This is a genomic window from Saccharopolyspora sp. NPDC045941 (assembly GCF_056431445.1).
In genome coordinates this window covers 1-53,134 of record NZ_JBWKKU010000067.1, presented here as the reverse complement: position 1 = coordinate 53,134, position 53,134 = coordinate 1, and the positions used below count along the sequence as shown (strand labels likewise).

The following is a 53,134-nucleotide window of genomic DNA, read 5'->3' as shown; positions in this document are numbered from 1 at the left end:
AACGCTCGGCTGGGACACCCCAGCCGAGCGCTTGGCTAAACTCCTGACCGAAGCCAGTTGATCACTTGTGTTGCAACGACCCCTGGAATCCGCCCGTAGCGCGAGAGCTCGGGGCCTTCCGCGAGCGCCACCAGCAGCCGGAGCGCGCCGAGGTCGTCGAACCGCAGCAGTTGGTTCGCCCTGCTCGCAGCCGCCGCCGACGCGGCGCTGCGGCCCTGCCGCAGCGCGGTCGGCAGCGCTGCGGGCGGAACGATGCGGCTCGCGCCTCCCCAGACCCCTCGCTTGGCGAGTGTCTCGAGCAGTTCGTTGTCGCCATCTCCCGGTGGGACCCCGGCGACGGCCAAATCGAAGTCCCCTATGTCCCCGACCACCGCGGGCCAGCCAGCATCCTGCAGCAGAAGCGCCAGCTGGTGGCTGGTGAACGGCTCGCCGTTGGCTTCGCGCCCGGTGACCACGACGATCAGATCTCGATGCCGCAGATCCTGCCCCAGTGTCAGGGCCCGGCCGACGAACTTCTCGCCGGAGATATCTCCCAGCTGGAGCCGGTTGATCAACGTTCCCTGGCGCTGCGCTGCGCGGGCACCGCTTTCCCGTTCGCCCAACAAGGTGATCGCGATGGCAGCCGCGGCTCTGTCGAGCGTGCGGAGATCGGTCGGAGCCGGCCGCGCATCGCCATGCAGCAGATGTAGCCAGCCCCACGATTCTCCGCGCAGGACAACCGGACAACGGGCGCAGTCCGAAATATCGCGGAACGAGTCCACTCGCACCGTTGTCCGAAGGGGCGGTGGTTCGTGCACCGCCCTGGAATGCACACCCCACGCAGCCACGACCTTGTCCGCCTCCGGTGTCATGCCGGCGTAGGCGAGCATCCGGTGACACACATCCTCCAGGACAACCGGATATCCAGTGCGCTGCGCGAGCTCGTTCACGAGCCCGACGTAGTCCTCGTCCGCCAGCAGCAGATCCATGAAGGCTTGGCCAGTGGCTTCTTCCGCGATCAGTTGGCCGACGCGGAGGTCGACGAGCACCTCGTGGATCTGCGCGGACGCCTCGGCGAAGGGAATCTCGTCGAGGAGGCCGACGAGTGGCAATCCGACGGCCCGGGCTTCTTCGACCGCAGCCTCTGGCATCGAGTCGAACACACGCCCCGCCAGCTCGACCACGAGCACCGCGGCCCTGGCATCCGCGAGCCGCCGGATGAAGGCCCGCTGGAGGTCCGGCGTGTCCCCCATGCCGAGACCCGCTGTCAGCAGCATCTCGTCACCGGAGAGGAAGCGGTGGATATCCGCGATCTCCCCGGTGTGCACCCAACGGACTGGGCGGTCCAGGTCTTCACCGGCGAAGACCTGGACCTCGGTCCGCTGGAAGACCTCCAATTCCAAGGCGGCGCTAACAGTCAGAAAATCTGCCATCTCGGCTTCCGCGCAATCCCCCCATGACTGGTGTCCGACAGCAAAGCTCCTGGTTGACCGCGACGAGCAAGTGCACCGCCCGCAGGCAGCGGAACGGCGTGTGCGTCGGGTCAAGACCACTCAACTGTCGTCCCCTCCAAGTCGAGGTCGATTTGGTGATACGATTAACTAATGCTGAGGGCGCCGAGCTCTCCTGTCAACACCCGCGCGTTTCGACACCTTGGTTCCGTCTAGGAAGATCTTCAGATGGTCACGATGAAGGACGTCGCCCGGGCTGCCGGGGTGTCCCAGGCTGCCGTCTCCTACGCCTACAACCGGCCGGGCAAGCTCTCTGAAGGTCAGATCCAGCACATCATGGAAACGGCTGCCCGGATGGGGTATGCGGGCCCGAACATAGTGGGCGCCAGCCTGCGCTCGAGAAAGACCGGCGCCATCGGTGTCATGGTCATGGACACGCTCGAGTACGCCTTCACCGACCCGTCCACGAAGTGCCTGCTCCAAGGCGTCGTGCGCAGCGACCGGCTCAATGACCAGGCCCTCACCCTTCTACCGCTCCCCCACGACGTGGAAGCCGCCGCCGGTCGCGGCAGGCAAGCCCTGCGCGGACTCGTCGACGGCGTCATCGTGCACAGCCTCCCCGACGACCACCCGGGTCTGCTCGCCCTCCGCTCGAGAAACATCCCCATCGTCGTCGTGGATGCACCGCGGATTCCAGGTGTCCCACTGGTGGGCATCCACGACCGAGAGGCTGCCCGCGCACAGCTCGAACACGTGCTGGAGCTCGGGCACGAGCGAATCGGGATCATCGTCGAACGCCTGCTGCCAGATGGTTTTCACGGCACCGTTAGCGCGGATCGGCGTGCCAGAAGTACCGAGCGGGTGGTCCGCGAACGCCTTGAGGGCTACCGCGAAGTATTCGAGGCTGCAGGAAAGGACTTCGGGAGAACTCCCGTTGTGGAGGCCGGCGCGTTCGACCTCGCATCCGGCGCCCAGTCCGCCCGGGCGCTGCTCGATGAGCACGATCTGACGGCCATCGTCGCGACGTCGGACACGATGGCGATCGCAGCGCTGGACGTCGCTCGCCAACGCGGCTTGGACGTACCCAACGACCTTTCAATCGTCGGCTTCGACGATGCCCCAGATGCCGAACCCCGCGGTCTCACCACCATCCGCCAGCCCATGATCGAGAAGGGCCGCCTAGCAGCAGAAATGCTATTCACGATGTTGTCCGACACTCACGAGCCAGGTGATGTGACCGTACCTACCGAGCTCATCGTCCGGCGAACTACAGCTCCGCCCAATCACCGCCGCGCCTGGTGAGAACGCAGTCGCTTGAGAGCGTCACGCCAAAGCCCGTCGACCTCCTACGACCCGTCTCGCCGTCGGCATGCAACCCCGAAGCACCACTCAAGGCTCACTCTCCCGAAGGACAGACGAGAAAAATCTTGGCCGCCGACGACCGACAGAGGCCGCTTCCTAGGACTTCAGAGATGTCCGCAGCCAAACCGATCAACCCCCGGAACATGCGATGCCCGTCTGTCCTGGGTCTGATCGCTTGGAAATGGACCTGTCCCTCACGGCCAGGCCGACCACCGATCGACATCGAACTCCGCGAGCTGATCGTTCGCCTTGCCCGAGAAAATCCCAGCTGGGGACACCGGCGCATCCAGGGCGAACTGCTCTGCCTGGGGCATCGCGCCGGCGCGGGAACGATCCGCCGCATCCTCCCGAACTCCCGCATCGGGCCCGCTCCCCATCGCATGGACACTTCGTGGCGGATCTTCCTACCTGGGAAGAGTTGTTCGGGTGTGGCGTCGGCGTGTGCAGGATCGTTGGCGATCAATGACTCGGTAGTGGCTCGCCACATGTCGGTCCAGATCAGGCCGGGCATCACTGTGTTGGCGCGCAGTCCGCTCGGCGCTCCGACGCGGGCGACGACGTGGGTCAACTCGATGACTGCGGCTTTGGAGGAGCCGTAGTGGGCGATTGCCTCCATGCCCAGCCGGGCGCCGATCGAGGCGATGTTGACGATCGCGCCGGGCCCGGCCGGCACGGCGGTGGACGAGTTCCTGGCACGTGAGGAAGGTTCCCCGGGTGTTGACCGCGAACGTGCGATCCCACTGCTCTTCGGTCAGCTCGGCGAACGGGGTGAACTTCCCGACTCCGGCGACGTTGGCGAGCGCGGTCACCTCGCCGAGCTGTTCCTCGGCGACGGCGAACGCCGCCTGCACGGATGCCCGCTCGCTCACATCGCACACGGTGTGGGCAACCCCCGCTCCGTTCGCAGCCAGTTTCGAGGCGATCTCCTCCAGATTCCCGGCATCGACGTCGGTGAGCAGTACCGCGTGTTCCTCGACGAGGCGGGACGCTACCGCAGCTCCCAATCCCCGGCCGCACCGGTAATTAGCGCGACGCTCACGGCAGTTCCTTCTCGATCTCTGGAGCGAGCAGCTGTGCGGCGCGCTCGGCGGTGATGATGTCGGCCGGGTCTAGTTCTTCAGGATCGCGCGCGATATCGGCAGGCGTTCCTTGCAGGATCGCTCCGGGGGGTCGCGCCGCGCAACTTGGGGTGCGACGGTCCGATGACCCTTCTGGGCGGGTCGCCGCCGGCCCCGCTGCAGGACGACCGCATCCTGCACTACGGGCAGCACGTCGCGATCGTGGTCGCCGAGACTGCCGAGCAAGCCCCGCAGCGCGGCGCCGATGTCTCCCCGAGCGCAGCGATTCGAGGAATGCCTGCTGCCTGTCCCGTGACGGCCACACCCCGGTAAAGGTCCACCTGGCAGCGGCGGTACGCCGCCACACCAACCGGCTAAGGCCCTCGAAAACCACCGTCACTCCATTGATCAGGAGTTCAGACATCTGTCTCCCTATGTGATCTCCATAGCGGTCAGCATGGGCTTACTGAAAAGAGAACTCAGAATTGAACTCGATCGCCGCGGCACCACATGAGAAACCAAGACCAAAGGCGAGAACCATTGCCTTGGTGCCACCTTTGATCAAACCCGCCTCAATAGCGATGGCGAGGTTGATCAACAAGCTTGCCGGCCCCATGTTACCCAACTCCTCCACCGGAGTCGGGACCACGTTCATCGGAATTCCCAACTTTCGCATCAAGATTTCTAGAAGCTTGACGTTCGGCTGATGCGAGATAACGACATCGTAGTCGTCCGGCCGCCAGCCGGCTTTTTGTAGAACTTCCTGGTAAACGACTGGGACGGCTTTCAAACCGATCCTCGTGAGGCCTTGCCCGTTCATGTCATAGAACCCAGCATCGATATGAACACCCTTCTCGTCCCGGTACAGCTCGCGGACGGGAATCACGCCGAGGTCGGCCCCGCCTGCGTCTGTGCGCCACGCCGTGCCCAGCAGCGAGAATCGTCGAGGGTCATCCACGGCCGCCGGTTCCAGAATGACGGTGCACGCCCCTGCCCCGAATAGGCCGACGGTCCCTGCGTCGGCGGGGTCGAGCGTCCTCTCGTAGTCAAAGCTGGCCGAGATGATGACACGCTCGGCTCTACCCGCCCCAAACAGCAACGACGCCAGCTCCAGCGCCGTCATTGGCTCCGAGCAGACGCCGTCGATGCCCAGCACCCTGACGTCGGTCAGCCCGGTTTTCGCCGCAAGCGCGATAGCCGCGGGCGGAGCGAGGTTCACGAATCCGTTCTCGATGTGGATCAGCACGGTCTCCTGGCCGAGTCCAGCCGCTTCCAGGCCGGCGCTCCCCAGGGCCTTGCCGAGCGCGTCCGCGGCGAGGGTGGATGAGTTTTCGCCCTCGCCGCACATACGACGCATTCGGATGCCCGTACGCGCCACCAACCAGTCCCGGTCAAGTCCTAGTCGCTCAGCGGTACCATAGTTGGATTCCTCGTTGCCGCCAAGCTGGTAACCGATCCCTCGAATTGCAATTTCCATACCACAATCCCATCCGTCAGATACCGGCATAAAAAATCCACCCCACCTTAGGCGGAGTGACATACAGAAAATATTTCCTTACTATTGGGTTGCCCACCATGCAAAACAAGGAGTCTCACCAGAATAACAAGGCGACAAAAGTTGCACGACAAGAAGTCCGCGTTGCCGCACCCCCCAGGATTGAGCGGTTGAGCAATTTCAATGTAGCAGCAGCCCATGGGACTGTCTATTACTGTGCCCTTTTATCCATGACTTTGTTCCCGACCCGACAATCCACCAAGCGGCTACCGGTTCCTGGTTTAGCCGGCACCATGCTTTTCCTGTGGCACCGACCCTGGTTGAACCGGATGCTCCGGGGCGACACCGCACCGCTGAAAACGCGCAATCGTAACGGTCGTGGCCTGACTTCCCGCAACACTCTGGTGATCAGCGATCCTGACCATGTCAAGCAGATGTTCGCCGGTTCCCCGGCCACATGGCACGCAGGTGAGTGCTAGAGATCATCACGCCGCTAGTGAGCGACAAGTCCATGCTTATGCAGGACCATGAGGATCACGCCCGGTCCCGCAAGCTGGCGATGCCCGCGTTCACCAGCGCCGCCCTCCGCAGCTACGATTCGATGATCGACCAGCTGGCGGTAGATTGCGCCATGGTGGAGCGACGACACGATGTTCGATTCCTGGAACGGGGCGACATCTTCTCGGAAACGTTTTCGCCAGCCGGCGCTGGACTGGCGCCCGAGCAGCCGCAGCTGCCCGCCGAGTTGCAGGAGTTGTTCGCGAACCGCCGGTTCGCGGTGGCGCGCCCGGAGCTCTAGATACCGAGGGAATCGAGTTCGTCCTCGTCGGTGCGGCCGAAGACCCCCGCGACGAACCGGGATCGACCTCGACGAGGAAGCCGAGACGGCCCGGCAGCGCTACAACGGACCGCCTCCCCAGCCGTCCTCGATCAGCGCCTTGATCGCGGGATGTTCACGCACGTAGCGCTCCGGGTGCGGCGCCAGCCGGTGCCAACCGAACCAATTTCCCAGCACACCCCGCCACAGCACCAACCAGCCCAACGTCCAGAGCACCGGGAACACCGCCAGCCACTGGTCCTTCCAGGGCTCTCCGCTGAGATTGCTGATGGTCAGCGGCAGCAGCATCAACCCGGTGACCGCTGCCGAGCCGATCAGCACGTACCGCACTGCCCGTTCCAGGCTGTGCCCGATCCGGCAGCGCCGGCACCGGGGCACGATTTCGCAGGTCTGCCGCCACGTCTCGTAAAATCCGATGATGATGAACGTCTGCTTCCGATCCCGGCTCAGGCCGACGGCCATCCGGTCAACGGGACTCGTCTGCGCATCGCAGAACCAGCACTCGGTGACCTCCACCGGGGCAGCGTAGCGAGCGCGACGACGTGCCGGTACCGGTGAACTGATTCAGCCCGCGTACAGCATCGCCAAAGAGGAGGTGCACGACGACCTCACTGCGCTGATCGTCGGCGCCTGCGGCGGTGATCGTCTGCACCGCCGGATAGCCGCGCAGGCCGACCTCGGTTGGCCATCCCGCAGAGATGATCGTGCAGACCTCGCGGATCGGGTAGGTGTGGATGGCCTCGAACTGTTCGGCAAGCTCGTCGGCGGCCGCGTCCGCTAGGAGATCGCCGATCGCCTCCTCGTTGCGCACCGCCAGCTCGATCCAGCCGAGATAGGTCTTTGTCGTTGGGCCATCGGTGCGGCACTCCAGGCGAGCGCATTGCCGACCGGTCGTAAGGGGCAAGCGGCTCGATGCGCAAACGCAGGACGCTAAGATGCCCGCTCCACGGCGTACAACGTGCTCGGTCAGGTAGCGATGGCACGCCTCGGTCGACGCGGTTTCCGCTTTTGGAACGAAGCAGAGCGCGAAGGTTGGTACTGGGGGAGGGCCCTGCATGGCAGGATCGTTGTTCCGGTCGACGAGCGTGCGGCCGCTGTTGGGAAGCGACAGCTGGGCGCCGATTCGGCCGATGAAGTTGTGTGCGTCGTTGGGAATGGCCTCCCTCGCGATCGGATTGCTGCCAAATGTGACGAGGTCGGCCTCGGACAGGAAGAGCCTGTGCGGCATGCCCCGAGGCTGAGCCACGTCCGGCGCATCGAACGAGATGCCTGGACTGCTGGCCAATGATCGGGCCGGTTGGCTGCCAGGCGCAGCTGTCGATACTGCCACAGGCCGGGAACGCGGGCGAACATGATCCCGTGTACGTAGCGCCAGTAAGCCTCGCACACTTCCTGCGGGATATCGGCGCGCCACCAGCAGAAAGCCGTCAAGGCGAGTTCGGCAGCGTTTTCGAGGCCGACCGTGTCCACCAGATCGAGCGATTGTCCGTTCTCCATCGCAGCCTCTGGAAGGCTCAGTTCCAAGCTGCGGGCATTGTTCGACAAGCTCGCCGGACACGGTCCCTCGTTTGTATTTGATCAACATGTTCCCGGTCCCGCCGCGAATTCCGCGTTCATGACCGGTTGGCAACGCCTTCGAACCGGTCCGGGCCTGGCAGCATGCCGGCCTCTCAGTCGGCCAGGACTTCCAGGAGTCCTTCGCGAACAAGCCGATCGACGAGGACAAGCCGACTGGCGCGGTCGAGATGGGGTGCGAGGTCCCGGACGGCGAAGCTGTCTCGGGCGGCGATCTCCCGCACTGCTGGCTCCACCCATCCAGGGATGCGAAGCTCCCGGTCGCCGAGGAGGAGCCGGACCGGATCGCCTCCGCGAATCTCGCACACTGCACCGCGCCGCAGCCGCACCCGCTGGTCGTCCTTCATCGCCGGAAGCCGCATCCGATCGACGAGCGCACCGCGCAACGAAGGAGCCCGGCTGGTGAAGAAGGTGTCGATGAGATCGTCGACGACGTATTGCAGGTCGACCTTTCCCAGCCGTGCGCCCAGCTGCTCGAGATGGACCCGCCCCTGGTCGACCAGCGATGCGGGTTCGCGGTGGTAACCAACCGGAAGCGAGGCGTCCAGCGCCGGGTCGTCGAGCACCTGCTCCAGGACTTGCCGCATGACCTGCCGCCATCGGGTCGGGTGCACCCCGATGGTGAGATGTCCGGAAAGAGTTCGTTGGGTGCGGGCGGCGTGACGAGTGCCTGTCGGTAGGTACAGGGAAGCGCCCGGTGTCAGCTCGACGTCGAGGATCTCGTCTTCCGCACCGCGTCCGCTTCGGTCGCCCGGTCGGGACCAGGTCTTCCAGTTCTTGCAGCCGAACGCCTGGAGCACGAAGACATCGTGTGCGTCCACGTGCGGAGCAAAACCTTGAGAACCGGGTGGAGTCACGTACGCATTCGCCTGGCACGGGTGGCCGAGCGCGAGCTCCAACTCCCGGCAGAAATGGGTGAGCGGGGGCCAGTAGCGGTGCAGCCCTTGCAGCACGAGCGTCGCCCCTCGACCGACTTCGTCGAAGATCCGTGCTGGGTCGGCGAGACCGGCCATCGGGATGGCGCCGATGCGCGGGGAACACGTGTACTCGCCGACGGGTAGGGGTCGGCCCGCTCGGACCAGTCGGAACGCCGGCGTCCGCAAGCCGCCCTCCGAAAGCAGGCGGTCCACGTCACCGAGGCTGAGCAGGTCCTCGTACCCCTCCCGGCACGGCGCATTCACCAGGGCATGACGGCCCCACACATGCGCAGCGAATTGGTCGATGTCCCCGACGCATCGTGAAAGCGAAGCCCATTCCGCCATGCCGAACACCTGACCTCAGGAGTCTTGCGAATCACCGCTGTCGGCATCCTGAACGTCAGCGTCATCGCCCTGATCGGCACTGTCGGCATCCTGAACGTCAGCGTCATCGCCCTGATCGGCGCTGTCGGCATCCTGCGCATCCGGGGCCTGGCTGCGGTGCTTGCTCGCGGCTGCGGTGACGGTTTCCATGTCCTCGTCGCGCAAGGGCTGGTCTGGATCGCGCATGGGAAGCTCCCCCTCGCTCGTCGCGAACTCCTAGCATCCCACCGGCTTCGCATCTGCGCCTGAGATGTTCGCCAGCGCGGTGCCGGGCGTCGCTACGTGTTCTTCCTACCGATCGCCTACTCCTCCTGGAGCCGACGGCCGCCGGGTCACGTGCCGCCTGGTCCGGCCCTTATCGGCGGGGTGTGCGCCGCGTTCTGGCACCGCTCTCTGCCGCCCTGCTGGCCGGCGACGACTCGCGCGATGCGCTACGTCGTTTCCTGCGCGCTTCGCTCGAGGAGGTGACCACCAATCCACTGTGGATCTGACTGATGACGCCTCCCGAGGAAACGCATGCGGTGGCCCGGAAAAAACGGGCCTCCACCACAACAACAGCCACCGAGCTGATGTTGGACGCGTCCTTGGCCTGCCCCCTTGACCCCATGGCTCTCCCGGGGTTAGGGCCACTCGCCGCTGGCGGTAGGTGTTGCGTGCTTTCCGCCAGCGATCACCAACCCGGCCAACGCGCACTCACGCCTATCGCCGTCCTTGGTAGGCCGCGCAGCGCGTACCCGCTGAACGGCGATAAACATGGCCTCATCCACCAACGGCGCATGCGCCAACTGCTCGGATACTTCCCACTCCTCCACCGAGTTCCACCGAACAGCCCCGGAGCTGCCGATCACAGGCGTCCCGGTAGCAGACGCCGAAAAACCAACGCTTAGCCCTGTATTCGCACGTCAGTGCCCCGTTCCGTGATCTTGAAGCAGGTTTTGCGGGTGTGGACCTGCTGATCGGTGGTAATCGGGCCCGGCCAGGATGTCCGCCGTCAGTGATCAAGCGGATGTGCGGAGTTCTGGGTGTCGACGAGGTTTTTCTCCGACGAGGAGATCAAGCGGCTGCGGTCGTGGCCGGAGGAGCTGGGACGTCGAGCTGGTCCGCTACTTCACGCTCGGCTCCGACGATCGGGAATGGCTGGCCACCGCGGCGCGCGGCGCGGGCAACCGGATGGGCTTGGCGCTCCAGCTCTGCGCGCTGCTGTGGCTGGGGTTCGTGCCCGACGACGTCGCTGGGGCGCCGGTTGCGGCGGTGTCGCGGGTGGCGATGCAGCTCGGGGTGCCGATCTCGGGGCTGGTCGGCTACGGCGGCCGGGAGCAGACCCGCACCGAGCATTTACGACTGGTCGCAGCGCGGTTGGGTTGGCACACGGCGGCCGCGGTGGAGTGGAAGGAGCTGGAGGAGTTCCTGCTGGCCCGCGCGGTCGAGCATGACGCGCCGAGCGCGCTGTTTCGCCTGGCGTGCGAATACCTGAGTGCGGCGAAGGTGATGCGTCCCGGGGTGATCACACTGATGGAGCGCATCGCCACGGTGCGCCAGCGAGCGGCGGCCGAGGTTTACACCCGCGTCGAGCACCTGCTCACCGAACACCGCCGGACCGAGATGGACGGGCTGCTGGTGGTCGAGCCCGGGATGACGACCTCGCGGCTGGCGTGGCTGCACCGCGGCGCGACCAGCGCCTCACCGTTGTCGATCCGTGCCGAGCTGGACAAGCTGCGCTACCTGCGCGATCTCGACGCGCACGCCCTGGACCTGTCGATGCTTCCCGGTGCCCGGCGCCGACGGTTGGCCGGGATCGGGCGCCGCGCCACCAACCAGACGCTCGCACGACGCGACGTCGACAAGCGCTACCCGGTGCTTCTGGCCACGCTCGCCGAGTGCGCCGTGGAGGTCCTCGACGAGGTGGTGCAGATGTTTGACCAGGCGATCTCGGGCACCGAGAACCGTGCGCGCCGCAAGCTCGACGAGCAGCTGGCGCAGCGGGCGCGGGCCTCGGAGGACCGGCTGAACCTGCTGGAGGAGATCCTGACGGTGACCACCGACCCGGACGTGCCCGATGTCGAGGTCGGCGTGAGGCTGCGCGCCGGCATCGGGCTGGACCGGATGCGAGCGGCCCGCCGTGATCCGAAGGACCGGTTGCAGCGCGACCACGGGCACCTGGCGCTGATCGACGCCAGCTTCACCTACCTGCGCGAGTTCGTCCCGCACGTCATCTCCGCCCTGCAATTCGAAGCGTCAGTGGAGGCCAAACCCCTGGCCGCTGCCGTCGATGTGCTGCGCGAGCTGTATGCCCGGGGCGGGCGCAAGGTGCCCCAGGGCGCGCCGACGGAGTTCGTGCCAACCCGCTGGCGCGGCTACCTCGACCAGGCCGCCAAGGCCGGCAATGCCACGGCGTATCGGCACTACTGGGAGCTGTGCACCCTGCACGGTCTGCGGGACGCGCTGCGCTCGGGCGATGTGTGGGTGCCGGGCTCGCGCCGCTACTCAAAATCCGACGACGCTGCTGCTGCCCGCCGCGAAGTGGAATGCCTGGCGCGGCGAGTACTGCGCTCTGGTCGGCGTGCCGGCTCCGCTGACGCTCCGGTTAGAGCTGGTGGAGCTGCTACCCCGGCCGCAGTTGACCGAGCTGCTCATCGAAGTCGACCGCTGGGCCTCGTGGTCGGATCAGCTCACCCACGCCGGCGGCAAGACCCACCGCGATCCGCAGCTGCGTCGCAATCTCTACGCGGCGATCCTGGCTCAGGCGTGCAACTTCGGCCTGACCGCGATGGCCGAGGCCTCGGGATCTCCTACGACACCCTCGCGTGGACCACCGAGTGGTACCTGCGCGAAGACACCCTGCGCGAGGCCAATGCTGCGATCGTCAACCACCACCGGCTCCCGCTGGCGTCGGTGTGGGGCGGCGGCACCATGTCGTCCTCGGATGGGCAGCGGTTCCCAATGCGCGGCAAGTCTCTGACCGCACGGGCGATGAGCCGCTACTTCGTCGACGAGGGCGTGGCCACCTACACCCACGTCTCCGACCAGCACTCCACCTACGGCACCAAGGTCATCCCGGTCACCGACCGCAGCCGTCTACGTCCTCGAACGAGATCCTTGGCAACGCCACCGACCTGCCGATCACCGAGCACGCCACCGACACCGCCGGGCCAAACCCTCACGGTCTTCTCGCTTTTCGCACTGACCCGATTCACCCTGTCGCCGCGGATCCGCGACCTCGGCGGCATCACCCTGCACCGACTCGGCTCCCGGCGCGAAGTGTGCAGCGTGTTTCCGAACGCGGGCAAGCTGCTGACCGGAACCGTCGACATCGGACTGATCCGCAGCCAGTGGGACGAGATGCTGCGCCTGGCCGCGAGCCTGAAATACGGCCATTCCACCGCATCGCTGGTGGTAAGCGAGCTTCATGCCTCCTCGCGGCACTCCGCGCTTGCCCAGGCTTTGGTGGAGTACGGCGAGCTTCAGCGCACCCTGTATGTCCTACGCTACCTCGCCGACGAGGCATACCGGCGGCGCATCACCCGCCAGCTCAACAAGGGCGAGAGCCTGCACTCGCTGCGCCGCGACCTGTTCTTCGCCCACGAAGGCACCGTGCGCCGCCGTCACCACAAGCAGCAGACCGAACAGGCGCTGTGCCTGTCGCTGGTGACCAACGCGATCATCACCTGGAACACCGCCTACCTCGAGCTAGCCCTCGCCCACCTCTCCCAGCGTCGGGGTCGCATCGACCGCAGTCTGCTCGCGCACGTCTCACCTGTGCTGATGGAACACGTCAATCCCTACGGCACGTATGAATTCCCGGTGGAAGCCGAGTACGCACGCACCGGCTACCGGCCGTTGCGCGAGCCAGAAGCGATCGGTGATTAGCCGGGGACTTTCTGGTCGTTGTAGCGATCCGTGCCTGTGGAGCGCGCAGCTGCGTCAGGATGCGGTCGGTGTCGCTGAGTACGGTGTTGGCGACGTTGCGGTCGCGTTCGATCTCGGCGACGGGTCCGACCGCGCAGGTCGGCGCGGGCCTTCCGTCGAGGGTGGGCGCCTTCGTATTCGGGCAAGGTGATCGCCGCTCCGGAGTCGGTGCCCAGGCGTTTCGACAGAGGGATCGTCACGGTGGCGTCGGACCACTGAGGTTGCGGGCTTCCTGGAGTTGGTCTTCCAGGGTGACGATGCGGCAGGCGGCGTCGAGCCCGGTGCCCTGGTCGACCAGTTCCCGGACGCGGGCGGCCAGGCGCAACTGGGAGCGGGAGTAGCGGCGGTGCCCACCGGAGGAGCGCTCCGGCTCGATCAGTCGTGCCTCGTCCAGGCTGCGCAGGAACGCCGGGGTAGTGCCGAGCATCTCGGCGGCGCGGCCCATGGTGTAGGCGGGGTAGTGCTCGTCATCGAACTTCTCGTCCGCGGTCTGCGGGTCGTGGGTCTCTGGGGTCATCGCGCCTCCGCATCATGAGGGGCCCCGGTGCGTTGGCACCGGGGCCCCAGGGTTGTGGGTTTCACTTCCATCAGCCGACCGTGAGATCGGCCTCCTGTGTCCGCGTGCTCCGCACTAGAGGCGGAGACTGCGGGGATCGCGTTCGCGTAACCGAAGACCACCTTCCAATCCGATGGGACTGCGGTACCCGCCCGGCGCAACTCAGCCGGAGGCAGGCGATCCGATGGTGTGCAACCCTTCCCTTCTCCTCTGTTTCCTGACTTACCTATCCGCACGCGACTGTCGACTCCGGGCCTTCTTGCCTGCTCCGGTCGTGCCTTGCCGACTGTCCTTGGTCGCCTGCCGGAGCCCCTTGCGCTGATCGGCCCCGGCAGGCCTGACCGTCTTGCACTTGCTCACGGGTAGTTCGTCATCTCCCGTGCCACCTGACGTTCTCTCTCTTGCAACGAGCAGAAGATTACACACACCCAGCGAGGAATGTCTACTCCAGCGATCATAGATTTCATCGATCGAGTGAGGAAACTCCGCTCACCTGCGGCTTTCCGCCATGCCCATCCCCTCCGACTCCGTGCGGGATCGGCCCATCGCGCCGGCCCGCGGCCCTGTGCCGGGCTGCGAGCCGCCGACATCGCCCAGCGTGATATCGACGACATGCAGGCCTCCGCGGCGGGACCAGACGCTCGTGCGCCGCCCGGCTACTGGTGGTGCCGCAACGTAGTCGCCATCCACGCGTGCCCGAGGTGGACTTTCTGTGGTCGCTGATACAGAAAATCCTCCCCTGCCCTGGTGTGGTCTCTCATGGTCCCGTGCAGGAGGCGGGCTGATCGACCCGCAGCGCTCTGCGGGTGGGGATCGCCGTTGTTCCCGCCGTCAGCTTCGGCGGGCCGTGCGTGCCCGGCAGCGGGTCAACGAGGACACCCCGGCCGCTGCTGTGTGTCGGATCATCAGGCTTCAAGATCCACTCGCCGAACACGCCAGGCCGGGCGCTGACGCACACAGCCGGGTGATCGTCGCGGCCTCCGGGTTGACGGCGTCCGGGGGGCGTGTAGGGTCGTTAGTGGTCGTTGTTTCTGGGTTCGTGTTTACACATGCTCGCAGGATGTTGATGCGGGCGAGCTTCTTTCTTTGGTCGCAGCTGGAGTTAGCCGCCGTCTGAGATCCCCCGGCCCGGGCCTCCGCACGGTGTGGTCGCCCGTCATACCCCAGCTCCCAGGAGGAGACACGCATGACTAACGGAACCGTGAAGTGGTTCAACTCGGAAAAGGGCTTCGGCTTCATCGCTCCGAACGAGGGCGGGCCGGACGTGTTCGTGCACTACTCGGCGATTGATGCCGGCGGGTTCCGCAGCCTGGAGGAGGACCAGCAGGTGACCTACGAGGTCAGCCAGGGCCCCAAGGGCCCGCAGGCCGACCTCGTGCGCGTGGTCTGACCCCCCTCTCCGTTTCTCCGGTGGCTCCCCACCCGCTCGGGTGGGGAGCCACCGGTGCTTTCGGCGAGCGCATCCACCCCGCCTCGCCGCCTCCACACACACCGCCCGCACCGATCCTGGATCGGCCACGGGACAAGGAAGGAATGCCATCACCACATCAACATCACTGCACCGACCGCGCCGCCAGCACCGCGGAAGCCCGGCCTCCGACCGGTTCTCCGACCGGGTACCGGCTGCCGGTGGGTGCACCCGCGCTCCGAGCACGGTGAGTCCGGTCCAGTTCGCCGAACCCGAACACACCCAGGCCATCCCCGAGCAGCACCACCCGATCGCTGACCACAGCGATGCCGGAATGCGCCGGTTGCGCACCCCGTTCGACCCCAACCCGGCCTAGAAACCGCGGCAGCACGCTGCCGCCCTCGGCCGAGACCTCCTGCACCGCGCGTCGGTGGTGGTCAACACCACCCAGCTGACCTGGCCCGGCTTATTTATGCTCGGGCCGTGACTCGCGTGCTCACTTCCCGCCGACCCGCCGCGCTTGTCAAGCCGAAACTGCGGGGCTGGATCCACCTGGGGTCCCTGGTTCTGTTCCTCGCCGCGGGTGCGGCGTTGATCGTGGTGGCTGCGGGTTTGCTCCCGGCCGCAGCCACGGCCGGAATCGCGATCTATGTGGCCACGGTGCTGGGCCTGTTCGGAGTCAGTGCCCTCTACCACCTCAAAAACTGGGTCTCGGCTGGTGCGCGCACATGGATGCGCCGCCTCGACCACTCGATGATCTTTCTGTTGATCGCGGGTACCTACACGCCGTTCGCGATGCTGGCCCTGCCGCCGGCCGTCGGCACCGTCGTGCTCACCGTGGTCTGGGTAGGTTCCCTCGCCGGCGTACTACTCAAGCTCGCCTGGCCGCATGCGCCGCGCTGGGTCGGTGTCCCCGTCTACATCGCGCTCGGCTGGGTCGCGGTGTTCGTGTTGGGCGACCTGCTGCACAGCGCCGGGGTGAGTGCCCTGGTGCTTCTACTGGTCGGCGGGCTGCTCTACACCGCCGGTGCGGTGTTCTACGCGAGCCGCTGGCCCGACCCCTGGCCGACGACATTCGGCTACCACGAGTTCTTCCACTCTGCGGTGTCGGTGGCGGCGATCTGCCACCACATCGCCATCTGGCTGCTCCTGGTCCCATAAGCACCGCGCCGCATCGCGGACGCAGCGTGCGCTCCGACCGGCAGCGCGGCAGGTGTTGAGAATCGAACGTTTCTCGACATGATCAACCACAGAGCGGTTCGCGGGTCAGGATCACCCTGGGAATGTCGGAAAAACGTGTTGCAAAGTCGGGTGTCCAACAACTCAGGATGGACCCTTTGTCGTACAGGCGGCGCACTCGTGATCACGAAAGGTGCTGCCGATGACCGACGCCCCGGCCGAACTCGTCCTGGACGGCGACCCGCTCGACTCCATCGGCGGCGGCGCCCGCGTCGGCTACGCCCGGGTCTCCATCGCGGACCAGAACCTGCGCCGCCAGGTCGATGCCCTCACCGGCGCCGGGTGCATCCGGGTGTTCGAGGAGAAGCTTTCCGGGCGCAACGCCGAACGCCCCGAGTTGTGGGCCTGCCTGGACTACGTCCGTGAAGGCGACACCCTGGTCGTCCTGGAGCTCTCCCGCCTCGGCCGCAGCCTCGCGGATCTGCTGTCCCTGGTCAGCGGGCTGCGCAAGCGCGGCATCGGGTTCACCTCGCTGCACGAGAACCTCGACACCACCACCCCCGGCGGGCGTCTGGTTTTCCATGTCTTCACCGCCTTGGCCGAGTTCATCCGCGAGCTCATCGTCGACGGCACCCGCGAAGGCCTGGCCGCCGCGAAGGCCAACGGCGTCCGGCTCGGCCGGCCACCCGCCATGACCCCTGAGCAGGTCCGCCACGCCCGCGCGCTGCTCGCCGAGCCCGACAACACTGTCGCCTCCATCGCCCGCCTGCTCGGCGTCTCCCGCTCCACGATCTACAAGTATGTCCCCGAACTCAGCGCCAACCGGGCTCTCGAACCCGCTGAATCCCGCCCCCCACCAGCGCTCCCGAGCTAAACGTTGCTTTTTCGGCGCGTGCTACCGGAACCCCTCACACGACGCCACGGACGAAAGCGAGCGCTGGTGCAACTCGTCGCCTACGCGCATCCGACGCTGTAGGCGCCCCAGTTCAGCGTTGAACCTCGCACGAGCTCAACGCGCAAGCGCCACGGAGGTGACGTGCTCGGTCAGCTCCCTGCGGGACGAGTGCTGGGTGCGTTCGCTTTCCGAACAGCCGGAAACCTCGGACACGACCCGCACGGTGTGATCTTCGAGGAAGCGTTGCCCCACCGCGACGCCAAGCTGCGGGACGCGATGCCCATCGGCACGAGCACGCGGATGCGTGCGGATCATGCCGACCGGGCACGGCACCGCAGATGATTGCGCAGCCAACGCAACTCGGCCGTCAAGTCGGTTGCGGTGGATACCGGTCCGGTCGACATGTTGACCGACCGTGCTGTTCTGCACATCACCGGCTAGGCCGTGGCTGATCAGGCGCGTCGCCTGGCTGCGCGCCGATGCGATTGACCGCCTTGACGACGAGGGGCAGGTCCGGCGAGCCTGGCGCGAGGCTGGCGGCCCGGCTAGGGACGCGCTCGAAGCCGACGATCAGCCACTCGTCGAGGCCCCCTGTTACCTAATGACTTCCTAACGGCCCGCTGAGGTTGGGTGAAGCCTTCCTGTTACCTGACCCGTTCGAGGTCTCGAAAAAGAGCGGCAGCCCGTCTCAGTGAGCCGTTCCCAGCTCGGCATCGCGCGGACGCCTGGCTCCTTTCAGGACTCTGAGTCCTCACGCCCGACCGGTCGATGCGGCGAACAGCCGTATTCGTGGCTCACACCAGACGAACAAATGGGGTCGATTGCACGAATATGTACATTTGTCCCAATTTGTGACCGTTGTCATACGGAACCGATCCACCGCCCCCGCCCTGCGCTTCCTTTTCCAGACCACCGCGCGCGCCGCAACCGTTCACCGCTTCGTCGTGGAGAAGTCACCTCCGCATGGCTTGATGCCCTGCGGCCGTACCCCGACCGAAGCATGCGGCCTGCGGCTAACAGGAGGTAGTACATGTCCGATATCCACGGCACATCCGGTCGGCCGTCGCCGACCCGACGCCAGGTCCTGCTCGGCGGGGCAGCCGCCCTGGGCGCGTCCGCCGTCCTCGGGTCGACCGCGTGGGCCGGCCCGGTGCGGACCCAGAACCCGGTTCGCGACCCGTTCACGCTCGGTGTGGCATCGGGTGACCCGTTGCCGGACGGGGTGGTGCTGTGGACCCGACTGGCCCCGAACCCGCTGGCCGAGGACGGTCTCGGCGGGATGCCCGACCAGCCGGTCCCCGTGGAGTGGCAGGTCGCCACCGACGAGCGCTTCAGTGAGGTCGTCGTCGCGGGCGCCGAAGTCGCGCGTCCCGAGGAAGGGCACTCGGTGCACGTCGAGGTGAGCGGACTCCAGCCCGGCGCCGAGTACTTCTACCGATTCCGCGCCGGTCAAAACATCAGCCCCGTGGGCCGTACCAAGACGGCACCGGCCGCCGGCGCGCGACTGGACCGCTTCGCCTTCGCGTTCGCCAGCTGCCAGAACTATCCCGCGGGCTTCTACAACGCCTACGCGCACATGGCCGAAGAGGACCTCGACCTCGTCGCGTTCCTCGGTGACTACATCTACGAGGGCAGCGGACAGAGCACGATCGGCCGCGGGCACGCGCCGGCCCGGGAGATCTGGACCCTGGCCGACTACCGCGTCCGACTCGCCCAGTACAAGACCGACCCGAATCTGCAGGCCGCGCATGCGGCTTTCCCGTGGGCCGTGGTGTTCGACGACCACGAGGTCGAGAACAACTGGGCCGGGGACATCTCGCAGCCCGACAACGAACCCGATGCGGATCCTGCGGTGTTCCGCCAGCGGCGGGCGCAAGCGTTCCATGCCTACTACGAGCACATGCCGCTCCGCCGGGCGCAGCGCCCGTCCGGGCCGGACATCCGGATCTACCGCCGGTTGACCTTCGGCGACCTGGTCGACATGCACCTCCTCGACACCCGCCAGTACCGCGACGACCAAGAAATCACGCCCGAGCAGCGCCTCGACCCGTCCCGCACCATCCTCGGCGCCGAGCAGAAGCAATGGCTGCTGAGCGCGCTCTCCGGTCCGACGGCGCGATGGAACATCCTTGCGCAGCAGGTGTTCTTCTCCCAGCGGGACTTCGCCGAAGGCGAAGCAACCCGCCTCAGCGACGACGCCTGGGACAGCTACCCGGTCGAGCGCAACACCATCCGCGACCACCTGGCGCAGGCCAGCAACCCAATCGTGATCACCGGCGACGTGCACACCAGCTACGTCGCCGACATCAAGGCCGACTTCAACGACCCCGCCTCGGCCACGATCGGCAGCGAGTTCGTCGGCACCTCGATCAGCTCGGGCGGCGACGGCGTCGACAACAACGCCGGCGACGCGGTGCAGCTGCAGGAGAATCCGCACATCAAGTTCATCAACCGCAAGCGGGGCTACGTCCGCAACATCATCACCCCTGACAAGTGGACCACCGACTACCGCGTGGTCGACTACGTCACCCGGACCGGCTCCCCCATCAGCAACCGAGCCAGCTTCGCCATCGAAAACGGCCGCCGCGGCGTACAACCCGCCTGACAGCAACACGAGCGAACCGGTGCACTGCCCCCGAAAGCCCCTCGGGACCGTGCACCGGCCGCTGGTGGACACTACAGACCTCAGGAAGGGGAAGAGAGTGCCCGCTCCTGGGTTCGGGCGACGTCATGCGGTCAGCGTATGGCCCGCGGGCTGGTCTCCACGTCTGTGCCCGCGAGGCCGGCTATGGCAACGCCATAGCGCTAACGACCCTGCGCACCGCAGACCGGCCGACTCAAACTCGACGCCAAGCCGAGCATAGGGCCCATGCAAAACCCATGCTTTATGACCGCACACCCCTGCGTGCCCACCATCCGCGTTGACAGCGCCTCGGATGAAAAGGCGGGATGGGTGTGACACAGGATGCGTGGAATCGACTGGGCGGGGTCGTGCTGTCCGTGACGCGGATCGTCGTGTCGTTCATGTTCATGCTGCATGGCATATCTGGCCTGTTCGGCGTGCTGGGCTCGCCTTACGCCGCACCGTTGTTCGTGTGGCCGTCTTGGTGGGCGGGGTTGATCCAGTTCGTCGGCGGTGGGCTGGTCCTGCTCGGGCTTTTCACCAGGCTGGCCGCGCTGGTGTGCTCGGGCACGACGGCGTACGCGTATTTCAGCGTGCATCAGCCGAAGGGACTGTTGCCGATCCAGAACGGCGGGGTTCCAGCCGCACTGTACTCGTGGTTCTTCTTGCTGATCGCGGTGCTGGGCGCTGGACCGTTCGCGCTCGATGCGCTGCTCCGCCAAGTCCGGCAAGCTCCTCCGCGCACGCAGGCACGCGCGTAGTGAGCGCGGGGGACCCGAACCCGCTATGGGTCACCATCGGATTCAGGAAAGGGGAACGCGCGTCCGGGCGCAGCGTGCCCAGCAGCGTCGAGGTCACCGTCTCAGAGCCCGTCGACTGGACGCCGCAGGGTCATCATGTGTGCTCGCCTTCGATCACGACGCCCTTGGGTTTCAGCTGTTCGCACAGCCAGTCGGCGACCTGCTTGGTCAGCCGCTCCTGGACCTGCGGTCGTAGGCGAAGTGCGCGACGACCGAGGCCAGCTTGGACAACCCCAGGATCCGATCGCCGGGCAGGTAACCGACGTCAGCGGTGCCGACGAAGGTAGGCGGGCAGCCATCAGGCGGAGGGATTCGACCACGCCTGGTCGAATCCCTCACATGTCGGGACTATGAGACGCACCGCGTTCAGTAATCGGCCGCCTTTCGACAGGATCGGCCTGTCGTGCCGTCCTGCCGCAACCCTCGCGTAGGACGCGGAAGAAGGTCTCACATGTCAGATCGGCAGGGCGGCCAGTTGCTGATCAGTGATCAGGCCCTGGCCGATCTGCGGGCCCTTCGCCGCTCCCCGGCTTCGGTACGCAGCACCGCACCGAACAGCGGGCGCCGGGGCGAACCCGCCGTGGTCTGCCACCTCATCCAGAATCAGGACAACGCAGACGCAGACGGCGATCAGGCGTAGTAGCGCGAAGCCCGGTCTACTGGGGCAAGGCCGCGAGTTTGTGCGCTACCTCGACAAGATCGCTGCCGATGACGTCGGCCGGAATGAAGACGTCTGCGTAGTGCTTTTCGAGGCGGCTGGCCCAGCCGGTGGTGAGTCCGGCACGTTTGGCGCCGTGGCAGTCGAAGGCGTGCACGGCGACCAAGCAGACCTCGGCGCCGGAGTGCCCGATCTGTTCCAGCGCGTACTCGTAGACTCGGCGCGGTGGTTTCCAACTGTGTACGTCAGCCACGCTGATGACCTGGTTGACGTAAGCGCGCAGCCCGTTGTGTTCGAGGAAGTCGTTGGTGGTCTCGGCGGTGCCATTGCTCAAGCACGCCACGGAGATCCCCGCCGCAGCGAGGGTTGTCATGGCTGCCTCGACGTCGGGATGCGCGGGCAGTTCACCGAAGCCCGACAGCACGTACGCCACAGAATCGTCATCGAGTTCGCCACGGCCAAGCGTGCGCAGTGCTGCCGCGGCCACCGTCGGGAATGGTTCGTAGTCACCGGCCAGCGTCAAGGCCATGCCGTCACGCAGCAGCCGGTCGAACCACCGTTCCAGAAGACCCGGCGCGAGACCGACCTCCGCGAACCGGGGACGCAGGGGTTCCAATGACATGAGCGTTTCGACGACGTCGAACGCCACTGTTCGGGGCCGGCTGGGCATGCAAGTCTCCCGTCTGGTTGTCGTCGACCGCCCGGTCCGCGACGAGTGTTGCCCGGTGGTGGGTATACCGAGGCTTCAGAAGGTGATTCTGGTGATTGCGGGACAGGCGCACTCGGCGAAGGTACCGCTTCATTGTGGACACTCGCGTGGTCAGGCGGCAGCAGGAGAATCCCCGCCCTGGACGCCGCCGATGTCGCCATCGAAACCGCCGACGTTCTGCTGGGAGCCATGTGCCCACCACGGCTGGTGATGTTTCCGCACTGTTGCCGGAGCGTAATCGTCCCGCCTGTTCGGGGTTTTCCCACGCCCGCAGGCCGGACGTGGAAGCGGTGAAAGCGCCTTCGCGCTCGTTCGGGGAGGTTCACCATTGCTGCAGCACGAGGCTGATGGCGGTGGCGGCGGCCGCCGGTGACGACGGTGAAGCCGATCTCGCCGAGGTTGTCGCCGAGCAGGATGGCCAGCGAGTCGCGGACCGATGCCTACATGGCGCGGCTTTCCACGATGGCGTCGACGATGGTCTCGATGCGGTCATCGGTGACCACGAGGTCGGCGGCCTCTCGCGCCGCTGGGGTCGCCCGTTCCCCCTAGTGCGATGCCGATGTCGGCCAGCCGGATCGCCGGGGCGTCGTTGGCGCCGTCCCCGGTCACCGCGACCACGCGGTCGTTGCGCTGCAGGGCGTCCTCGGTGCTGATCGCGGTCATCTGCGACACCGTCATCTGCGAGACACCGACCAGCGCATCGAGGGCACCGGCAGCGCTGGCCACCGTGGCGACGGTCGTGGCCGCCTCCAGGTAGTCCGGCGACACGCTCATGCTGAAGAACATCCGACGGGCACCGTCGACGGCGGCGGCCACGTCGGGCCAGGCGGGTGAGGTCTCCCAGCACCACCTGGGCACCGAGGGCGCGCAGCAACTCCGCGCGGTGGTCGTCACGACGCACTAGCGCCCGCACAGGCAAACCGCGCGCCAGCAGCAGTTCGACGACGCTGCGGCCCACTCCGCCAACGCCTCCCCCGGCGCCGGTGACGAGGATGGGTTCGCTGCCGATTATTGCGACGCCTCCCTGCCTTCGGCCATGGCATCACCGCCAGCCCACCATTGACCTAACGGCCACGAACAAGTCAGGAAGAAGGATCCACTGCAGATCATCCGGCTTCCCGCCAGCTTCGGTTGTTGCGGCACACACCTGATCCGGCCTTCCAAGACCCGGGACCAAATGCCGTCCGACAGACAAGCTGGTAGCTCCCACCTGAGCACAGACGGGAGCTACCCACGGGCTGAATGCTCGGGCTCAGTGCTGCGAGCTGCTGGAATGAGGTTTCGAGGACTGCGAGGGCGCGATCAGCAGCCCCAGCCACCCCAACCGTCGACTTCAGGAGCCATCGCTGTAGTAGACGTGTTCCGGATGCGGATGGCTGAGGAAGTCGTGGTGCGAGATCTCCCAGCCGTAGGCTCCGGCGTGGCTGAAGACGAACACGTCACCGGCCCGGATCTGTGCCACCGGCACGTTGCGGGCGAGCACGTCTTTGGGAGTGCACAGCTCGCCGACCACGGTGACCCTTGCGTCGCGCAGCTCCGGACGCGGCGCGGTCGACGACCACTGCTCCACCGGCAGCACGGTGAACGGGTGGCTGTGCTGCCAGGAGGCCGGGAGCCGGAAGTGGTGGGTGCCGCCGCGCACCAGCGCGTAGTCGACGCCGTGGTTGCGCTTCACGTCGAGGACTTCGACCGCGTACGAGCCGGATTCGGCGACCAGGTATCGGCCGCATTCGAAGTCGATCTCCCGCAGGTGGTCGGGGAATCCGTCGACCACCGCGGGCAGTTCCCGGGCGAAGTGCGGCCAGTCGAACTGGTCGTCCAGGTCGGCGTAGTTCACACCGATCCCGCCGCCGACGTTGAGCACCTCGCAACGCAGTCCGAACTCCCGCTCCCACCCGGACACGGTGCGCCGGTAGTGCTCCAGGAGTTCCAGATGTGCCGGCGCGGAAAGGTTGTTGGACAGCGAATGCAGGTGGAAGCCGGCCAACCTCACCCCGGGAAGGGTCTGCGCCGCGATGATGGCATCGGGCAGGACCTGCTCGGAAATCCCGAACTGGGTGGGGCGCCCGGCCATCGCCAGGGTCGCGCTCGGGAACGGGCCGGCGAGGTTGACCCGCAGCAGCACGTCCGCGGTGCGCTCGAGCCGAGTCGCGGCTTCGGAGATCCGGTGCAGTTCCAGCACGCTCTCCGCGTGCAGGCGGGTGACGCCCTGCACCAGCGCCTGCTCGATCTCCGGCGGTGTCTTGGCCGGCCCGCCGAAGATCACCGGGATCTCCGCTCCGATCGCCCGCGCCTTGGCCAGTTCCCCACCTGAAGCGACCTCGAACCCGGCGACAAGTGGCGCCAGGGCGCCCAACAGCCGATCGTCGCTGTTGGCCTTCATCGCGTAGAACATCCGGCACCGCGTCGGTAGTGATTCCACTGCGGTGCGGATGTGTTCGGTGAGCTGGTCGAGGTCGTAGGCGAACAGGCACACCGGCTCGCCGCCGACGCGGTCCTGCACGAGTTTCACCAGTTGGTCACGCATTGGTCCCCCGGTGCTGGTCGAGGTGGGTGCGCAGCGCACGGGCCGCCAGGCCGCGTTCCTCGCCGAGGACGAAGGTCCGGACACCGGCGGCTTGCCACTGCTCGTGGTCTTCTCGGGTCCTCGGGATCGCGCAGAACGGCACGTCGTGCGCCTCGCACTCGGCGTGCACGCGCTTGAGTGCTTCGCGGACCTTCGAGTGCCGGGTTTGCCACGGCACGCCGTAGGACTGAGACAGGTCAGCGGCACCTTCCAGCACCAGGTCGACTCCTCCACCGGCCAGGATCGCCGGGAGTTCGTCTACGCCTTCCGCGTCTTCGATCATCGCGATCACCATGATCTCCTCGTTGGCGCGACGGACGTACTCGGTCAGCTCGATGCGTCCGAAGCCCGGTACCCGACCGCCGTTGAGGCTGCGCATGCCCTCCGGCGCGTACCGTGCGGCCCGGATCGCCGCATCGAGATCGGCTCTGGTCCGCACGTGGGGCACGACCACGCCCAGCGCGCCCGCGTCGAGTGCGCGCAGGATCGCGCCCGGATCGGCTTCCGGAACGCGGACGAAGGCGACCAGGTCGACGGCTTCTGCAGCGCGGGTGAGGTTTTCCAGCTGCTGCGGGTCCACGAGGCTGTGCTCGGTGTCCAGGATGACGAAGTCGTACCCGGCACAGCCGATCATCTCCACCAGCGTGGGAGACGGGATCGAGCAGAACAGCCCGTAGCTCTCGCCGCTTCCGGAAAGGCGTTCCTTGACGGTGTTGTGCCTCAGCACCGGTCCACCTCCGCGAGCGGGTTCGGCACGGTGTGCAGCCGGAGTTCGGTGTCGGGCAGCAGTCGGCGGGTGGTCAGCTTCTCCACCTCGATGGCCGGGGTGAACACGTCGAACAGCGCGAAGCGGTCGGCCAGTTCGCCGAACCGCTGCTGGTAAGCGCGGATCTCGTCGCGCACCAGCCACCAGAAGCGCTGCTCGTCGAGGTCGCAGCGGTCCGCGAGGAAGATGGCGAGCTCGCCCAGGTTGATGAAGAAGAACGCATCCAGCAGGAAGTCGGTGACCAGGCCCAGTTCGTCGGTTTCGACGAACGAGTTGCGGTTCTGGTGGTGCGCAGGGGTCCCCGCCAGCTCCGGGCACAGCTGCGGCTCGGCGAGGTGCGCACGGGAGAACCGAACCCCGTCGTGGAAGTCCTTCAGCACCACCCTGGTCGGCGCGCCGTTCTCGTGCACCAGCACCATGTTCTGCGCGTGGGATTCCAGTGCGATGCCGTGTCGGCAGAGCAGGTGGACCAGCGGCAGGACGCTCACCCGCACCAGGCTCCGCACCCATTCCTCGACACCGAGCTCGTGCACCCACGGCTCGATCAGAGGTCTGCCGTCGACTTCGCACGCGGTCAGCCCGGTGAAGGGCACTGCGCGCTCCCCCGGTTCGAGGTGCCGGTGCAGGCTCTCCCGCCAGATGCAGGCCAAGGCTCCGTAGGTGTCCGCCTGCAGCAGCCCGGGCTCCGGGGTCACCGCCACGCCGAGCTCCTCGCCGAGCAGGACGGGGCGCAGCTCGTCGCGCAAGTAGTCGTCTCCGGCGACGACCTGCCGCAGCCAGTCGGTGATGCGCGGCGCGTTGTGCACGGTGTGCGCGGCCAGACCTCGGCTCGTCGAGGTGTTCACGATGGACATCGACAGCTTCAGGTAGGGCCGCTGCGGAGCGTCCCAGCAGGCCAGCGTGCGGATCGACTGCTGCGCGCCGAAGTCATCCGGATCGGTCCCGAGCGGGATCAGCTCACCACGGCCGAGCTGGTCGGAGAACGCCCTGGCGATCCGCTCCCGCCACTGCCACGGGTGCACCGGGACCAGCGCGTAATCGCGCGGATCGTGCCCGAGTTCCTCGATGCGGCGGTGGAATTCGACGGCCGCCGGACCGAGCTGGTCCGCCACGTACTGGTCGTCGACCGATGCGGAGGCGCTGATCTCGGTGATGCGGCGATGAGCGGCCAGCCACAGCGGGCGCACCGGGTTGGCGAACTCCGGCCCGAAGGCGATGCTGTCCGCCGCGTCGAACCCTAGCCGTGATTTGTACGTGGGGTGGTAGCGGTGGCCATCGGTGATGGCCGATTCCAGGGTGTCGTAGTCCGCAGTGGACAGAGCTGTCCGCCGCTCGGTGCGGACGTGCTCCGACAGCGCGTCCTTGAACAGGGTCTCTTCCAGCTCGCGTGCGAAGCCGGTCAGGTGCTCGGCATCGGCGTCCAGCGAGTCGCGCACCTCGGCCAGGAACAGCGTGATCGACTCGGCCTCGACTTCGCCGCGCTGCACCACCGAGGTGAGGCCGACGCGGTCGAAGCCGAACCGGCGCACCGCGCGGAACGAGTAGCCGACCTCCGCACCGGCTGCGTCCACGCCGTCGACGAAGTGCTCGTCACCGTCCTGCCTGGTCTTCAGCGCGCCTTCGTAGACCAGGGACTCCACCAGCTGGCGGAACACCCGGCGCCGCACGGTCTGGAAGCTCGGTGCGGTCAGTGCCGCCTGCACCAGCTCCGCGGTCATCGGTTCACCTCGCGAATCGGGTTGGGGACATCGACGTAGAGCGGGCGCTCGCCGCGCTCAGCGAACCGGCTGAGCAGGTTCGCCTTCGCCGGCAACGCCGGTGCTTCCAGCAGTTCCGCGGCGTAGCGACCGGGGCACTGGTGCAGGAAGTCCCGCACCACCGACCACAGCTGCCGCTCGCTCGCGGGCGTGAACCGGCCCAGCACCGCCACGAGGTGGCCGAAGTGGTTGGTGACGAGGTGGTAGCGCAGGCGCATCCACGCTTCGGCGTCGTCGTAGAGCACCGGGCTGTCCGGCGGCACGATCCCGGGCCGGACGCGGTTGCGGCTGGCGCTGGCGCCTTCCATGTCGCGCACGAAGAACCACCGGGGCCAACCGTCCTCGACGTGCAGCAGGGTGTTCTGCACGTGGGCCTCGAAGCTGATGCCGTGATCGGTGAACACCGCGAGCACCGGCCCCAACGAGATCCGCAAGTACTCCAGGAGCCAGTCGGCGACGTGTTCCGGCGACAGCGGGCCCGCTGCTGCCACGAGGTCCACCAGCACTGGTGCTCGCCCGTCGGGCCGGTCTTCCAGGAGCGCGGCGAGCACCTGCGGGGCGGTCCCGGAGCAGGTGAACGAGTTTCGCCGGAACAGCACCGCGAAATCCGCCGCGAGGTCACCGACGACGTTCGGGTCGACGGTTCGGTAGCCGGTCTCCGGTAGCACCTCGAACCCGCTGTGCTGCCGGCGGTTCGCGGCGTCGCAGACCAGCCGACCGGCGTCGGCAGCGCGGCGCACGTGCTCGACCGGGTTGTTGCGGACGAAGTTGGTGATGCGCACGTGCAGTGGCAGTTTCCACGCGGTCTCGAAGCCCGGGTCGCACACCGTGCGCACCGAGGACGTCGCATACACCTCCGCGCCCAACGGCCCGAGGGGCACGAGTTGTCCCGCGTCGACCAACGCCGAGACCTGCGGCTGCCGCTGGAGGTGAGCCGCCTGCCACGGGTGCACCGGGAGCAGCTGGTAGTCGGACTGGTCTGCGTGCAGGGCGGTGCGGGCCTTCTCCTCGACTTCGGCCGGGATCCAGGGCCCGTCGGCCACCCGGTCCTCCAGCAGCAGATCGGGTGCCACCGCCCAGTGGTGCAGCTGGAACGACGCACCGAGTTCCGGTGCGTAGCGGGCGAGCTCGTCGTCGCTGAATCCCTCCGCACTCTTCGGCGTCGGGTGGAACGGGTGCCCCAACAGCAACGACTGCTCGGCGTGCCGGGTGATCTCCGCAGGGGTGGCGGGGCTGGGGCGCGGTTCGCGGGCCAGGTAGCGCGCCGTCCTGGCGACGCTGTTGGCGACCTGGCGGCAGAACTCCTCCGCCGCCCCCGCCGGCGCCTCGGCTCCCCGCTCGGCAAGCTCGTCGGCGATCAGCGCTACGAATTCGTCGTGGCCGACCGGGGTCCGGCTGCCGTCGGCGAGTTCCCGGAACACCTCAGGGCCGTAGGAGTGGTGGCCGAACTCCGACCGGTACCGCACCTCGGCTCGCAGCACTCCGTCCGCAGTCTGCAAGGGAATCCGCAACGCGTCGCCGCTCACCTCTCCGTCAACTTCCCGCACCAGCGCGTTGAGCATGCGCTGTCGCGCCGCAGTACGTGCCGAAACGTCCTTCACTGCAACACCTTCTCGCGAATCTCAGCCGGTCGGACGGACTCCGCGCCGGATCTCGGTCGGCCGACCAGGGCCAGCAACGCGCTCACGCCCAGCAACACTCCGATCAGGGAGAACACCGCCGTGGGCGGCAACAGGACCGCCAGCGCCGCACCCGCGAGCGGTCCGAGCACTTGGCCGAGGTCGAGCACGCCGGTGCTGAAACCGAAGGCGGTGCCGCAGCCTCGATCCGGCACCTGGCGAGCCGTCACGTGCAGCACCGACTGCACGAGGGCCGCGAAGCAGAAGCCCTGCACCAGCCGCAACGGCACCAGCATTTCCACGCTCGCTACCGCTTGTAGCGCTACCGCGAGCCCACAACACGCAGCAGCCACGGCGAAGCCCAGCTGCGCGGGTCGGACGTCGTTGCGGCGACCCCACCACGGACTGCCCGCACACGACGCCAGCCAGGTCACCGCCTGCAACACGCCCACCCAGACCGCCGCACTCGCGGCCGAACCCGTCACCAGTTCGACCTGCGGCGCGAACACCACCACCAACGCGTAGATCGCGGCCTGAGCCGCGAGCCCGGCCAGCAGCATCGAACGGGTCTCCCCCGACCGCAGCAGGATCCCAGCTACCACCCGTGCTGATCGACGTTGCCGAACCCGGCCCGGTGGTTCGGTCAGCAGCACGGCGGCCAGCACGCTGGACATCGCGAGGAGCCCTGCCACCACCGCGAACAACGGGCCGAAGCCGAGCCGCCCGGTAAGCAGTCCGCCCACCAGCGGCCCGAGCAGCGATCCCGCTGCGGTGGCGCCGAACAAGGAGCCGAGCGCACGGCCGCGGCGGTTGCTCTCCGCTGATGCGTTCGCATACGCGGCTGTCGCGCTGACCACGCCGCCGCAAAGGCCCTGCAGCAACCGACACACCAGGAACTCGCCCGGAGTGCTCGCCAACGCCATGAGCGCGATGGCCAGGCCCAGACCGGCGTGCGCGCGCACCACCATCGCCTTGCGGCCGAAGCGATCGCCGACCCAACCCCACAGCGGTCCGCTGACCAGCTGCACGACCGCTGGCGCCGCCAGCGAAACTGCCGTCCACCAGGGGATTTCAGCTTCCGGCGTGCCCAGTCCGGCCAGGTAGAAAGGCAACAGCGGAACCACGATGGTCAGTCCCGCGGTCGCGGCGAACTGCCCCAGGCAGAGGACGGCGAACGTCCGCCCCGACGATCGCATCACCCCACCGCCCCGACGGCCAACGGATTCGGGACAGCACCCAGACCAGCGGGCATGCTCACCCCGCTGGACCGGCCCTGGCGCAGCAGCGACCCCAGCACCTCGCGGCTGGGCCAGGTCTCGGCGTGCAGCAACCGAGCACGCAGGACCTCGGCGACCGCGGCCGGCAGCGGCTCCAGGCATTCGTCCACCGCAACGCGCAACTGCGCCCACAGCACAGCTTCATCCAGGTCGAAGTGGCGGCACAGCGCATCGGCGATGCCGTAGAGGTTCACCTGGAAACCGAGGGTCTGCAGGTAGCCGACCAGCGATTCGGCCGACTCCAGCCGAAGTGACTGCGGAGCCCCGGGCTTGATCGCGTACGCCGGATCCCTCGTCCCGGCTCTCGCCATCCACTCCGGGAACAGCCGCAGCGTGTCGTGGTCGCGGAGCAGGAAACGCTGCACCCGCGCGCCACGGAGCTGCACCACCACGTTCTGCCCGTGCAATTCCGGCAGTACCCCGTAGCGCAGGAAGGCGAACCCGAACTCGCAGAAAGACCGCGCCAGCTCACCGAAGAACTCCACCGGGTCGAACCGGTCCGAGATCGCCGGGGCCAGCACGTCCCATTCGTGCGCGGCCAGCGCGGCCATCGGCAGCACCAGCCCGTCCACCTCGGGGTAGACCCGCACCTGGGCGGCGAGCTGCCCGGGCCGATCGCCGAACTCGTCAGCCGGGTCGTGCCAGCCGCACCAGATGCGCTCGTCGCACAGCGCGGTCCTGCGTCTCAGCACGGGATCCCGGGTGACGAGGTCGCGCATGGTCTCCTGCGCCCGCTCGGCGTTGGCGAGGTAGCGCGGGGGCAACAACCTCGTCGCACCCAGCGTCGCCACTCCGAGCGGCAGCTTGACGTGGCACCGGGTCTCCGGCGCAGTGGTCAGGGTGCGGATCGACGCGGTGGGGTGAAACCGGCCGAGGTCGCGAACCAGCGGGACCACCGTCCCGGCGGCCAGTTCCTCGGCGAACTGCACGGGCAGCACGTGGTCGAACTGCCACGGATGCACCGGAATCGCCAGGTATTCGCCATCGACGGTGGACCGCCGCACGTCAGCGAGCACCCGCTGCGCGACCTGGTCGAGGACCAGGTCGGGCAGCCGCCGCGAATCGGAGCCGGAACCGAGGCGGATCCGGTCCCGGCGCACCGCCACCCAGTCCAGACCCAGCGGCTCGGTGCGCATCGGCCCGTAGCGGGCCACCTCAGCGGCGTTCCAGCCCGCCACGGCCCGCGCCGCGGGGTGGAAGGGGCGGTTGCGCGTCGCCGCCAACCGCTCCCCCTCCAGCAGCCGCCCTTCCTGGGGTGCCAGGTCCAACTCGGCGCGCTGCCCGAGCAGCACCGCCGCGTGCTCCACCGCGGCGCGCACGTCCTCGGACACCTCGTCGGCGCCACCGAAGTCATCGCACACCAGCGCAAGCAGCTCCTCCGGTCGCAACGGCCGCACCGCCGAACCGCCGCCGAACCAGACCGGCCCCCGGGCATACCGGTAGTGCTGCAACCCGCCACCCGGCCGCACCCGGCAGCACACCCACCCGGCCGCCAGCTTCACCCGGCACCACTGCTCACCGATCGCCAGCAGCTCACCGGCGAGCTCTTCGGGCCGGCCGAGCTCGATGCCGTTGCCGAACCCGGCCAGGCCCTCCTGGAGCAGCGCGTCGACGAGGTCGCGCGCCACCAGCTCCGCAGCTCCCAAGCACATCAGTACAGGTCCAGCCAGGTCCCGACGCCCAGGTTCTTCGCCCGCTGGTACACCGCGCCGGCGCAGGCGATGTCCTCGACCGCCATGCCCATCGGGTTGAGCAGGATGATCTCGTCGTCGTCGGTGCGCCCGGGCTTGGTCCCGGCCAGGATCTCGCCGAGCTCGGCGTGCAGTCGTTCGCGGGAGAACGAGCCTTCCAGCACCAGCTGGTTGATGATCTTCTTCTCCCGGTTGCTCTGCTCCCAGTCGTCGACCACGACCTTGTCTGCGTTGAGGAAGACATCCTTGTGAACGTCCATGATGGACACGTTGCACAGCAGAGCACCCCGCTTGATCCAGCTGAACGGGATGTAGGGCTGGCTGGTGACCGTGCACGGCACGATCAGATCGCCGGCTCGCACGGCGTCTTCGGCGGTGTCGGCGACCCGTGCCTTGACCGCCGGTCGATCGATGCTGATCCGCTCGGCGAGCGCGTGCGCCGCCTCCGGGTGCTGATCGTGGAGGTGGACCGTCTCGATGTGCCCGAACTGCTGCAGCAGCGCCGTGATCTGGGTGCGACCGATCACCCCGCAGCCGACCAGCGCGACGTCCGTGAAGCCGTTGCGCGCCAAGTGCTGGGCCGCCAAGCAGGTCACCCCAGCGGTTCGCCATGCGCTGATCAGGCTGCCTTCCAGCACGGCCACCGGATAGTTGCTCTCCGGGTCGTTGAGCACGATCACCGCACTGGCCCGCTCCCGACCACGCCGGACCGGATTGTCGTGCTTGCTGCCGATCCACTTGATCCCGGACAGCCCGGGCTCACCGACATGCGCGGGCATCGCGATGATCCGGTCCGCGATGTGCCCGCCCTTTCCGGAGGCTCGCAGGTACGGCTTGAGCGGCTGCACGGTCTTGCCCTCCGCGTGCGCGATCAGCCCCTCGCGCAAGGCCTCCACGTAGAGCTCGGCTTCGGCACCACCGACCGCCTCGATGTCGCTGCGGCTCAGGTAGAGCATCTTCGGCGATTCCTCAATGGACACGGGATCTCCTCATCGTCATTTCGTGCAGCGCTGCCGGGCGGCGGCGAGCCAGTCGTCGTCGTAAACCAGGTCCAGGTAGCGGTCGCCGCGGTCCGGGAACACCGCGACCACCCGGCTGGGGCGGGGCAGGCGGGGCAGCGTGCGCCGTATCGCCGCGACCACCGCTCCGGTGGAGCCGCCGGCGAAGATGCCTTCTGCGGCCAGCAGGTCGCGGCAGCCCATCGCCGTTTCGAAGTCGTTGACGTGCACCACGTCGTCGATCTCCGCGGGAGCGAGCAGCTCCGGCACCCGGCTGGCACCGATTCCCGGCACGTCGCGCGGCCCTGCTGGGCCGCCGAAGATCACCGATCCCACGGCGTCGACCGCGACCACGCGCAGCTCCGGGAAGCTCTCCCGCAGCCGTCGGGAGCACCCGAGCAGGCTGCCGGTGGTGCTGACCGCGCCGAACAAGTACGAGGGCGGCCGGACCAGCTGCTCGGCGAGTTCGGCGCCGGTGCCGTCGTAATGAGCCTGCCAGTTCCGGTCGTTGGCGTACTGGTTGATCCAGATCGCTCCCGGCGAGCCCACCACGATCTCCTGCACCCGGCGGATCCGGGTGTGCAGGTAGCCGCCCATCTCGTCCGGTTCGGTCACCAGGTCGACCTCGGCCCCGAGGTGACGCAGGATCGCGACGTTGGCACGGGCGGCCTTGGGGTCGAGCACGCAGGTGAATCGCAGGTCGTGGAGGCGCGCGGCGATGGCCAACGCAATCCCGAAGTTGCCGGAACTGCTCTCCACCAGGTGACTTCCGGGGCGGATGGACCCTTCGCGCAGTCCACATTCGACGATGTGCCGCGCGGAGCGGTCTTTCATGCTCCCGCCGGGATTCATCAGCTCAAGTTTCGCGATCACCTCGACATCGGGTTCGGGGAACAGCCGGTTCAGCGCGACTGCGGGCGTGTTGCCCACGCACTCGAAAACGGACTCGGCGACGGATTCGGTCAGAGTGTCGACAGCCACGTTTCTCCTCAGCTCGACGACCGGAACGGGCAGGGCGACGGCCGGAACGCTAGCAAAGGTTAGGCTAACTTAATAGGAAGATGAAAAGAGATGACGACCACATCGATGCGGCGAAATTACCTCGACCGGCGTATCGCCACTCGCGGCATCGGACCAGTACGCGCGTACCAATGTCGCCATCCGGCTTCGGATCCGGAAAGACACCAAACCCGTTTCGCCGCACCTCGGAGGCGGGCGAGCGCAGCCAATCTGTCCACAATGACCACTGCCTGAGCCGTGATTCGCTCGCAACGCCAGTCGCGAGGCGTCCCGGGCAGCGCGACGCCGAGCCATCCGGAGAGCAGGTTTACGCGGGTAAGTTTCACTTCGGTAACAGGTCTGGTTACGCTCATGGCTAGTCGATGAAGGCTTGTCCGCAGCCATTCCCCCTGGTGATCGCCGTCAATAGCGTGCCGCTGTGAACAGACTCCTACGCGCAGCGGCGAGCATCGGCCTCGCATCGCTGTTAGCGGTCTTCGGACTGGGCGCCGCACCAGCCGGCGCCCATGTCTCCCCACAACACGGTGAACTCGTCGTCGCCGGCCACGGCGGCACCACCAGCGGTCGGTTGATCGTGCACCGCGACATCGTCTCGGCGCAGGACGCCGGCGGGTGGGCACAACGCCTGCTGTCCGAGCCCTGCGCGGCGACCGGTTCGGGCGTACCGGGCGACAGCGGCGGCGTCCCCGAAGGCGTCGTCGTCGAGCTGGCCTGGAACTGCCCCGTCGAGCAGCTCGATCTGGCCCCGCTGCTGGCGGAAGCCGGGCTGTCGCAAGTCGTCGTGGAGTTCGGCGGCACCACCGCGAACGCGACGCCGGAGCTGCCCATCGTGGATGCCACGGGCGCTCACGAGCCGCCGCAGTTCCCGGTTCTCGCCGTGCTGCTCGCCGCCGCGTTGCTGCTGGGCGTCATCGCTTTCCGCCGGTACGCGCCGGGGATCCGGGAAGTGGCTTCTCGCGCTCGCCGTCCATTGCGGGTGGCCATCGCGGGAGTGCTGGCCACGGCGTCGTTGACGCCTGCGGCGGCTTCGCGGCTTCGGCGGCTTCGGCGGCTTCGGCGGCTTCGGTGGCTTCGGCGGCTTCGGCGGAGACCGTGCCCGTTCAAGGCACGGTTTTCGCCGACACCAACGGAAATGGCACGAGGGACCCCGGTGAAGCTCCGCTGCCGGGCGTGTCGGTGACCGATGGTGCGGTGTGGGCCACGAGCGGGCCCGACGGGTCCTACCGCATCGACATCGACCCGGCCCGGCGCGAAACCGATCTCGTCAGCGTCGTCTCCCCCAACGGCTACACCCGGTGCTGCGCGCGGACTTCGTGCCGCAGTTCTTCCACGAGGTGACCGAATCGCGGACCGGCGTCGACTTCGCGCTCGTGCCCGACGCGAATGCGGCCAACCCGACCGAGAAGTGGCTGATGGTCTCCGACACCGAGGTCGGCAACCGCACCGACCGGGAGGCCACCACGGCGCTGCCGCGCTGGACCGGCCAGGTCAACGCTATGTCCGAGGTGGACGGCGCGACGATGACGATCACCACCGGTGATCTCACGGTCACCGACTACGCCGCCGAACCCCGTCGGCAGGGCGGCTACGACCTGCTGCGCAAGGGCCTGACCGACGGCGCGCTGGGCCATCCCGTCTACCCCGTCATCGGCAACCACGACTTCGGCGGCACGGCCACCTCGGTCGGCTACGGCGGCAGCGTGGAGTACTGGCGCCGCAACGTGGGACCGGAGTGGTACAGCTTCGACCGCAACGGCCGCCACATCGTCGTGCTGGAGGACAACTACGGCGCGAGCGGCCTGGCGCCGCAGCTGGGGTGGCTCCGCGAGGACCTCAAGCGGCACGCCGTGGGCAAGCAGGTCTTCGTCTTCGCCCATCGATCGCTGTTCACGCGCTGGGGTCCCGGGGCCGGGATGCAGCCGATCGTCGACGAGCTCGCCCGCTACGACGTCCGGATGTTCGCTGCCGGGCACAACCAGCAGGCCGAGTTCCGCCGCGGTGCCTTCGATCGCTCCGTCGAGGTCAACAACCAGGGCACCTATGGAATCGACGGCACCCGCCCGGACTACAAGATCATCGACTTCAGCGACATCACCGACGATCCGGCCACGAAGACCGACGAGGACACCGGTTATGTCACCGGCACGCACCGGCAATTCGACGTGGACGACGACACCGCGCTGGTCAGCCCTGCGCAGGGCAGCGTCCACCCGACGAGGCGCGACATCCCGGTCGAGCTATACGCCGAGGACAACGGCCGCACCCCGGCCACCGCGTCGCTGATCATCCGCGACGATCGCGGTAAGACCGTGCGCGAAGAACGCGATCTGAAGTTCGGCACCAAGGTCGGCCGGCCGGGCATCGTCAACTGCTACACCGCACCCGGCGGGACGGCGGAACCCTGCCCGGAGAGCAGGACCTCGTGGACGCGGGTGAGCCACCGCGTCGGGGAGCTCAAGGCCGGGACCTACACCGCCGAGATGACCGCGGTCGACACCACCGGCAAAGCCTGGCCAGCGGCGAGGACCACGTTCCAGGTCGTCCCGGAATCCGACCTGCGGACGGCCGAGACCGGCCAGGCCTGGATTCGTCAGGGAGGCGACGAACGCGGGCGGTCCGCCAGCCCCGACGACCCGGGCGCCCACCTCGACCTGCGCTGGGCGGCCAACACCGGCGAGCAGTTCCACCTCAACGGGGCCGCCATCGTCGACGGCAAGGCGATCGTCGCATCGCAGGCGTTCGACTCGCCGTACAACATGGTGCTCGCCTACGACCTGAAGTCCGGACGGGAGGTGTGGCGGACCTATGTGGACGGTGACGCCGAGTCGTTCCCGACCGTCCACACCGGTCGGGTGTACCTGACGACCGGTGTGGGCCGGGTCTACGCCCTGAACGCCGACGACGGCAAGGTCGTCTGGGAAACGATCGACGCCGAGCAGCAGCACGGTGACACCGTCCGCCGTTACGGCCGCGCGGGTGGTCCGGTGAGCGTGTTCGACCTGCCTGCCGAGCACCGCTCGGTGGCCGTCTACCAGGAGTGGGACGGTGTGGTCTGCCGGGACGCCGGGAACGGCCAACGCCTGCCCGGCGGTTTCGCCGCCCCAGGCGGCTGGGGCGAGTTCCACAGCACGGCAATCCGCCAGCCCGGCTCGGACACCGCCTACCTGCACTCCGGATCCAGTCAAACGCTGATCGCGATGGACCTGCGCACCTGCACCCGCACGGCGGAGGTGAACACCCAAGGCGACATCTTCAGCCACTCCTCGCCGGCCTTCACCGACCCGGCCCAGGGCGATCCCAAGCTGGTGACCGTGACGCAGTCCGGGGCGCGCGGGCACGACCCGGCGGCGAACCTGGCGGTGACCTGGCACGCGAAGGCCGCTCCGCGCAACGGCGCCTGCGAGCCCGGTCCCCCTCCGGTGACCAGCCCGGCCCTATGGGGCGACATCGCCTACGTCGCGAGCACCGATGGAGTGGTCCGGGCCTACGACACGCACGCGGCCGATCCCACCAAGCCGTTGTGGGAGACACCGGTCGGTTACCTGCCCGGGGAGAACCCGGTGGAGGACAAGTGGCGCGTCGGCTACGGGTGCACCACTTCGCCCGCCGGTTCGCCGGCCATGCACGCACTGGCCACCGAAACCGTGGTCTACGCGGGCACCTGGGACGGACGCCTGCTCGTCCTCGATCGCGCCACCGGCAAGCTGCTGGCCGAGCACAACCTCGGCGGCGGTGTCGCCTCTGCACTGTCGGTCAGCGGTGACTGGCTGTACGCCCTGACCGACGACGGCACGATCCACGCCTTCGCAGCACGCCGCGCCAACGGCACTCCGTAACAACACCATCCGGCCTCACGAGCCGCGCCCGCCGCGGCTCGTGAGGCCCCATCTCTCGCCCCAACCGCCTCTTCGCACCAGGAGCTCGACCGTGCAATCTCGCAACGCGCCGTGGAAGCCGCTCCGTCGATGAAACTCCTCTACCTCGGGCAAAGCCAGCAATACGAGCAAAGCCGGCACCGGAAGACTAGGACACTGCCACCTCGATCGGGCCATCCATGTGAGTGGCACCCTGGCGGGTTCGCCTCGTACTGCGAACGCGGCTTCCGTTCGCAGTACGCATCCACATCGGGCATTCTGGCGCGAACGCGACCTGGAGCCGCGCGGGGGCACGCGGCAGTCTGCGTGGCTACAAGACCCGTTGTCTGCACTTCGACATGTGTTGGGAAGCTCATGGACCGGACGGTCAGTGCACTGGATATGGCATTCCTATGCCTGGAACGAGACATCGCACCCATGCACATCGGCGCGGTCGCGATCTTCACACCACGGCGCCCCGCCGAAGGTGCAAGATTGGCACGTCTGCTCGCGCACCGAGCCGCGCGACAACCACAGCTACACCTGCGCCTCACCACGACACCCCTGGCGCCCGGCCAGGTGCGCTGGGAAGCGCACCCCCGCTTCCATGCCGAGGACCACGTAACGACGCACCACCTGCCATCCCCAGGCACAGAACCCGAGTTGGCCGATCTCGCCGCCGAGCTCATGGCCACGCCGCTCGACCGCACACGCCCGCTATGGGAAATACACGTGATCACGGGACTGGACGCCGGCCGATTCGCCGTGCTCATCAAGTTCCACCACGCGATAGCCGATGGAGCCAGAGCTGTCGAACTCGGTTTCGGGTTGTTGGACGAAACCGACCGTGTGAGGAGGCCGCCTAGGCGATCGCCTTGTCCACCGGGGCCGAACATGCTCGATTCCACTGCGCTGATCGACGCACTGCGGCGACCAAGGCAAGCGATCGATCGAATGCTGCTCGCCACGGTCGAAAGACTGCGCGACCTCCCCGAGACCGTCGACATTGCCGCGTCGGTAATCGAGCGCGTACGACCTGTTCACCGGTCGCAGTTGGCCGCACCGCTCACGGCAGCCAAACGCGTCGACATGATCACGCTTCCCCGGCGTGATCTGCGCCGCATCAAACGCCGCTTCGGCGCCACCTCCAATGACATCATCCTGGCGATCGTCACCGGTGCTCTGCGCAACTGGCTGGACTCCCGCGGTCAACCCCTCGACGGCGGATCCCTCCGCGCGCTCGTTCCCGCCCAGCACCTCCCCGCGAACGGCACGGGGCACAATCAGCTCTCCGGCTACCTCTGCGACCTGCCCATCGCCGAGCCCGACCCTGCGGCGCGAGCGGTGAAGGTCCAGAAGTCGATGCAGCACAACAAGACTCACGGACCACGACGCGGCCCCGGAGCATTCCCCCTGCTCGCGGGAAAGCTCCCATCCATACTGCACCAGGTCATCACACCAGTCGTCGGACAGCTCGCCCACCAACTGTTCGATCTGGTGATCACCAACGTGCCTGTGCCGGACATCCCGCTCTCGCTTGACGGCGCCCCCCTTCACCAGCTTTTCCCCTTGACGCCACTTCCAGCAGGACACGCCCTGTCCGTCGCTGCTTGTCTCTACCGCGACAGCATCCACATAGGACTTCTCGCCAACCGATCAGCTGTGCCGGACATCGAAAAGCTCCACCACGCGCTCCACCAGTCTCTCTCCGAACTCGATGACCTGGTAGAGAAGCACTGATTCGACCGATTCGGCCGAACGTGCACCGCAGCCGCTGGCGTCGTCTCACGATGGGCGCCGAGAGAGTGTCACAGCCCGGCTGCGCCACGCTCCAAAACAAGCCGCGTTGCGACAATCAGGGGAGCACGGGCCTCCGAACACACTGCCGACGGCCCGTGCCCGCACTGCGAACCACGACACTCGCGCTCCGTTATTCACGCGTAGCTGCCAACGGACCGAACTTCCGGCCGCACGACCCCAACGTTCACCTGAGGTCGGTACCCGTGCTCGCTTCATCCCGGGTGACCAGGAATTTGTCGACTGCTTCCTCGCCTTTGCGCATCAGCGCACATTGTTTGTCTGCGGGGATGTCGAACTCGGTGATACCGGTGCCCGAGGTGTCAATGGTGATCGTGCGATCGCGGACCTCGGGACGGTTGAGGTGGGACTGGTCGTGTCCCACGAACGCGGTTACCAGAACCTTCTTGAGCAACTCGAACGGGGGCAGCAGCGGCAGCCCGAGCCCGGGGAAAACCTCATCGATGCCAGCAGGTAGGTCGGGCAGCAGGCGGACGCCGAACGTCGGCCAGCGGGCCGGTTCGCCGTCGGTGCGGTCGAAGATCTCGATTGCGAAGTTGGACAGCACCGCGCCGTCGACGACGAGTGAAACGTCACCGGTGACAGGATCGGTGAGCCGCCGGGGTTCGAAGACCAGCGGGAGGGACATCGACATCCGCACCGCGTCAGCGACCGACTGCTCGTCGGGATCTCGGTGCACGAGCCGGTAGTCCCACGGCAGGCGGAGGAGTCGACCATGAGTGATATCGGTGGCCAGCACGACAAGCTTGTAACGTTGATCCGCGGGCAAATCAGTGGCTCCGTCGGTGTCGCAACGCAAGTCCCCGAACGTCGAGACTCCCAGGGCTTGAAGCTCGCGGTCCAACCAGTCCCGGAAGTAGTCACCGAGGTAGGCACCACTTCTGGTCAGCAGACCCAGTCCCTCGCTGATCAATGGCAGACCCGGTGGTGCCCGATCGGGTATCCGCGCGAGGTCCAGGCGACCCAAGCAGCTGCGGATCCGTGTGGCGCCAGCACCGGCAGCCGCAAGCGCGCCGACCATGGCGCCGACCGAGGTCCCAGCGATGCGGGGGAAGCGGTAGCCGCATTCGAGCAAGCGGATGACTGCGGAGACGGTGGCCAGGCCTTTGACTCCGCCTCCTTCGAGCACCAGGTCAGCCTGCGGCACGACCAACCCTCCTGTTCTCCCGGCTTCGGGTACTGCCGCCTCACGATCCTGCACACAACCCGCACACGTTGCTCCGCGACCGCCGTCGAAGAACCTGAACAGGTGGCTCTCGTCGCAGCGATGAGTCAAGCGCCGTGCTGCAAGCGGGCTGGTACCGCACGGTCAGTTTGGCAACCCCCACGAGCAGGAGAAGCCTTGCGGGAACGCTCGAAAACACCAGGGGTTGAACAATGGCAACGAACCTCCCAGGGCCGAACCCAAGCACGTCCTCACCACCGACCAGTTGCCGACGTCCCCGCCCAACCGCGGGCCGACGAACCCGCGAACCTCGCCACCTCGATCATCAGCGCTTCCGCGTGGGCGGCGGGCGTTACCTTCGAACGCGATTCGACATCCCGGCACGACCGTCGATCGAGCACAGCACCTGCTCGACAGCCTCCCCATGGCCTGGGCGAGCGCCAAACCGATCGTGACCGGGCACTTCGACGATTGGTGCAGCAAAACGCTTACCCGCTCGGAAATGCAAGCCTTATCTACGGATACCCGTGGATTCCACCTGTCCCGGCTTCGGTGGCAATGCGTGACCCATCAAACCGGCACGGTCGAAGAACCCTGCAGCGCGCTCGACGAGTTCTGGCACACCAAGCGACCTGCCGGCCCGCGACAGCATCAGCTGATCGGCATGGATCCCGACACCTTCGCCTACGTGGGCACTCGATCCACCGGCGCCACCGCCGGCGCGTTCGCCATCTTCGGCCCCAGCTGGCGAGGCGAACTCCCCGACGGCACCGGTCAAATCACACCCTCACCGACACCGTTCGGCCTGATCATTGGCCGCACCTTGCTCACGGGCGCCGAGGACCTCCCGAACCTTCACCGCCTGCGGCGCGACTACACTAGGGCGGGGCGGCCTCGGGATTGGTCGGTTGCCAGACGTGCTTAGGCTTTGCATTCCGCAAGCCCATCGAGAACCGAGTCCGCGCCTACGTGGATATTCCTCCAGTACTGGGCACCGTCCGTCGACGGTTCTCGTGTTGTGACGGCCCGGGGGTTGCCGTGGCAATCCACGGGCCCTCGATGGACGGGTCGAGGATGCCCTCCTCCAGCCAGGAGTAACGGCCCTCCAGCACCGTTCGGGCTAGGGTGCGGTCGTGGGTGTCAGTGTTGTGCCACAGGTCCCGGAACAGCTGCTCGACGCGACATCGGGCGTGTCGGCAGAAGGTGTCTGCTAGCTCTATCGCCGAGTCGTCTTGACCGGCCGACCGCGCGTACACGCAGGCTGCGCTCATCGCGTACAACTCGGCGCCGATGTCCACGAGCCGTCCCAGGAACAGCTGTCGGTGTTCCAGCTTCGCCTGCCAGCGCGACATCCCGTAGAAGGCCTGCCGGGCGATCCGGCGGCTGGCGCGCTCGACGAACCGCAGGTGCCCGGCCAGCGGGCCGTACCCGGTGAAGCCAGACGGCAGTTGCCCCTTGCCGACCACCAACGAAGGCAGCCAGTGGGCGTAGTAAACGCCGGCGCGGGCGGCAGCTCGTGCCTTGCGCGGCAGGTCCGCCTTCGGGTTGATGATGTCGCCGGCGACCGACAGGTGCGCATCCACAGCTTCCCTGGCGATGAGCAACTTCATGATCTCGCTGGATCCCTCGAAGATCCGGTTGATGCGGAGATCGCGCAGCAGCTGCTCGACCGGCACCCCGCGTTCGCCGCGCGCGGCCAGCGACGCGGCCGTCTCGTAGCCGCGCCCACCGCGGATCTGCACTAGCTCATCAGCAGCCTGCCAGGCCAGCTCGGAGCCGTAGAGCTTGGCCAGCGCCGCCTCGATCCGGATGTCGTGCCGGTCGGCATCGGCCAGCCGACCGGACACTTCGACCAAGGCTTCCAGCGCGAATGCGGTTGCCGCAATGAACGAGATCTTGCTGGCGATCGCCTCGTGCTCACCGATGGGTTTGCCCCACTGCACCCGCTGCGCCGACCACTCGCGTGCGATCTTCAGGCACCACTTCGTGGCTGCCGCGCACATCGCAGGAAGCGAGAGCCGACCGGTGTTGAGCGTGGTCAGCGCGATTTTGAGCCCGTCACCCTCACGGCCGATCCGGTTGCCCGCAGGGACCACCACGTCGTGCAGCCGAGTCACGCCATTCTCGATCCCACGCAGACCGAGGAAAGAGTTGCGGTTCTCTACGGTGATGCCGGGGGCATCGCCTTCGACGACAAACGCGGTGATACCTCCGCGGTGCCCTTCGGAAGCGGGCACCCTGGCCATCACCATGAGCAAGTCGGCCAGCACACCGTTGGTGGTCCACAGCTTCACCCCGTTGAGGGTGTAGGTCTGTCCGTCCTGGCTTGGTACCGCCGTCGCCGCAAGCCGTGCCGGGTCGCTGCCCACGTCTGGTTCGGTGAGCAGAAAGGCGGTGATCTCGCGGACGCAACGTGGCAGGAACTCCCGCTTCTGCGCATAGGTGCCGAAATACTGGACCGGCTGTGGCACCCCAACCGACTGATGCGCCGAGAGCAGCGCGCCGATCGACGGGTGGGCCGAGGTGACAAGCATCAGCGCGCGGTGGTAGTAGACCGCCGACAGGCCCAGACCGCCGTATTCCTTGGCAATCTTGATACCGAAGGCCCCGAGGCCTTTCAGTCCGTTGATCACCTCGTCCGGGATCCAGGCATCGTGCTCGATCCGCTGCCCGTCAACCTCGGTCACGCAGAATTCGCGCAATCGTTCAAGGAACGCCTCGCCTCCGACCACGGGCTCTTGCTCAGGCAGCGGATCGATCAGATCAAGCCGCAACCGCCCGAGGAACAACTCCCTACCGAAACTCGGCAGGTCCCAACGAGACTCGCGTGCCTCCTCGGCCACCTGCCGGGCCTTCTGCTCATCGACCTTTGCCAGATTGTCCACTGTGGTCATCGCTCCCCCAGCGGCGCGTTACATACCATGAGGACAGGCCAATCATACTACCGGCGAATACACCGGGAAGTCGATCGACTCGACCCTTCACCTACCATCCGACGTTCTACAGTAGACGTGTAGTCAGGCCGCGAGCAGAACTCATTATTGATCAGTCGTATGACCAGATGCCTAGAACCCGGCTCCCGGGCCACCTGCACTAACCTCTCGCGGCTGCCGCGAGGATGCTGCGCCGTTGCTTGTGCCGGCCTTCGTAGGCAGCCACCCCTTCGCGCTCGTCCTGGTCCAGCGACCGCATGCGCTGCAGGATCTCCTCCACCGTCATATCGTCGTAGCCGACCCAGGGCTCATCTCCGAGCAACTCTTGGATGCGGCTGAGCACTGTCGAGCGGTGTCGGTTGCGCATCTCGTACGCCTCAAGCTGCCGCAACTCCCGCTGGGACAGGGCAGGCAGCTTGTGGGCGATCTGATCGACCGTGAGACTGTCGTAGTCGGCGATCGCGAGGTCTTCCTGCCCGACCGCACCCTCCGCGCGGGCGACGCCGGGCATCCAACGGGCTACGTCACCGACCTGACGGGCGCGATACTGCACTTCTTCCTGGCCTCCGCCCAGGACGGACTGGCCGCGCCCAGCCAGGGCGTCGAAGGCATCACCGGCGCGGTTCATCCATTGGTCCCGCTCCTGCCAAGCGTGTTCCACCTGCACGGGGATCGCACGTACCGCGTCGACCATCCACGCAGCTGCGCCCACCGTGGCGTACAGCGATCTTTGAGTGTCTTTGAGTAGATCCATTATCCCCCCAGTGTTCGGCGCTTCATGCCTAGTGTTCCCCAACAGACCAGGCTGGTCTCGGGGTGGCGTGCACTCCACCTGGCCGCACAGTGTGCCGGCAATCTCGTTTTTCTGTCTTCCCATGGCGGTGGGACGCCAATGCTCGATCGGCGCCCACCGCGCCCCATCCGCGGTGTGGGAGCTATGTGTTCTCACGCGGTGGCATGCAGCTGCTTGCGGAACTCCTCGATCACCGTCTGGTAAGACAGCTCGTACACGGCGTGCACGTCCCAGCTCATCAAATCCATGTATGGCTGCAGTATTTCGCTGACCTGCTGCGGATCTCCTGCTTCCAGCAGGATGAAACCGGCACCGCCGCCGGCGAGGTTGTACCAGCCCTTGATCTGGCCGGCGAGGTCAGTGTGTTGCTCGTGCTGTTCCAGCACCCGCCTGCGTACGTCCTCAACGTGCGTGTGCGGGTGCCACTTGAACCGGCAGTACCACAGCATCGCCCCTCCAAGAAAGATCAACAATAGAAACGAAGTTTTCCAAACCTTGAACAAAGACGAAAGCAACCCAGCTATGAACGCTATAGCAGGCCGCCTCAGCCAGCAGCCCCGCAGAAGAAACGCTCGACGCCTCACGCCGCCTGTCGACGTCGGCCCGTTTCCTCTGGCAGCCGCCAGATCCGGCTCGCGATCACGGTGCTGGCACCCCACTTCTTCGCCACTCGTGTGAGTGGCATGCTGGCCGCCCCGGACTCGGTTTCACGAAACGGAGCTTCGGTTCGCGCCCTACATCCGCCCCGGTCATCCTGACCAGGCGAGCGCTGTGGCGCGCAGTATCCGCGGCCCGCCGCGGCCCCAACCCCAGTCCCGTTGTCTGCACCGCAACACGTGACCGGGACTGTCAGCGCGCTGTGGCGACCAACAGACGCATCGACATGATTACGCTGCCCCGCCGCGATCTGCTTCGTATCAAACGACGCTTCGGCACTACCCGCAACGAACATCATCTTGGCCGTTGTCGCCGGCGATCTGGACAGGAAGCTTCCGTGGCACGAAACCATCCAGACTGCTGCGCCAGGTGGCTAAGCGGACAATCCCTGTGGTGGAGGCCGAACGGATCGCTATCGTTCTAGCTGGTGGCGGTGCGCGGGGCGCCTACGAGGCGGGCGCGCTGTCAATCCTGCTGCCGGCCCTGGAGCGACGCGGTCAGCGTCCGTCGATGTTCGTTGGCACGAGTGTGGGCGGGCTCAACGCCGCCTACCTGGCGGCATCCCAGCACCTCAGCATGGAAGGAGCCACCGCTGGATTGCTGGGGTGCTGGCGGGCAGTCGGCCGATCCGGCGTCATGCTTTCCCTCTACCGGCAGCTACCGCTACTAGCCGTGCGCTACCTCGGTGAGATTTTCTCGGCACCAGGAATGCGGTTCTCCAGCCTGCTGGATCCGAAACCCTTCGAGCGCAACGTAAGACGGTGGATCGACCTGGACAGCATGCACCACAACGTGGCCGACGGGAGGGTGGCAGCCTTGGCAGTCGTCGCGACGGCCGTTCGCACCGGCCGCACCGTCGGATTCGTCGAAGGCCTGTCTGAAACGTCGCTGCACCGCTCGCACGTCATCGACTACATCCCGACCCAGATCACAGCTGCACACCTGCGCGCGTCCGCAGCGCTGCCTGTGCTCTTCCCTCCCGTCCGAGTCGATGCCCCGGACGAGGCGCGTGGCTGGTATGTCGACGGCGGCACCCGTCTCAACACCCCGATCAAACCGGCCCTGGACCTCGGCGCCGACCGCGTCGTGGTCATCGGCACCGAGGCAGTGGCCGTTAACTCGCACGAGCCCGGCCGCCACGAAGGACAGCAACCCGACCTCGTCGACGGGGCGCTGCACCTGCTCGAGGGAGCGCTGGTGGACCCGCTCGCCGAGGACATCGTCATGCTCGGCAACGTCAATCTCTTCTACGCCGACCCGGCCGCCGCGGTGGCGGCCACGCGGTATCGGCACGCACGGGGTAAACCACCGTACCGGCAAGTGCCCTACCTCTTCGTCGCGCCGGACCACCGCGGCACCATGGGCGAACTCGCACTGCAAACCTTCCACGCACGGGTCAAAGGCAGTCTCCACCCGCATGCACTGGCCCGCCGGGCGCTGCACCAACTCCTCGGCGGCGACAGCCCCGCCCACGGCGAACTTCTCAGCTACCTCTTGTTCGACCACGAGTTCCTCGAAGAGCTCATCGCGCTAGGCAGGGACGACGCACGTCGCCGGCTCACCCAAGCCACCGACGCCGACCGCCCGTGGCAGATCGGGCCACTCCCCGCACTCACGAACGACCAGAAGCACTGACACCACCCTCGGAGCAGTTCGACGCGGTTCAGCGCACATCGAACCTCCCAAATTCCTCCTAAACCCCCGCTCCCACCAGGGACACCGGGCGCCGGCCATCAGCCGCTCTGGCGGGCACCGATCGTGGTCGTGGTGGCGGCCGGTCTTCTCGGCGTGGTGTGGATGTTCGCCGGGGCTCGGGTTCGGGCTCGCGGGCGGGCTACCGTTTGGGCTCAGGTTCAGGCTCATGGCCGGGCTAACGGTGGGGCCAGGTCCAGCGGGGTACTGCGGCTTCTCTGGTGCAGGTCTTCATTTCGACGGGGGTTCGACATAGGCGCAGCTCAGCACGCAGCAGTGGCGTGTCGCTTGCGGCAACAGGTGTCGCCGCCGTCGATCAGCGAGATCGTCGGCTTTGCGGTTTCCTGCTGCCTCGGGCCACCCTGATCAAGGAGGAAGAGATGCGTGTTGTGTTTGTGCACGGGGCGTGCGTTCGTGACGGATCGTGGTGGTGGCACCCGGCCGCTGCGGCCCTGCAGGAGCGCGGCATCAGCAGCGTTGCCCCGGCGCTGCCGAGCTGCGGCGAGGGCGACCGGCCGGCCGGACCGCAGGGCCCCGGGCTGCCCGAGGACGTCGCCGCAGTGCGCGCTGTCCTGACCGAGGGGGACGAGCCGATCGTGGTCGTGGCGCACAGCTACGGCGGCATTGTCGCCGCCGAGGCGGCGGTGGGCGTCGAGACGGTGCGTCACCTGGTGTTCGTGTCGAGTTACCTGCCCGAGCCCGGCGAGTCGCTGTCGACGTTCGGCGCCGACGCGCCGCCACCGTTCCTGGACTTCGACCCCGACGGCGGCACGTTCAGCGCCAGGCCCGAACTGTTCGCCGAGACGTTCGCCCAGGACTGCCCGCCGGACATCGCCCGCGACGCAGCGGCCCTTCTGGTCCGGCAGACGCTGGCCGTGACCCACCAGCCCGTACGGGCGGCGGCGTGGCACGACCTGCCCACAACATACGTGGTGTGCACAGAGGACAGGGGCACCTCGGCGGCGGCGCAACGCGAATTCTCCCGCCGCGCGGACAAGGTCATCGAGGTGAAGGCGGGCCACCACCCGTTCCTATCGCAGCCGCAGACCGTCGCCGACATCATCGCGAGCCTGTCGTGACCGCGACAGCGGACCTGGTGCAGCGGCTCTACGCCGCCTTCAACGGCCTGTGGGGTTCCAGAAGTTGGCCCGCGTGTCCGACCGGGCAGGGCATGATCGCGAACCGTGTCCCTGCGTCTGGTTTATCTGATCTTCATACGGCTTGTGGGCTGGCTGGTGTTGCTCGGCCGCTCGTCGGTGTCGAAGGACGTCGAACTGCTGGTGCTGCGTCACGAGGTGGCCGTGCTGCGCAGAACCAACCCGAAACCCCGGATGGACTGGACCGACCGGGCGGTCTTCGCCGCGCTAATCCGGTTGTTACCGAAGGTGCTGCGAGCGAACCGGCTAGTCACGCCAGGCACGGTGCTGCGCTGGCATCGTCGTCTGCTTGCCAGGAAGTGGACAATTCTCAAACGAGTGCGCATCCCTCCAGCACCGACCCGATGCACCGACACGACCTGGCGACAGTTCCTACGCATGCAGGCCTCGACCATGCTGGCGTGCGACTTCTTTCACGTGGACTGCGCGGTCACCCTCAAACGGGTCTACCTGTTCTTCGTGATGGAGGTCGGCAGCCGGTGTGTGCACCTGCTGGGCACGACCACCAACCCAGACGGAGCGTGGACCACCCAGCAGGTCCGCAACCTGCTGATGGACCTCGGCGAGGACATCACCGACTTCCGATTCCCCGTCGGGGACCGAGCCGGCCAGTTCACCACGTCGTTCGATGCGGTCCTTGCTGATGTAGGTATCCGCGTCGTCAAGACTCCCCCACGCTGCCCGCGGGCGAACTGTTTTGCTGAACGGTTCGTGCGCACTGTCCGAGCCGAACTCACCGACCACCTGTTGATCTTTGGTTGAACGGCACCTGCGTGCGGTGCTTACGGAGTACATCCGACACTACAACGGGCGCCGGCCGCACCGTGCCCGCGAGCTTCGGCCACCACGGCCGAGTTACCCAGTTGCAGACCTCGACAGTGAGCGGATCAAACATCAACCGGCGCTTGGCGGCTTGATCAACGAGTACGAGCGCATAGCTTAAACGTCGCAGGTCAGGCATAGGGAGCTGATTTCTGGAACCCCACAGCCTTGTGCTTGTTCACCGCCGTGGCAGCCGAGCGTGTCTCGATCATCCAGGACTGAAACGCCTCGATGTGGGCCTTCGTGACCTCGGCGGGATCCTCTGCCGCCGCACTCGATAAGCGGCGTGCTTGACTCCGAAGAACGAACCATGATCACAAAAAGAGGGCCTTCACAGGCTTTGACCTGCGAAGACCCTCTTCACCGTCGGGCTGACAGGATTTGAACCTGCGACCCCTTGACCCCAAGAGTAGTCCACAGGAGACAGTTACCTGCGAAAAACCGTTAAACCACAGGACAAACCAGTGCAGCAGACTGTTGTTCAGTGCAGTACGGTGCGGTTTGGCTCAATAGGAGCCTCCCGGTTTCCTCCCATTACAACCGTCAAAACGGCTTCCGTCACTTCTGGTACCGGGTGACGCGAGGCGGGATCTCCAAAATCAGTCCTCCCACTCCACGAACGGCCTGAGCGGCCGGATCATGGCGTCGCGCGGTTCCGCTCCCGCTGCCAGTGCGGGCCGCTCGGCGCTCTGAAGCTGTTCGTAGTACTCGATGAGATTGTCGGTGCCGATCACCAAGAACCGCACGCCTGCCTTGCTTACCATCTCGTCGACGAGATGCCGGTTCGCCTTCCGGGTCCCGTCCGCACTTTTCTCGACCCAACCCTGGTCCTTGCGGTCTTCGGCGACGAGGACTGTTCCGCTCGGTTACTGTAGGCGTTCAAGCTGGACGCTGACCGTGTCTGCGGAGGACTTTGACTAGTGAGTGAGCACGTCATTTCCGGCGATGCTGAGGATGGTGCGGCCACGACGGTTGCGGGGGTCGCGCGCGACCGCTGGGGCGTTCAGGTGAGTCCCAGCCTGCGCCGGTTCCGGGAACCTGGATGGAAGTACGACCGTGAGGTCGTCACGCGATGCCCGCACTGTCGAGGCGCTCTGCACTCGCTGCTGCGACCCTACGTGAGCAGAGGTAAGCAGCTACATTTCGTCGCGATCGTGTGTCCGGGATGTCCGCAGGTTTTCGACCTGGCAGCTCTGGGAGTGCGACGGATTCGTCAACTGTTCGATCCACCTGAGGAACGACACCAGCTGCGGCAGCGCGAGCACGATCATGGCGGCGCGCAGTCATCAACGGAGCAGCCCCAGCGAGCCGCCGACGGGACGACGCGGGCTGGTGATCCGTCGGCGACGCTGCCTGAGCTCGTGTTCCGACGCTGGGGCGTACGGCCGGCGATGAGTTCGCACTGGTTCAACACCCCTGGCTGGTGGTACGAGAACATGGCCGCCCACGACTGCGAAACCTGCGGCGGCGAGCTGCACGCGTTCCGCAAGGTATACGACGGGCCGCTGAAGCCAGGGAAAACCAAGCGCGGGCACTTGGTCGCTGTGGTGGGCCCATACTGTCCAGCGACCTTCCAGCTTCGCGACATCGGCCTCTTCTCGTTTGCACAGCTCATGGGAATCCCTGATTCGGGAAAGAAGCGTTCCGGTAGTGCGACGGGCTCGCCTCGCAGCGGTGTTGCCTGCGATGTTCCGTCCGGACAGACCGGTGTCAGCGTTCGCGCCGTCTCTACCGGGCGGGCCGACGAGATGCTGGCGGGGAACTGGGTGTCGGAGTTCCTTGGTGGTTTCCGCTTCTTGTAGTCGCGCCGGAGGGGTTTCCTGTGTTCTGATAGCCAGGTTTCGACGGCCTTCGCCCCAGCGCAGCCGCGGATGCCACGACTATCCGAGGCAAGGGTGCCGGGTTGCGGTGATCACTCCGTCCACGACGGTGGCCACGACCCGGTGCCGGAACAGGCCGGAGATGAACGGCGTGTTGTGCGACCGGCTCACCGTGGTGGCTCGAGTGACCGTCCATTCCGCACCGGTCTCGACGAGAGTGAACGTGGCAGGCTCTCCAGGACGCAACCGGATGGCTGCCTGGCCGGTGAGGCCGCCGATCGCGGCCGGGCGCCAGGACATGCGGTCCGCCAGTAGCCGCCAGTCGGGTTCCTCGCCGTCCGCGAGCACACCGGCTACCACGGCGAGCGCGGTTTCCAGGCCGGTGAAGCCGAAGGCCGCCTCGCGCCAGCGGTTTTCCTTGCGGTGGCGGGGATGAGGCGCGTGGTCGGTGGCGACCGCGTCGATCGTGCCTGTCCTGGTCGAGAATGCGGCCACCCTGTTTGACCTGGGCGATCGTGACGTCCGATGATCGGCGATCGTGGCTGTTCGTCTGGTCTATCGGCTCTTAGCTCAGGTGCTGTGCTGGCTTGCCCTGTTCGCTCGGTCGTCGGCGTCGAAGGACGCAGAGATACTCGCATTGCGACACGAGGTCGCTGTGCTGCGACGGAACAATCCGAGGCCTCGCCTGTCCTGGCCTGATCGTGCGGTCCTAGCCTCGCTTGCCCGGATGCTTCCGAAGGCCCTACGCACCCACCGGATTGTCACGCCGGGAACGTTGTTGCGCTGGCACCGCAGGCTGATCGCCGCGCGGTGGCGGCAGCCGAAGCCGCCGGGTTGTCCGCCGATCAGCGACGAACTGGTCGCCTTGATCGTGCGCCTGGCGAGGGAGAACCGGACCTGGGGTGTGGTTCGCATCCAGGGCGAGCTGCGTCGCCTCGGCCATCGGGTCGCCGCCTCGACCATCCGCAAGATCCTGCGTGCCAGCAGGATCCCGCCATCGACGCGCCGCGATGACGCCTGGCGCACCTTCCTGCGCGCTCAGGCCGACGGCCTGCTTGCGATCGACTTCTTCCACGTCGATACCGTGACTCTGAAGCGGTTGTATGTCGCGTTTGTCATCGAGATCCAGTCACGTAGGGTCCACCCGCTCGGCATTACCGAGCATCCGACCGGGGACTGGGTGGTTCAGTTGGCTCGCGGTCTTGCCGGTGATCTGGAGGAGGCCGGGCACCGATTCAGACACCTGATTCGCGACCGTGATGCGAAGTTCGGTGCTGCCTTCGACGCGGTCTTCGCCTCCATCGGCATCGAGATCGTGCTGACCGCACCGCAGGCTCCGCAGATGAACGCCTTCGCCGAGCGCTGGATCGACTCCATCCGCAGAGAGTGCACCGACCGGATCCTCATCACCGGAGAACGCCACCTACACCACGTGCTCGACGCCTACGTCGCCCATCACAACGCCGGACGCAGCCACCAAGGCGACGGGATGCTTCTACGTGCTCCCGAAGACGAACCGAACGTGATCCCTTTCCCTGCCCGGATCGACAGGATCCGACGCCGACAGTGTCTCGGTGGGCTGCTCAACGAATACCGGCCCGCAGCGTGAAAGCCAGGTCAGAACCGGTAACCGAGTTTTCGACCAGCACACGGTGCCACTGGCGCGGTGCCCACGGGTTACTGGGCGAGGTCCTGAACGTTGCGATCCTCACCGGCCCTGGCGGGCCGGTGCCACTTGGCGGGCTTCTCGCCCTCGATCTCCACATGCCAAAGTTGCGATCCTCACCGGCCCTGGCGGGCCGGTGCCACCGTCGAGACGAACCGACAGGATAGGTGCCTGATCTCTATCCAGCGCTCCATGGGGCGACTAGACAAGGAAACCCGCACTCTTCAGCTCGACCAGGATGACGCATCCTACGAGGTCGATCTGGATGACTGCCTGACGTCCGCACGAGTGCTGGACTGGATCATGCAGATCACCGCAAAGCCGTGGGCGACGGATGCCACGATTGCAGGCTTGATCCGAGCTCTCGACGACGTCCTACAGCCTCAGACGACGTTGTGCTCCATGGGATCCAGTACCCACATGACGGGTCAGCAGATCATTAACCACGTTACCGGATACAAGCAGACCAGTCAGCCATCGCCACGATTGTAGGGAAGGACGAAGTGGCCTACGAAAGCACGCGCCTCCCCAACGACACGCTTCTTGAGACCACAACGCGGGGTCGCCACGCCAGCGTTGTGATCAACCGAGACGGCTTCGTCGACAGGATCACCCTCATGCCGAAGGCTGACCAGCAGGAGAGTCTCGACCCCGCAGAGGTTCCCGAACACGTCCTGACGTCAGTGGAGGCCTGCACCGTGGCAGGCATGAAGGCGCTCCGAAGCCTCGGCTTCACCAAAGACCTAGTACTTCAGCTCTGCGATCGCTGGTACGGCGTTCACGTGCCCGCTGGGTACGCCGAACAGGCTGCGGAAGCGTTGAAGACCGCTGAACTCCATGCGAATACCGACGCACTTGACGAGCTCGCCCAGACTCTCGACACACTTGCCGCCCATGTTGTACGAGCCTTGCCCCAGCCAAGTGCACGGGCGAAGCGATCGGGGAATCGACAGGCCACCCTCCGACGCGAGCGGGTCGCCTCACAACGGCGGGAGCTTGCCAGCCGGGGAAGCCCTCCACCGTTCAACATATGCATGTTCCCCCTACTCGGAGACGAGGGCGATCGCGGCCGTCTGGTCCTTCCTGCAACCACGCCTCGGCTGCGTCGCGTCGTCGAGAAGATCGGCCGACAGTTCCGACGAGAAGGGCAGTACGACGTCATCCCCTTCGAGTCCGAGCAATGCTGGAGACCTGTGGATCGGCTGGGAAGGGGCGTACCTTCCCAGTGATCGGATGCAAGGTTCCAAGCATGGCCAGCGCTGCAACGCTG

The 53,134-nt window shown here is 66.8% G+C and carries 48 protein-coding genes and 6 pseudogenes; 25 read left to right on the top strand and 29 right to left on the bottom strand.

Translation table 11 applies throughout. From position 1 onward, the window contains the following. Positions 1–35 precede the first annotated feature (35 nt). Positions 36–1,376, bottom strand: coding sequence for a PucR family transcriptional regulator (locus AC07FN_RS37160; protein WP_478399857.1), 1,341 nt, complete (start codon positions 1,374–1,376; stop codon positions 36–38). Between the two features lie 282 nt (positions 1,377–1,658). Between AC07FN_RS37160 and AC07FN_RS37155 the strand changes: the two genes are divergently transcribed. Continuing rightward, positions 1,659–2,732, top strand: coding sequence for a LacI family DNA-binding transcriptional regulator (locus AC07FN_RS37155; protein WP_478399856.1), 1,074 nt, complete (start codon positions 1,659–1,661; stop codon positions 2,730–2,732). 94 nt (positions 2,733–2,826) lie between these two features. Here the strand turns inward: AC07FN_RS37155 and AC07FN_RS37150 are convergent, their stop codons facing one another. Beyond that, on the bottom strand, positions 2,827–3,408 hold the full coding sequence (locus tag AC07FN_RS37150; RefSeq protein ID WP_478399859.1) for an SDR family oxidoreductase: 582 nt from the start codon (positions 3,406–3,408) through the stop codon (positions 2,827–2,829). 121 nt (positions 3,409–3,529) lie between these two features. Beyond that, positions 3,530–3,796: pseudogene (locus AC07FN_RS37145) on the bottom strand (SDR family NAD(P)-dependent oxidoreductase); the annotation flags it as partial. A gap of 198 nt (positions 3,797–3,994) precedes the next feature. On the opposite strand from AC07FN_RS37145, the gene AC07FN_RS37140 reads away from it, so the two are divergent. Then, positions 3,995–4,183, top strand: a complete 189-nt coding sequence (locus tag AC07FN_RS37140) for a hypothetical protein (RefSeq protein WP_478399855.1) — start codon at positions 3,995–3,997, stop codon at positions 4,181–4,183. A 130-nt stretch (positions 4,184–4,313) separates the two neighbouring features. Here the strand turns inward: AC07FN_RS37140 and AC07FN_RS37135 are convergent, their stop codons facing one another. Next, entirely contained in the window at positions 4,314–5,327 is a 1,014-nt protein-coding gene (locus tag AC07FN_RS37135; protein WP_478399854.1) for a 3-oxoacyl-ACP synthase III family protein, read from the bottom strand. A gap of 56 nt (positions 5,328–5,383) precedes the next feature. On the opposite strand from AC07FN_RS37135, the gene AC07FN_RS37130 reads away from it, so the two are divergent. Together AC07FN_RS37130 and AC07FN_RS37125 are read left to right on the top strand one after the other, a co-directional pair. Beyond that, positions 5,384–5,824 carry a hypothetical protein gene (locus AC07FN_RS37130; RefSeq protein WP_478399853.1) on the top strand — a complete coding sequence of 147 codons (441 nt, stop codon included), beginning with the start codon at positions 5,384–5,386 and terminating at the stop codon, positions 5,822–5,824. 17 nt (positions 5,825–5,841) lie between these two features. Beyond that, positions 5,842–6,144 carry a hypothetical protein gene (locus AC07FN_RS37125; protein WP_478399852.1) on the top strand — a complete coding sequence of 101 codons (303 nt, stop codon included), beginning with the start codon at positions 5,842–5,844 and terminating at the stop codon, positions 6,142–6,144. A gap of 99 nt (positions 6,145–6,243) precedes the next feature. Here the strand turns inward: AC07FN_RS37125 and AC07FN_RS37120 are convergent, their stop codons facing one another. From AC07FN_RS37120 to AC07FN_RS37105, 4 genes are all read right to left on the bottom strand, one after another. Further along, positions 6,244–6,645, bottom strand: a complete 402-nt coding sequence (locus tag AC07FN_RS37120) for a hypothetical protein (RefSeq protein WP_478399851.1) — start codon at positions 6,643–6,645, stop codon at positions 6,244–6,246. Positions 6,646–6,649: 4 nt separating this feature from the next. Further along, positions 6,650–7,411 (bottom strand): ethyl tert-butyl ether degradation protein EthD, encoded by a 762-nt coding sequence (locus AC07FN_RS37115; RefSeq protein WP_478399850.1) that lies wholly within the window; start codon positions 7,409–7,411, stop codon positions 6,650–6,652. 442 nt (positions 7,412–7,853) lie between these two features. Continuing rightward, positions 7,854–8,939 (bottom strand): cupin domain-containing protein, encoded by a 1,086-nt coding sequence (locus tag AC07FN_RS37110; RefSeq protein WP_478399849.1) that lies wholly within the window; start codon positions 8,937–8,939, stop codon positions 7,854–7,856. A 96-nt stretch (positions 8,940–9,035) separates the two neighbouring features. Next, positions 9,036–9,245, bottom strand: a complete 210-nt coding sequence (locus AC07FN_RS37105; protein ID WP_478399848.1) for a hypothetical protein — start codon at positions 9,243–9,245, stop codon at positions 9,036–9,038. 182 nt (positions 9,246–9,427) lie between these two features. On the opposite strand from AC07FN_RS37105, the gene AC07FN_RS37100 reads away from it, so the two are divergent. Both AC07FN_RS37100 and AC07FN_RS37095 read left to right on the top strand, forming a co-directional pair. Further along, complete coding sequence (locus AC07FN_RS37100) at positions 9,428–9,550, top strand: hypothetical protein (RefSeq protein WP_478399847.1); 123 nt, start codon at positions 9,428–9,430, stop codon at positions 9,548–9,550. A 490-nt stretch (positions 9,551–10,040) separates the two neighbouring features. Further along, positions 10,041–10,529: pseudogene (locus AC07FN_RS37095) on the top strand (DUF4158 domain-containing protein); the annotation flags it as partial. A gap of 210 nt (positions 10,530–10,739) precedes the next feature. On the opposite strand, the gene AC07FN_RS37090 reads toward AC07FN_RS37095, so the two are convergent. Continuing rightward, a complete protein-coding gene (locus tag AC07FN_RS37090; RefSeq protein ID WP_478399846.1) occupies positions 10,740–11,267 on the bottom strand; it encodes a hypothetical protein in 528 nt (175 codons plus the stop codon). A 61-nt stretch (positions 11,268–11,328) separates the two neighbouring features. Between AC07FN_RS37090 and AC07FN_RS37085 the strand changes: the two are divergent. Beyond that, a pseudogene (locus tag AC07FN_RS37085) lies at positions 11,329–12,926 on the top strand (transposase). 235 nt (positions 12,927–13,161) lie between these two features. Here the strand turns inward: AC07FN_RS37085 and AC07FN_RS37080 are convergent. Then, positions 13,162–13,482 carry a helix-turn-helix domain-containing protein gene (locus AC07FN_RS37080; RefSeq protein ID WP_478399845.1) on the bottom strand — a complete coding sequence of 107 codons (321 nt, stop codon included), beginning with the start codon at positions 13,480–13,482 and terminating at the stop codon, positions 13,162–13,164. A gap of 1,225 nt (positions 13,483–14,707) precedes the next feature. On the opposite strand from AC07FN_RS37080, the gene AC07FN_RS37075 reads away from it, so the two are divergent. The 4 genes from AC07FN_RS37075 (at position 14,708) to AC07FN_RS37060 (ending at position 16,982) form a co-directional block, all read left to right on the top strand. Next, positions 14,708–14,911, top strand: coding sequence for a cold-shock protein (locus AC07FN_RS37075; protein WP_358577380.1), 204 nt, complete (start codon positions 14,708–14,710; stop codon positions 14,909–14,911). Positions 14,912–15,176: 265 nt separating this feature from the next. Continuing rightward, positions 15,177–15,305: a hypothetical protein gene (locus tag AC07FN_RS37070; protein WP_478399844.1), complete on the top strand. Its 129-nt coding sequence runs from the start codon at positions 15,177–15,179 to the stop codon at positions 15,303–15,305. Between the two features lie 107 nt (positions 15,306–15,412). Beyond that, positions 15,413–16,090 carry a PAQR family membrane homeostasis protein TrhA gene (trhA, locus tag AC07FN_RS37065; RefSeq protein ID WP_478399843.1) on the top strand — a complete coding sequence of 226 codons (678 nt, stop codon included), beginning with the start codon at positions 15,413–15,415 and terminating at the stop codon, positions 16,088–16,090. Between the two features lie 220 nt (positions 16,091–16,310). Next, positions 16,311–16,982, top strand: coding sequence for a recombinase family protein (locus AC07FN_RS37060; protein ID WP_478399842.1), 672 nt, complete (start codon positions 16,311–16,313; stop codon positions 16,980–16,982). A gap of 135 nt (positions 16,983–17,117) precedes the next feature. On the opposite strand, the gene AC07FN_RS37055 is transcribed toward AC07FN_RS37060, so the two are convergent. Next, entirely contained in the window at positions 17,118–17,432 is a 315-nt protein-coding gene (locus tag AC07FN_RS37055; protein ID WP_478399841.1) for a hypothetical protein, read from the bottom strand. Positions 17,433–18,033: 601 nt separating this feature from the next. Between AC07FN_RS37055 and AC07FN_RS37050 the strand changes: the two genes are divergently transcribed. Both AC07FN_RS37050 and AC07FN_RS37045 read left to right on the top strand, forming a co-directional pair. Continuing rightward, positions 18,034–19,608: an alkaline phosphatase D family protein gene (locus AC07FN_RS37050; RefSeq protein ID WP_478399840.1), complete on the top strand. Its 1,575-nt coding sequence runs from the start codon at positions 18,034–18,036 to the stop codon at positions 19,606–19,608. A 395-nt stretch (positions 19,609–20,003) separates the two neighbouring features. Continuing rightward, positions 20,004–20,387 carry a DoxX family protein gene (locus AC07FN_RS37045; RefSeq protein WP_478399858.1) on the top strand — a complete coding sequence of 128 codons (384 nt, stop codon included), beginning with the start codon at positions 20,004–20,006 and terminating at the stop codon, positions 20,385–20,387. 52 nt (positions 20,388–20,439) lie between these two features. Here AC07FN_RS37045 and AC07FN_RS37040 read toward each other — a convergent pair. Further along, positions 20,440–20,708: pseudogene (locus AC07FN_RS37040) on the bottom strand (GTP cyclohydrolase I); the annotation flags it as partial. Between the two features lie 169 nt (positions 20,709–20,877). Here AC07FN_RS37040 and AC07FN_RS37035 point away from each other — a divergent pair. Then, positions 20,878–21,066, top strand: a complete 189-nt coding sequence (locus tag AC07FN_RS37035; RefSeq protein WP_478399839.1) for a hypothetical protein — start codon at positions 20,878–20,880, stop codon at positions 21,064–21,066. Positions 21,067–21,082: 16 nt separating this feature from the next. Here the strand turns inward: AC07FN_RS37035 and AC07FN_RS37030 are convergent, their stop codons facing one another. Together AC07FN_RS37030 and AC07FN_RS37025 are read right to left on the bottom strand one after the other, a co-directional pair. Further along, positions 21,083–21,754: a haloacid dehalogenase type II gene (locus AC07FN_RS37030; RefSeq protein ID WP_478399838.1), complete on the bottom strand. Its 672-nt coding sequence runs from the start codon at positions 21,752–21,754 to the stop codon at positions 21,083–21,085. A 410-nt stretch (positions 21,755–22,164) separates the two neighbouring features. Next, a pseudogene (locus tag AC07FN_RS37025) lies at positions 22,165–22,417 on the bottom strand (HAD-IC family P-type ATPase); the annotation flags it as partial. Positions 22,418–22,565: 148 nt separating this feature from the next. Between AC07FN_RS37025 and AC07FN_RS37020 the strand changes: the two are divergent. Next, positions 22,566–22,697, top strand: coding sequence for a hypothetical protein (locus AC07FN_RS37020; protein WP_478399860.1), 132 nt, complete (start codon positions 22,566–22,568; stop codon positions 22,695–22,697). Here AC07FN_RS37020 and AC07FN_RS37015 read toward each other — a convergent pair. From AC07FN_RS37015 to sbnA, 9 genes and pseudogenes are all read right to left on the bottom strand, one after another. After that, positions 22,680–22,751 (bottom strand): annotated as a pseudogene (locus AC07FN_RS37015) (hypothetical protein); the annotation flags it as partial. The gene AC07FN_RS37020 and the pseudogene AC07FN_RS37015 overlap by 18 nt on opposite strands. 375 nt (positions 22,752–23,126) lie before the next feature. Further along, positions 23,127–24,320, bottom strand: coding sequence for a type III PLP-dependent enzyme (locus tag AC07FN_RS37010; RefSeq protein ID WP_478399837.1), 1,194 nt, complete (start codon positions 24,318–24,320; stop codon positions 23,127–23,129). Then, positions 24,313–25,086 (bottom strand): HpcH/HpaI aldolase family protein, encoded by a 774-nt coding sequence (locus tag AC07FN_RS37005; protein ID WP_478399836.1) that lies wholly within the window; start codon positions 25,084–25,086, stop codon positions 24,313–24,315. The genes AC07FN_RS37010 and AC07FN_RS37005 overlap by 8 nt, the downstream gene beginning before the upstream one ends. Next, the gene (locus AC07FN_RS37000; protein WP_478399835.1) at positions 25,080–26,843 is read right to left on the bottom strand and encodes an IucA/IucC family protein; all 1,764 of its coding nucleotides are present in this window, start codon (positions 26,841–26,843) and stop codon (positions 25,080–25,082) included. Before AC07FN_RS37000 ends, AC07FN_RS37005 begins: the two co-directional genes overlap by 7 nt. Beyond that, positions 26,840–28,483, bottom strand: a complete 1,644-nt coding sequence (locus AC07FN_RS36995; RefSeq protein WP_478399834.1) for an IucA/IucC family protein — start codon at positions 28,481–28,483, stop codon at positions 26,840–26,842. Before AC07FN_RS36995 ends, AC07FN_RS37000 begins: the two co-directional genes overlap by 4 nt. After that, positions 28,480–29,697 carry an MFS transporter gene (locus AC07FN_RS36990; protein WP_478399833.1) on the bottom strand — a complete coding sequence of 406 codons (1,218 nt, stop codon included), beginning with the start codon at positions 29,695–29,697 and terminating at the stop codon, positions 28,480–28,482. Before AC07FN_RS36990 ends, AC07FN_RS36995 begins: the two co-directional genes overlap by 4 nt. Further along, positions 29,697–31,424, bottom strand: coding sequence for an IucA/IucC family protein (locus AC07FN_RS36985; RefSeq protein WP_478399832.1), 1,728 nt, complete (start codon positions 31,422–31,424; stop codon positions 29,697–29,699). Before AC07FN_RS36985 ends, AC07FN_RS36990 begins: the two co-directional genes overlap by 1 nt. A gap of 5 nt (positions 31,425–31,429) precedes the next feature. Further along, on the bottom strand, positions 31,430–32,449 hold the full coding sequence (sbnB, locus tag AC07FN_RS36980) for a 2,3-diaminopropionate biosynthesis protein SbnB (RefSeq protein WP_478399831.1): 1,020 nt from the start codon (positions 32,447–32,449) through the stop codon (positions 31,430–31,432). 15 nt (positions 32,450–32,464) lie between these two features. Further along, entirely contained in the window at positions 32,465–33,448 is a 984-nt protein-coding gene (sbnA, locus tag AC07FN_RS36975; protein ID WP_478399830.1) for a 2,3-diaminopropionate biosynthesis protein SbnA, read from the bottom strand. 457 nt (positions 33,449–33,905) lie between these two features. Here sbnA and AC07FN_RS36970 point away from each other — a divergent pair, with 457 nt between their 5' ends. The 3 genes from AC07FN_RS36970 to AC07FN_RS36960 all read left to right on the top strand — a co-directional run bounded on the left by AC07FN_RS36970 (position 33,906) and on the right by AC07FN_RS36960 (position 39,081). Next, the gene (locus AC07FN_RS36970; protein WP_478399829.1) at positions 33,906–34,667 is read left to right on the top strand and encodes a hypothetical protein; all 762 of its coding nucleotides are present in this window, start codon (positions 33,906–33,908) and stop codon (positions 34,665–34,667) included. 115 nt (positions 34,668–34,782) lie between these two features. Next, positions 34,783–37,323 carry an outer membrane protein assembly factor BamB family protein gene (locus AC07FN_RS36965; RefSeq protein WP_478399828.1) on the top strand — a complete coding sequence of 847 codons (2,541 nt, stop codon included), beginning with the start codon at positions 34,783–34,785 and terminating at the stop codon, positions 37,321–37,323. A gap of 393 nt (positions 37,324–37,716) precedes the next feature. Continuing rightward, positions 37,717–39,081: a wax ester/triacylglycerol synthase family O-acyltransferase gene (locus tag AC07FN_RS36960; RefSeq protein WP_478399827.1), complete on the top strand. Its 1,365-nt coding sequence runs from the start codon at positions 37,717–37,719 to the stop codon at positions 39,079–39,081. 244 nt (positions 39,082–39,325) lie between these two features. Here the strand turns inward: AC07FN_RS36960 and AC07FN_RS36955 are convergent, their stop codons facing one another. Next, the gene (locus AC07FN_RS36955; protein WP_478399826.1) at positions 39,326–40,306 is read right to left on the bottom strand and encodes a patatin-like phospholipase family protein; all 981 of its coding nucleotides are present in this window, start codon (positions 40,304–40,306) and stop codon (positions 39,326–39,328) included. 442 nt (positions 40,307–40,748) lie between these two features. Between AC07FN_RS36955 and AC07FN_RS36950 the strand changes: the two genes are divergently transcribed. After that, positions 40,749–41,249 (top strand): DUF1254 domain-containing protein, encoded by a 501-nt coding sequence (locus AC07FN_RS36950; RefSeq protein WP_478399825.1) that lies wholly within the window; start codon positions 40,749–40,751, stop codon positions 41,247–41,249. A gap of 40 nt (positions 41,250–41,289) precedes the next feature. On the opposite strand, the gene AC07FN_RS36945 is transcribed toward AC07FN_RS36950, so the two are convergent. From AC07FN_RS36945 to AC07FN_RS36935, 3 genes are all read right to left on the bottom strand, one after another. Continuing rightward, a complete protein-coding gene (locus tag AC07FN_RS36945; protein WP_478399824.1) occupies positions 41,290–43,218 on the bottom strand; it encodes an acyl-CoA dehydrogenase family protein in 1,929 nt (642 codons plus the stop codon). A 199-nt stretch (positions 43,219–43,417) separates the two neighbouring features. Next, positions 43,418–43,951 (bottom strand): hypothetical protein, encoded by a 534-nt coding sequence (locus AC07FN_RS36940; protein WP_478399823.1) that lies wholly within the window; start codon positions 43,949–43,951, stop codon positions 43,418–43,420. Between the two features lie 251 nt (positions 43,952–44,202). Next, positions 44,203–44,499, bottom strand: a complete 297-nt coding sequence (locus tag AC07FN_RS36935) for a DUF3303 domain-containing protein (RefSeq protein ID WP_478399822.1) — start codon at positions 44,497–44,499, stop codon at positions 44,203–44,205. A 601-nt stretch (positions 44,500–45,100) separates the two neighbouring features. Here AC07FN_RS36935 and AC07FN_RS36930 point away from each other — a divergent pair. The 3 genes from AC07FN_RS36930 to AC07FN_RS36920 all read left to right on the top strand — a co-directional run bounded on the left by AC07FN_RS36930 (position 45,101) and on the right by AC07FN_RS36920 (position 48,318). Continuing rightward, positions 45,101–46,342, top strand: a complete 1,242-nt coding sequence (locus AC07FN_RS36930; RefSeq protein ID WP_478399821.1) for a patatin-like phospholipase family protein — start codon at positions 45,101–45,103, stop codon at positions 46,340–46,342. A gap of 437 nt (positions 46,343–46,779) precedes the next feature. Beyond that, a complete protein-coding gene (locus AC07FN_RS36925) occupies positions 46,780–47,478 on the top strand; it encodes an alpha/beta fold hydrolase (protein ID WP_478399820.1) in 699 nt (232 codons plus the stop codon). A 105-nt stretch (positions 47,479–47,583) separates the two neighbouring features. Then, the gene (locus AC07FN_RS36920) at positions 47,584–48,318 is read left to right on the top strand and encodes an integrase catalytic domain-containing protein (protein WP_478399819.1); all 735 of its coding nucleotides are present in this window, start codon (positions 47,584–47,586) and stop codon (positions 48,316–48,318) included. Between the two features lie 659 nt (positions 48,319–48,977). On the opposite strand, the gene AC07FN_RS36915 is transcribed toward AC07FN_RS36920, so the two are convergent. Continuing rightward, a complete protein-coding gene (locus tag AC07FN_RS36915; RefSeq protein WP_478399818.1) occupies positions 48,978–49,142 on the bottom strand; it encodes a hypothetical protein in 165 nt (54 codons plus the stop codon). 156 nt (positions 49,143–49,298) lie between these two features. Here AC07FN_RS36915 and AC07FN_RS36910 point away from each other — a divergent pair, with 156 nt between their 5' ends. Next, positions 49,299–50,180, top strand: a complete 882-nt coding sequence (locus AC07FN_RS36910; protein ID WP_478399817.1) for a hypothetical protein — start codon at positions 49,299–49,301, stop codon at positions 50,178–50,180. Positions 50,181–50,258: 78 nt separating this feature from the next. On the opposite strand, the gene AC07FN_RS36905 is transcribed toward AC07FN_RS36910, so the two are convergent. Continuing rightward, complete coding sequence (locus tag AC07FN_RS36905; protein WP_478399816.1) at positions 50,259–50,693, bottom strand: hypothetical protein; 435 nt, start codon at positions 50,691–50,693, stop codon at positions 50,259–50,261. A 43-nt stretch (positions 50,694–50,736) separates the two neighbouring features. Here AC07FN_RS36905 and AC07FN_RS36900 point away from each other — a divergent pair, with 43 nt between their 5' ends. Next, entirely contained in the window at positions 50,737–51,807 is a 1,071-nt protein-coding gene (locus AC07FN_RS36900) for an integrase core domain-containing protein (protein ID WP_478399815.1), read from the top strand. A 560-nt stretch (positions 51,808–52,367) separates the two neighbouring features. Then, on the top strand, positions 52,368–53,093 hold the full coding sequence (locus AC07FN_RS36895) for a hypothetical protein (protein WP_478399814.1): 726 nt from the start codon (positions 52,368–52,370) through the stop codon (positions 53,091–53,093). The last annotated feature ends 41 nt before the right edge of the window (positions 53,094–53,134 follow it).

Bases quoted from the DNA above. Each gene is read 5' to 3' on its own strand.
- AC07FN_RS37155 (WP_478399856.1), top strand. From the start codon at position 1,659: ATGGTCACGATGAAGGACGTCGCCCGGGCTGCCGGGGTGTCCCAGGCT.
- AC07FN_RS37150 (WP_478399859.1), bottom strand. From the start codon at position 3,408: ATGGAGGCAATCGCCCACTACGGCTCCTCCAAAGCCGCAGTCATCGAG.
- AC07FN_RS37140 (WP_478399855.1), top strand. From the start codon at position 3,995: ATGACCCTTCTGGGCGGGTCGCCGCCGGCCCCGCTGCAGGACGACCGC.
- AC07FN_RS37135 (WP_478399854.1), bottom strand. From the start codon at position 5,327: ATGGAAATTGCAATTCGAGGGATCGGTTACCAGCTTGGCGGCAACGAG.
- AC07FN_RS37120 (WP_478399851.1), bottom strand. From the start codon at position 6,645: ATGGCCGTCGGCCTGAGCCGGGATCGGAAGCAGACGTTCATCATCATC.
- AC07FN_RS37115 (WP_478399850.1), bottom strand. From the start codon at position 7,411: ATGCCGCACAGGCTCTTCCTGTCCGAGGCCGACCTCGTCACATTTGGC.
- AC07FN_RS37105 (WP_478399848.1), bottom strand. From the start codon at position 9,245: ATGCGCGATCCAGACCAGCCCTTGCGCGACGAGGACATGGAAACCGTC.
- AC07FN_RS37080 (WP_478399845.1), bottom strand. From the start codon at position 13,482: ATGACCCCAGAGACCCACGACCCGCAGACCGCGGACGAGAAGTTCGAT.
- AC07FN_RS37075 (WP_358577380.1), top strand. From the start codon at position 14,708: ATGACTAACGGAACCGTGAAGTGGTTCAACTCGGAAAAGGGCTTCGGC.
- AC07FN_RS37060 (WP_478399842.1), top strand. From the start codon at position 16,311: ATGACCGACGCCCCGGCCGAACTCGTCCTGGACGGCGACCCGCTCGAC.
- AC07FN_RS37050 (WP_478399840.1), top strand. From the start codon at position 18,034: ATGTCCGATATCCACGGCACATCCGGTCGGCCGTCGCCGACCCGACGC.
- AC07FN_RS37035 (WP_478399839.1), top strand. From the start codon at position 20,878: ATGTCAGATCGGCAGGGCGGCCAGTTGCTGATCAGTGATCAGGCCCTG.
- AC07FN_RS37030 (WP_478399838.1), bottom strand. From the start codon at position 21,754: ATGCCCAGCCGGCCCCGAACAGTGGCGTTCGACGTCGTCGAAACGCTC.
- AC07FN_RS37020 (WP_478399860.1), top strand. From the start codon at position 22,566: ATGCTGAAGAACATCCGACGGGCACCGTCGACGGCGGCGGCCACGTCG.
- AC07FN_RS37010 (WP_478399837.1), bottom strand. From the start codon at position 24,320: ATGCGTGACCAACTGGTGAAACTCGTGCAGGACCGCGTCGGCGGCGAG.
- AC07FN_RS37000 (WP_478399835.1), bottom strand. From the start codon at position 26,843: ATGACCGCGGAGCTGGTGCAGGCGGCACTGACCGCACCGAGCTTCCAG.
- AC07FN_RS36990 (WP_478399833.1), bottom strand. From the start codon at position 29,697: ATGCGATCGTCGGGGCGGACGTTCGCCGTCCTCTGCCTGGGGCAGTTC.
- AC07FN_RS36960 (WP_478399827.1), top strand. From the start codon at position 37,717: ATGGACCGGACGGTCAGTGCACTGGATATGGCATTCCTATGCCTGGAA.
- AC07FN_RS36950 (WP_478399825.1), top strand. From the start codon at position 40,749: ATGGCCTGGGCGAGCGCCAAACCGATCGTGACCGGGCACTTCGACGAT.
- AC07FN_RS36945 (WP_478399824.1), bottom strand. From the start codon at position 43,218: ATGACCACAGTGGACAATCTGGCAAAGGTCGATGAGCAGAAGGCCCGG.
- AC07FN_RS36940 (WP_478399823.1), bottom strand. From the start codon at position 43,951: ATGGTCGACGCGGTACGTGCGATCCCCGTGCAGGTGGAACACGCTTGG.
- AC07FN_RS36935 (WP_478399822.1), bottom strand. From the start codon at position 44,499: ATGCTGTGGTACTGCCGGTTCAAGTGGCACCCGCACACGCACGTTGAG.
- AC07FN_RS36925 (WP_478399820.1), top strand. From the start codon at position 46,780: ATGCGTGTTGTGTTTGTGCACGGGGCGTGCGTTCGTGACGGATCGTGG.
- AC07FN_RS36915 (WP_478399818.1), bottom strand. From the start codon at position 49,142: ATGGTAAGCAAGGCAGGCGTGCGGTTCTTGGTGATCGGCACCGACAAT.